This window comes from Shigella sp. FJ200513, from assembly GCF_040495915.1.
In the GTDB taxonomy this organism is placed as follows: Bacteria; Pseudomonadota; Gammaproteobacteria; order Enterobacterales; family Enterobacteriaceae; genus ECMA0423.
Map to the genome: position 1 here is coordinate 1 of NZ_JBDYCV010000018.1, position 53791 is coordinate 53791.

General features: G+C 52.0%; 46 protein-coding genes, 1 other RNA gene, 6 pseudogenes and 1 other annotated feature. Of the genes and pseudogenes, 28 read left to right on the forward strand and 25 right to left on the reverse strand.

The window, feature by feature from the left end:
- A partial coding sequence (locus ABZJ92_RS06155; RefSeq protein WP_276198290.1) for a transposase occupies positions 1–482 on the forward strand: 482 nt, incomplete at its 5' end.
- A gap of 29 nt (positions 483–511) precedes the next feature.
- Here ABZJ92_RS06155 and ABZJ92_RS06160 read toward each other — a convergent pair.
- A complete protein-coding gene (locus ABZJ92_RS06160) occupies positions 512–823 on the reverse strand; it encodes an MGMT family protein (protein WP_000409911.1) in 312 nt (103 codons plus the stop codon).
- A gap of 162 nt (positions 824–985) precedes the next feature.
- Here ABZJ92_RS06160 and ffs point away from each other — a divergent pair.
- Together ffs and ABZJ92_RS06170 are read left to right on the forward strand one after the other, a co-directional pair.
- An RNA gene (ffs, locus tag ABZJ92_RS06165) (signal recognition particle sRNA small type) lies at positions 986–1082 on the forward strand.
- A 119-nt stretch (positions 1083–1201) separates the two neighbouring features.
- Positions 1202–1555: a DUF1428 domain-containing protein gene (locus tag ABZJ92_RS06170; protein ID WP_000878140.1), complete on the forward strand. Its 354-nt coding sequence runs from the start codon at positions 1202–1204 to the stop codon at positions 1553–1555.
- A 41-nt stretch (positions 1556–1596) separates the two neighbouring features.
- Here the strand turns inward: ABZJ92_RS06170 and pdeB are convergent, their stop codons facing one another.
- The 7 genes and pseudogenes from pdeB to acrA form a co-directional block, all read right to left on the reverse strand.
- Entirely contained in the window at positions 1597–3147 is a 1551-nt protein-coding gene (gene pdeB / locus ABZJ92_RS06175; RefSeq protein ID WP_005098218.1) for a cyclic-guanylate-specific phosphodiesterase PdeB, read from the reverse strand.
- Between the two features lie 163 nt (positions 3148–3310).
- The gene (locus ABZJ92_RS06180; protein WP_000136192.1) at positions 3311–3781 is read right to left on the reverse strand and encodes a YlaC family protein; all 471 of its coding nucleotides are present in this window, start codon (positions 3779–3781) and stop codon (positions 3311–3313) included.
- Between the two features lie 115 nt (positions 3782–3896).
- A pseudogene (maa, locus tag ABZJ92_RS06185) lies at positions 3897–4448 on the reverse strand (maltose O-acetyltransferase).
- 171 nt (positions 4449–4619) lie between these two features.
- Positions 4620–4838: an HHA domain-containing protein gene (locus tag ABZJ92_RS06190; RefSeq protein WP_001291435.1), complete on the reverse strand. Its 219-nt coding sequence runs from the start codon at positions 4836–4838 to the stop codon at positions 4620–4622.
- 25 nt (positions 4839–4863) lie between these two features.
- On the reverse strand, positions 4864–5238 hold the full coding sequence (gene tomB / locus ABZJ92_RS06195; protein WP_000344797.1) for an Hha toxicity modulator TomB: 375 nt from the start codon (positions 5236–5238) through the stop codon (positions 4864–4866).
- Between the two features lie 545 nt (positions 5239–5783).
- On the reverse strand, positions 5784–8933 hold the full coding sequence (gene acrB, locus ABZJ92_RS06200; RefSeq protein ID WP_001132484.1) for an efflux RND transporter permease AcrB: 3150 nt from the start codon (positions 8931–8933) through the stop codon (positions 5784–5786).
- A 22-nt stretch (positions 8934–8955) separates the two neighbouring features.
- A complete protein-coding gene (acrA, locus tag ABZJ92_RS06205; protein ID WP_011069267.1) occupies positions 8956–10149 on the reverse strand; it encodes a multidrug efflux RND transporter periplasmic adaptor subunit AcrA in 1194 nt (397 codons plus the stop codon).
- Positions 10150–10290: 141 nt separating this feature from the next.
- Between acrA and acrR the strand changes: the two genes are divergently transcribed.
- On the forward strand, positions 10291–10938 hold the full coding sequence (gene acrR, locus ABZJ92_RS06210; RefSeq protein ID WP_000101737.1) for a multidrug efflux transporter transcriptional repressor AcrR: 648 nt from the start codon (positions 10291–10293) through the stop codon (positions 10936–10938).
- A gap of 127 nt (positions 10939–11065) precedes the next feature.
- A complete protein-coding gene (mscK, locus tag ABZJ92_RS06215; RefSeq protein ID WP_000177726.1) occupies positions 11066–14428 on the forward strand; it encodes a mechanosensitive channel MscK in 3363 nt (1120 codons plus the stop codon).
- A gap of 211 nt (positions 14429–14639) precedes the next feature.
- On the opposite strand, the gene rsmS is transcribed toward mscK, so the two are convergent.
- Complete coding sequence (gene rsmS / locus ABZJ92_RS06220) at positions 14640–14801, reverse strand: pleiotropic regulatory protein RsmS (RefSeq protein WP_000051152.1); 162 nt, start codon at positions 14799–14801, stop codon at positions 14640–14642.
- 13 nt (positions 14802–14814) lie between these two features.
- Positions 14815–15342: a primosomal replication protein N'' gene (gene priC / locus ABZJ92_RS06225; RefSeq protein WP_000844881.1), complete on the reverse strand. Its 528-nt coding sequence runs from the start codon at positions 15340–15342 to the stop codon at positions 14815–14817.
- A gap of 69 nt (positions 15343–15411) precedes the next feature.
- Between priC and ABZJ92_RS06230 the strand changes: the two genes are divergently transcribed.
- From ABZJ92_RS06230 to hemH, 8 genes are all read left to right on the forward strand, one after another.
- The gene (locus tag ABZJ92_RS06230; protein ID WP_001188905.1) at positions 15412–15789 is read left to right on the forward strand and encodes a DUF454 family protein; all 378 of its coding nucleotides are present in this window, start codon (positions 15412–15414) and stop codon (positions 15787–15789) included.
- A gap of 152 nt (positions 15790–15941) precedes the next feature.
- Positions 15942–16493 (forward strand): adenine phosphoribosyltransferase, encoded by a 552-nt coding sequence (gene apt, locus ABZJ92_RS06235; RefSeq protein ID WP_005052987.1) that lies wholly within the window; start codon positions 15942–15944, stop codon positions 16491–16493.
- Between the two features lie 128 nt (positions 16494–16621).
- Positions 16622–18547: a DNA polymerase III subunit gamma/tau gene (gene dnaX / locus ABZJ92_RS06240; RefSeq protein ID WP_000122039.1), complete on the forward strand. Its 1926-nt coding sequence runs from the start codon at positions 16622–16624 to the stop codon at positions 18545–18547.
- Positions 17880–17944, forward strand: a sequence feature (DnaX frameshifting element). (Overlaps the previous gene by 65 nt.)
- 52 nt (positions 18548–18599) lie before the next feature.
- Entirely contained in the window at positions 18600–18929 is a 330-nt protein-coding gene (locus ABZJ92_RS06245) for a YbaB/EbfC family nucleoid-associated protein (protein ID WP_000467098.1), read from the forward strand.
- Positions 18929–19534, forward strand: coding sequence for a recombination mediator RecR (recR, locus tag ABZJ92_RS06250; protein ID WP_001195025.1), 606 nt, complete (start codon positions 18929–18931; stop codon positions 19532–19534). The genes ABZJ92_RS06245 and recR overlap by 1 nt, the downstream gene beginning before the upstream one ends.
- A 109-nt stretch (positions 19535–19643) precedes the next feature.
- On the forward strand, positions 19644–21518 hold the full coding sequence (gene htpG / locus ABZJ92_RS06255; RefSeq protein ID WP_000678191.1) for a molecular chaperone HtpG: 1875 nt from the start codon (positions 19644–19646) through the stop codon (positions 21516–21518).
- A gap of 180 nt (positions 21519–21698) precedes the next feature.
- Entirely contained in the window at positions 21699–22343 is a 645-nt protein-coding gene (gene adk / locus ABZJ92_RS06260; protein ID WP_001220235.1) for an adenylate kinase, read from the forward strand.
- A gap of 131 nt (positions 22344–22474) precedes the next feature.
- On the forward strand, positions 22475–23437 hold the full coding sequence (hemH, locus tag ABZJ92_RS06265; protein WP_001250094.1) for a ferrochelatase: 963 nt from the start codon (positions 22475–22477) through the stop codon (positions 23435–23437).
- Here the strand turns inward: hemH and aes are convergent.
- A pseudogene (gene aes / locus ABZJ92_RS06270) lies at positions 23434–24393 on the reverse strand (acetyl esterase). The gene hemH and the pseudogene aes overlap by 4 nt on opposite strands.
- Positions 24394–24544: 151 nt before the next feature.
- Between aes and gsk the strand changes: the two are divergent.
- Positions 24545–25849, forward strand: coding sequence for an inosine/guanosine kinase (gene gsk, locus ABZJ92_RS06275; RefSeq protein ID WP_000671585.1), 1305 nt, complete (start codon positions 24545–24547; stop codon positions 25847–25849).
- A 132-nt stretch (positions 25850–25981) separates the two neighbouring features.
- On the opposite strand, the gene ybaL is transcribed toward gsk, so the two are convergent.
- Together ybaL and fsr are read right to left on the reverse strand one after the other, a co-directional pair.
- A complete protein-coding gene (gene ybaL, locus ABZJ92_RS06280) occupies positions 25982–27658 on the reverse strand; it encodes a YbaL family putative K(+) efflux transporter (protein WP_000546255.1) in 1677 nt (558 codons plus the stop codon).
- 237 nt (positions 27659–27895) lie between these two features.
- Positions 27896–29116 (reverse strand): fosmidomycin MFS transporter, encoded by a 1221-nt coding sequence (gene fsr, locus ABZJ92_RS06285; RefSeq protein WP_001251641.1) that lies wholly within the window; start codon positions 29114–29116, stop codon positions 27896–27898.
- Positions 29117–29333: 217 nt separating this feature from the next.
- On the opposite strand from fsr, the gene ushA reads away from it, so the two are divergent.
- Positions 29334–30986: a bifunctional UDP-sugar hydrolase/5'-nucleotidase gene (ushA, locus tag ABZJ92_RS06290; RefSeq protein ID WP_000771736.1), complete on the forward strand. Its 1653-nt coding sequence runs from the start codon at positions 29334–29336 to the stop codon at positions 30984–30986.
- A gap of 36 nt (positions 30987–31022) precedes the next feature.
- On the opposite strand, the gene ybaK is transcribed toward ushA, so the two are convergent.
- On the reverse strand, positions 31023–31502 hold the full coding sequence (ybaK, locus tag ABZJ92_RS06295) for a Cys-tRNA(Pro)/Cys-tRNA(Cys) deacylase YbaK (protein ID WP_000186631.1): 480 nt from the start codon (positions 31500–31502) through the stop codon (positions 31023–31025).
- A gap of 203 nt (positions 31503–31705) precedes the next feature.
- Entirely contained in the window at positions 31706–32500 is a 795-nt protein-coding gene (locus ABZJ92_RS06300) for a TraB/GumN family protein (protein WP_000365173.1), read from the reverse strand.
- 137 nt (positions 32501–32637) lie between these two features.
- Between ABZJ92_RS06300 and ABZJ92_RS06305 the strand changes: the two genes are divergently transcribed.
- Positions 32638–32979 carry a HigA family addiction module antitoxin gene (locus ABZJ92_RS06305; protein ID WP_005066557.1) on the forward strand — a complete coding sequence of 114 codons (342 nt, stop codon included), beginning with the start codon at positions 32638–32640 and terminating at the stop codon, positions 32977–32979.
- Between the two features lie 214 nt (positions 32980–33193).
- Here the strand turns inward: ABZJ92_RS06305 and copA are convergent, their stop codons facing one another.
- Complete coding sequence (copA, locus tag ABZJ92_RS06310; protein ID WP_000083887.1) at positions 33194–35698, reverse strand: copper-exporting P-type ATPase CopA; 2505 nt, start codon at positions 35696–35698, stop codon at positions 33194–33196.
- Positions 35699–35959: 261 nt separating this feature from the next.
- On the opposite strand from copA, the gene glsA reads away from it, so the two are divergent.
- The 4 genes and pseudogenes from glsA to cueR all read left to right on the forward strand — a co-directional run bounded on the left by glsA (position 35960) and on the right by cueR (position 38719).
- Entirely contained in the window at positions 35960–36892 is a 933-nt protein-coding gene (gene glsA / locus ABZJ92_RS06315; protein WP_000883028.1) for a glutaminase A, read from the forward strand.
- 2 nt (positions 36893–36894) lie between these two features.
- Positions 36895–38187 carry an APC family permease gene (locus ABZJ92_RS06320; RefSeq protein ID WP_000982149.1) on the forward strand — a complete coding sequence of 431 codons (1293 nt, stop codon included), beginning with the start codon at positions 36895–36897 and terminating at the stop codon, positions 38185–38187.
- 30 nt (positions 38188–38217) lie between these two features.
- Positions 38218–38315, forward strand: a pseudogene (locus ABZJ92_RS06325) (hypothetical protein); the annotation flags it as partial.
- Positions 38312–38719 carry a Cu(I)-responsive transcriptional regulator gene (gene cueR, locus ABZJ92_RS06330; protein WP_353765431.1) on the forward strand — a complete coding sequence of 136 codons (408 nt, stop codon included), beginning with the start codon at positions 38312–38314 and terminating at the stop codon, positions 38717–38719. The pseudogene ABZJ92_RS06325 and the gene cueR, both read left to right, overlap by 4 nt.
- Here cueR and ABZJ92_RS06335 read toward each other — a convergent pair whose 3' ends face one another.
- Positions 38720–39178, reverse strand: coding sequence for an NfeD family protein (locus ABZJ92_RS06335; protein WP_000970323.1), 459 nt, complete (start codon positions 39176–39178; stop codon positions 38720–38722).
- Positions 39175–40092: an SPFH domain-containing protein gene (locus ABZJ92_RS06340; protein ID WP_000904502.1), complete on the reverse strand. Its 918-nt coding sequence runs from the start codon at positions 40090–40092 to the stop codon at positions 39175–39177. Before ABZJ92_RS06340 ends, ABZJ92_RS06335 begins: the two co-directional genes overlap by 4 nt.
- A gap of 145 nt (positions 40093–40237) precedes the next feature.
- On the opposite strand from ABZJ92_RS06340, the gene fetA reads away from it, so the two are divergent.
- Positions 40238–40915, forward strand: coding sequence for an iron efflux ABC transporter ATP-binding subunit FetA (gene fetA, locus ABZJ92_RS06345; protein WP_001157548.1), 678 nt, complete (start codon positions 40238–40240; stop codon positions 40913–40915).
- Positions 40902–41681: an iron efflux ABC transporter permease subunit FetB gene (gene fetB, locus ABZJ92_RS06350; RefSeq protein ID WP_005052963.1), complete on the forward strand. Its 780-nt coding sequence runs from the start codon at positions 40902–40904 to the stop codon at positions 41679–41681. The genes fetA and fetB overlap by 14 nt, the downstream gene beginning before the upstream one ends.
- 62 nt (positions 41682–41743) lie before the next feature.
- Here fetB and cnoX read toward each other — a convergent pair whose 3' ends face one another.
- The 3 genes and pseudogenes from cnoX to tesA all read right to left on the reverse strand — a co-directional run bounded on the left by cnoX (position 41744) and on the right by tesA (position 44080).
- Positions 41744–42598, reverse strand: a complete 855-nt coding sequence (gene cnoX, locus ABZJ92_RS06355) for a chaperedoxin (RefSeq protein WP_005052961.1) — start codon at positions 42596–42598, stop codon at positions 41744–41746.
- A gap of 60 nt (positions 42599–42658) precedes the next feature.
- A complete protein-coding gene (ybbO, locus tag ABZJ92_RS06360; protein ID WP_000148969.1) occupies positions 42659–43468 on the reverse strand; it encodes an NADP(+)-dependent aldehyde reductase in 810 nt (269 codons plus the stop codon).
- Positions 43458–44080: pseudogene (tesA, locus tag ABZJ92_RS06365) on the reverse strand (multifunctional acyl-CoA thioesterase I/protease I/lysophospholipase L1). The gene ybbO and the pseudogene tesA overlap by 11 nt, the downstream one beginning before the upstream one ends.
- Between tesA and ybbA the strand changes: the two are divergent.
- Entirely contained in the window at positions 44051–44737 is a 687-nt protein-coding gene (gene ybbA, locus ABZJ92_RS06370) for a putative ABC transporter ATP-binding protein YbbA (RefSeq protein ID WP_001110573.1), read from the forward strand. The pseudogene tesA and the gene ybbA overlap by 30 nt on opposite strands.
- Positions 44734–47149 (forward strand): annotated as a pseudogene (gene ybbP, locus ABZJ92_RS06375) (putative ABC transporter permease subunit YbbP). Before ybbA ends, ybbP begins: the two are co-directional and overlap by 4 nt.
- A gap of 217 nt (positions 47150–47366) precedes the next feature.
- On the opposite strand, the gene dinQ reads toward ybbP, so the two are convergent.
- The 3 genes from dinQ to allS form a co-directional block, all read right to left on the reverse strand.
- A complete protein-coding gene (gene dinQ, locus ABZJ92_RS06380) occupies positions 47367–47522 on the reverse strand; it encodes a damage-inducible type I toxin DinQ (RefSeq protein WP_005052950.1) in 156 nt (51 codons plus the stop codon).
- A gap of 339 nt (positions 47523–47861) precedes the next feature.
- A complete protein-coding gene (gene mnmH / locus ABZJ92_RS06385; protein WP_001157940.1) occupies positions 47862–48956 on the reverse strand; it encodes a tRNA 2-selenouridine(34) synthase MnmH in 1095 nt (364 codons plus the stop codon).
- A 68-nt stretch (positions 48957–49024) separates the two neighbouring features.
- A complete protein-coding gene (gene allS / locus ABZJ92_RS06390) occupies positions 49025–49951 on the reverse strand; it encodes an HTH-type transcriptional activator AllS (RefSeq protein ID WP_000460136.1) in 927 nt (308 codons plus the stop codon).
- A 229-nt stretch (positions 49952–50180) separates the two neighbouring features.
- Here allS and allA point away from each other — a divergent pair, with 229 nt between their 5' ends.
- The 4 genes and pseudogenes from allA to ABZJ92_RS06410 all read left to right on the forward strand — a co-directional run.
- On the forward strand, positions 50181–50663 hold the full coding sequence (gene allA / locus ABZJ92_RS06395) for an ureidoglycolate lyase (protein ID WP_000776379.1): 483 nt from the start codon (positions 50181–50183) through the stop codon (positions 50661–50663).
- Between the two features lie 77 nt (positions 50664–50740).
- Positions 50741–51556 (forward strand): HTH-type transcriptional repressor AllR, encoded by an 816-nt coding sequence (allR, locus tag ABZJ92_RS06400; protein WP_000141273.1) that lies wholly within the window; start codon positions 50741–50743, stop codon positions 51554–51556.
- An 89-nt stretch (positions 51557–51645) separates the two neighbouring features.
- On the forward strand, positions 51646–53427 hold the full coding sequence (gcl, locus tag ABZJ92_RS06405; protein ID WP_005083112.1) for a glyoxylate carboligase: 1782 nt from the start codon (positions 51646–51648) through the stop codon (positions 53425–53427).
- 12 nt (positions 53428–53439) lie between these two features.
- Positions 53440–53718: pseudogene (locus ABZJ92_RS06410) on the forward strand (TIM barrel protein); the annotation flags it as partial.
- A gap of 13 nt (positions 53719–53731) precedes the next feature.
- On the opposite strand, the gene ABZJ92_RS06415 reads toward ABZJ92_RS06410, so the two are convergent.
- A partial coding sequence (locus ABZJ92_RS06415) for an IS1 family transposase (RefSeq protein WP_071528444.1) occupies positions 53732–53791 on the reverse strand: 60 nt, incomplete at its 5' end.

Consider the following 53791-nt stretch of genomic DNA (forward strand, 5'->3'; position numbering starts at 1 on the left):
GAAAAGTCTGCCATCTGCTGACGTCGATGACGGACGCCATGCGCTTCCCCGGAGGAGAAATGGCGGATCTGTACAGTAATCGCTGGGAAATCGAACTGGGATACAGGGAGATAAAACAGACGATGCAACTGAGCAGGCTGACGCTGAGAAGTAAAAAGCCGGAGCTTGTGGAGCAAGAGCTGTGGGGTGTCTTACTGGCTTATAATCTGGTGAGATATCAGATGATTAAAATGGCGGAACATCTGAAAGGTTACTGGCCGAATCAACTGAGTTTCTCAGAATCATGCGGAATGGTGATGAGAATGCTGATGACATTGCAGGGCGCTTCACCGGGACGTATACCGGAGCTGATGCGCGATCTTGCAAGTATGGGACAACTTGTGAAATTACCGACGAGAAGGGGAAGGGCCTTCCCGAGAGTGGTAAAGGAGAGGCCCTGGAAATACCCCACAGCCCCGAAAAAGAGCCAGTCAGTTGCTTAACTGACTGGCATTACTCCGCCCGGAGAGGGTTAGTAGTTCCAGCGATAACGCTGCAAGTCGATTTGCCCGCTTCCCGATACCATCACACCTTCTGCCAGTAATGCCTGTCGCTGACGCTGTAAATCCGGCCCGGTTAGCGAAATTGTGCCATGGCGATTAACCACCCGGTGCCAGGGTAAGGTGCTGCCTTCAGGGAGACGCTTTAACACACCGCCCACCTGGCGCGCGGCGCGGGGCGATCCCGCCAGTTTCGCCACATCACCGTAAGTGGTGACATAGCCTTCGGGAATAGCGGCGACGATTTGCCAGACGCGTTGGGGAAATGAATCTTCTTTTTCCATCTTTTCTTCCTGAGGTAATTTTTCAGCATAATCTGGAAAAACGCCCGAGTGAAGTCGCATTGCGCAAGAAACCAGCATCTGGCACGCAATGGGTTGCAATTAGCCGGGGCAGCAGTGATAATGCGCCTGCGCGTTGGTTTTCAACGCTCTCAATGGGGGCTCTGTTGGTTCTCCCGCAATGCTACTCTGTTTACCAGGTCAGGTCCGGAAGGAAGCAGCCAAGGCAGATGACGCGTGTGCCGGGATGTAGCTGGCAGGGCCCCCACCCATTTCTGCCTCCCACCGTTTCGTCAAAAAATCCCAGCATGGCTAAACTTTAACCACAACTGACGTCGCAAGAATTGTCTGGCTGCGCAGTACGCTTCGGAGGTATGTCTGATGAAGTATGTTGATGGTTTTGTGGTTGCCGTTCCTGCCGATAAAAAGGATGCCTATCGGGAAATGGCCGCTAAGGCCGCGCCATTGTTTAAAGAGTTTGGCGCGCTTCGTATTGTCGAATGCTGGGCCAGCGATGTGCCGGATGGCAAAGTGACCGATTTTCGTATGGCGGTGAAAGCGGAAGAGAATGAAGAGGTTGTCTTTAGCTGGATTGAATACCCTTCAAAAGAGGTCCGCGACGCAGCTAATCAAAAGATGATGTCGGACCCACGGATGAAAGAGTTCGGCGAGTCCATGCCGTTTGACGGCAAGCGAATGATCTATGGCGGATTCGAGTCAATCATCGACGAATAGGTAGCGTGACGGGCTGTGCGGCGTGCCGTCAGCCCAAAAATTCACAAATGTTGCTCGGCCCAGCGTAAGAAATCTTCTTTCGGTAATGCCTTGCTGTAGAGCCAGCCCTGACCGTAGTGCACGCCATGCTGGCGTAGCCACTCTTCTTGTTTACTGGTTTCGATTCCCTCCGCTACCATTTTCAGTTTCAGTGTTTTTGCCATTTCGATGATATGCGGCGTGACATTTTTATATTCCAGCGCATCAACGAAAGATTTATCGATCTTCAGAATGTCGACATCCAGATCCTGTAAATAACTTAAACTTGAATACCCCGTACCAAAATCATCAAGATAAATTTCATGGCCCGCCTCCCGGTAGCGAGAAATTATCGGGGCGCTGGTTTTCGGATCGGCAAACTCGCGTTCAGTGAGTTCAAGCGCGATCTGTCTGGGATTAACCTGATAGTGATTGATCATTTCACGCAGCAATTGCGGGATTTTTTCCGAGGTGAGCACGGTGGATTCAAGATTGATCGAAATATGCTGCTGTGGATGCTGACGCAAGCAGTCGCCCATATCTTCAAAGACGCTTCTTATAATCAGTAGCGTCAATGGCTCAGAAAGGCCCGTTTGCTGTGCCAGCGGAATAAAACTATCTGGTGACAACCAACTACCGTCTGTCTGCGGCCAGCGCGCCAGTGCCTCAGCACCGACAATTTTGCCATTGGCTAAGGAGACAATCGGCTGATAGTGCACGCAAATATCACGATTTTCGATAGCATCCTGCAGCCGATGATGCGGTGATTGGATACGGCGCAAAATACGCAGCACAAACATCGCTGCCAGCAGGCCAATCACCAACCCGAGCGGTAACCAAATAAAGACTTGCCGATGCCAGCCTTTCTGCAACATTTTCGTTGAAGCCCAGGTGATGATCGAAATATTCATCTCCAGGAAGGGCAGTATATCGTAAATGATCCCATTATTTTCGATATGCTCACCGGGTGTTTTTTGTAGCCTGGTAATAATTCCCTGAGCAATTTCATCGCTGCTGGTTATGACAACGTTATGGGCATTGCCAATAATGGCGGCATCAATTTGCCATGAACTATAGGGAATGACATCAATAAAGGAAGCGGGGTCGATCATGACGACATAATGTGCCGTTCCCATGGCGACCATGTAACGGATAATGCCTAAATCGTTATGCGATGTTAACCAGACACGATAACCATCTTTCGAAATTTTACCTAGCTCGGGAAAGGTATCGGGCGGACTTTCATGCTCCAGAGACGAACACTGGGGAACGTTGTTATCGATATAAACCACTTCCTGAATATAGCGATAACTGTAAGATACCCGACGCATTTCCATGAGATGGGCTTCGCTACAGGCAGCGCCTTGCCATCTTTCCAGCTCCTGCAGCGCATCTTTCCCTTGTGTCGCCACCTTATTGGCTCGAATAGCGACGCGGGAGGAATAGGTATCCAGCTCTTCAATAAACGATGTTTCTACCTGCTGATGGGCCAGCCAGATGCTTAAGCCGACAGGCAGCAATACTGAAAGAATCAGTACTCCCGAAATAAGGCCGACCAGATGTCGTGTTCTCACCAGCATATCCTTATTAACACAGTGTAGGGAAAGTATATCTGATTGTGGAAAAAGGCTGGCAGGAGATAAGGAGGTAGAGCTGGTATTTCATGAAGTGATGGGTGGAAACGATCATTGTCATTTGACCAGGCGCAGAGCTTTACGCCTGGTATGTAACCCTAACTTAAGATGTTGATTCGGCGCGAGCGAGGGTAAAAATATCGTAAAAAGACAGTTCACCTTTACGGACGATCATTTTTTGCAGTTGTTCCTTATGAACATCCGCGACACGCGGAGAGTTCAAGATGGCTTCAACCAGCGCGGCAGGTACAAAGCGCGTGTTGTACCATTCGCCGTTATAGCAAACGCGGAAATCCAGCACGTCGATATCTTCATAGCGGTAGCGTGGGTAGACATCGAAAAAGAAGAAACCATTAAGCAGGATAAATAATACAACCAGTAGCCAGACAGAGCCTGACAGCGTTTCGGACTGCAACATCACCGCCAGGGTGGCAAAAAAAGCAACGTACATACCGATAAACAGCCCCGGATGTTTACGGATAAAACTGATACTAAAGCGGGGTTTGTTGTCGCGTTTTTCGCGGGTATTCAGAGACTCAATCGTTTCGGTCAGCAGGCGTTGTATTTCGGTCATCGTTTGCCTTCGTGGTATCTGCAACTTTCCAGGGAACACCCTATTTTAACGTGGGAATAGTAGAGGGGAAGTAACAGATCTACCACAATTTTGCATAACAGTTGCGAAAAACCGATTACAATTTTTTAATTATTCTGGCTGGATTACCGCCCACGACAACGTTGTCCGGGACACCTTTTGTGACAACTGCACCTGAAGCTACCACGACGTTATCACCAATGGTCACACCAGGGTTAATGACCGCGCGTCCGCCAATCCAGACGTTATTACCGATGGTGACGGGTTTCCCCAGTTCAGCACCGCTATTACGTGCTACAGGGTCGATGGGATGTGTTGCCGTGTAGATATGAACGCCTGGTGCCAACATACAGTTATCACCGATGCGAATAGGGCAGACATCAAGCATCACGCAATCGAAGTTGGCGAAAAAATTATTGCCGAGAAAAATGTTATAGCCATAATCACAGCGAAACGTTGGCTCAATATAAGCCTCTGTCACCTGACCGAATAAATTAGCGAGAATTTACTGGCGTAATGTGTGCTCTTCCGCCAGGGAATGATTGTATCGGTGAATAAGCTGACGAGCGCGCAGGCGATCGCGAGATAACGTCTCATCTGCCGAGCGATACAACTCACCAGCAATCATCTTTTCTTTTTCTGTGCTCATTACTGACCTCCGGTTGCTGAAAATGCGGCAACACAGTAAGACGAAAAGTCAGTGAAGAGAACGTTCTCATTACATCTGTGTGATAAAGATCACATAGGGTATGTCTTCATGGCGAAAAAGTATAAAATTCTTAATAAACAGCCGGTTATAGCACCGAAAGCGAATTATTTATTAGCGAATAAATTTCCATACTGAGGAAGGGATCTTGTCGTACAGTTTATTCATGGTCAATTCGGCGAGGCGGTGATCTGCGGCTGAGTAAAATACCGCCAGTTCATTATCTGATAATTCGTATTTATTTTTCTCGATAACACGCTCCAGCGTGTCAATTGTCTGGCAACGACGTAAACGCATTAAATAATCGGTTTTTGTTAAAGGTTTTTCGGACATACTTCTACCCATGGTTGTAATAATTCTAACAAGATAAACTCGCAGGATTCTCTTTCGTCGCGTTGACAAAACAACGGAATAGTCGATTACCTGACTTCCGCCATTTCTGAAGAGCCTGCATATTAATACCATAACTGCTGAACAACATAAAGGTGTCATCCAGATATTCGTCGATCTGCTCAATGAGCTTATTGTCTTCATTATACTTAATTTTGTAATTAAGTGCGAAGGTCGCAATATGCTCAATCAGTTCATTCAACTGGAGGTTGATCGCCGAGGTTGGGTCGTTAACCCAACCATGATTGCTTTCTTCAAGGTTTGCAAGACAGTCATGATACAGGGTTTCACAGAGAAACTTAAGCTGTGCGATATCATGTCTTTTGGGTGAGTATTCATCCATAACGCGTCCCCTTCTTAGTGGTTGAACTAACGGACACCTTTCGGGATGGAAAAAACTTACTGACCTAGACTTGCCCTCTCGTTTGTTAGCTTAACTATAAGCCACTCTTTGCAGGTTTTCATCGCATTATTACGAAACATTACAATTAGGAAGGAATCGGGACAGGACTCACTTTTTCATACTAGCACTAACCCGCAGCAGGTAAAAGCAGTTTGCTCGAACTGTTCATAACATTTCAGGATTATCGCCAGATGAAATTGGTGACACTAATACCAGGATTGCTCTGAATATGACGTAATAACCGAGGAATGAATAAAGAATTACCGCAAATAATTAAGAATAGCCTCTAAATGATTATGGATTATTAAATCTATTAGCGCTACTTAATATAAATTAACTAACAATCAGTATTTTTTATGAATTTTATACGTGGTTAATACTGGTTTTCGTATGAGATCCTGAGTTGGTGGTTCAATTACTCCTTAATGTTCGTAGGTTATGCATAAAAAAGGCCGCTTACGCGGCCTTAGTGATTACATGTTGTATCAATGATGATCGACAGTATGGCTGTGCTCGATATCTTCATTCTTGCGGCTAAAGCGGCGGCGAACCACCACAAAGAATACCGGAACGAAGAAGATTGCCAGTACCGTTGCGGTCACCATCCCGCCCATTACACCGGTACCTACTGCGTTCTGCGCGCCGGAACCAGCACCAGTACTGATAACCAGCGGCATAACGCCGAGGATAAACGCCAGCGAGGTCATCAGGATCGGACGTAAACGCATCCGCACCGCATCAAGCGTCGCTTCAATCAGACCTTTACCTTCTTTATCCATCAAGTCTTTGGCGAATTCGACGATAAGTATCGCGTTCTTCGCCGACAACCCAATGGTTGTGAGCAGTCCTACTTGGAAGTAAACGTCATTGGTCAGGCCACGGAAGGTGGCAGCCAGCAACGCACCGATAACCCCCAGCGGAACGACCAGCATAACGGAGAACGGAGTCGACCAGCTCTCGTACAGCGCCGCCAGACACAGGAATACGACAATCAACGAAATCGCGTACAGTGAAGGTGCCTGGTTGCCGGAGAGACGTTCCTGATAGGACATCCCCGTCCAGTCATAGCCAACACCGGTAGGCAGTTTGCTCGCCAGTTGTTCCATCAGCTCCATTGCTTCACCGGTACTTTTACCCGGTGCCGCCTGGCCTAAGATTTCCATGGATGGCAGGCCGTTGTAACGTTCCAGACGCGGCGAACCGTACTCCCAACGAGAAGAGGAGAACGCCGAGAATGGCACCATCTGACCATCAGCAGCACGAACATACCAGTCGCCGATATCATCCGGCAGCATACGGTATTTCGCTTCTGACATGACGTAAACTTTCTTCACACGACCGCGGTCGATAAAGTCGTTCACATAGCTACCGCCCCATGCAGCGCCCAGAGTGGTGTTAATGTCGTTGATAGAAACACCCAGCGCCTGCGCTTTTTCCTGGTCGATATCAATCTTAAACTGCGGGGTATCTTCCAGACCGTTTGGACGTACGCTGGTCAGCATATCAGGGTGCTTCGCTGCTTCTGCAAGCAGCTGGTTACGCGCCTGAGTCAGTTTTTCGTGACCAAGGCCAGCCTGGTCAATCAGCTCAAAGTCAAAGCCGGTTGCAGTACCCAGTTCCACGATTGCGGGCAGGTTAAAGGCGAAAACCATCGCATCTTTGATTTGCGAGAAAGCGCGTGTTGCACGCATGGTAATCGCTTCAACTTTGTTTTCTTCGCCCGGACGATCGGCCCAGTCCTTCAAGGAAACGAACGCAATACCGGTATTCTGACCACGTCCCGCAAAGCCGAAGCCGTTAACGGCGAACACCGACTCAACGTTGTTCTTTTCTTTGGTCAGATAGTAATGCGTTACCTCATTGAGCACTTTCTGCGTACGTTCCTGCGTTGCACCTGCTGGCAGCTGAACCATGGTCATAAATACGCCCTGGTCCTCATCTGGCAAGAAGGAGCTTGGCAGACGCACGAACAGATAGGCCATGCCGACCACGATGATCAGATACAGCACTAGGTAACGCCCCGTACTGCGCAGAATACCGCCTACGCTGTCGGTGTAGTGGTGCGTGCTCTTCTCGAACATGCGGTTCAACCAGCCGAAGAAGCCTTTTTTACCTTCCCCGTGATCGCCTTTGGCAATCGGTTTCAGCATGGTGGCACAAAGAGCCGGAGTCAGGATCAACGCTACCAGTACCGACAGCGCCATTGCTGAAACAATGGTAATAGAGAACTGACGATAGATAGCACCAGTAGAACCGCCAAAGAAGGCCATCGGTACGAATACCGCCGACAGTACCATCGCGATACCGACCAGAGCGCCCTGAATCTGCCCCATCGACTTACGGGTAGCTTCTTTTGGCGGCAAACCTTCTTCCGCCATAACACGCTCCACGTTTTCTACCACAACGATAGCGTCATCCACCAACAAGCCGATGGCGAGCACCATCCCGAACATTGTTAGCGTGTTTATCGAGAAGCCAAAGGCGGCAAGGACGGCAAAGGTCCCGAGCAATACCACCGGTACGGCAATGGTCGGAATCAACGTCGCGCGGAAGTTCTGCAGGAACAGATACATAACCAGGAACACGAGGATGATCGCTTCGACCAGCGTTTTAACCACTTCGTGAATAGAGATTTTCACGAACGGCGTGGTGTCGTACGGGTAAACAATTTTCAGACCCGACGGGAAGAACGGTTCCATCTTCGCCAGTTCAGCACGGATTGCCGCAGCGGTATCCAGCGCGTTTGCACCGGTCGCCAGCTTGATCCCCAGACCGGAAGCAGGTTGGCCGTTAAACTCTGCGATGATGTCGTAGTTCTCACCACCCAGCTCAATCTTCGCCACATCACGCAGCAGTACGCGGGAACCATCCTGATTCACTTTCAGCAGGATTTTGCCGAACTCTTCAGTAGAGGTCAGACGCGTCTGAGCAATAATAGAGGCGTTAAGCTGTTGGCCTTTCACCGGCGGCGTACCACCGAGCTGACCCGCCGCAACCTGGGCGTTCTGCGCTTTGATGGCGGTAATGACATCAACCGGCGTTAGCTGGAATTTGTTCAGCTCATTCGGGTTCATCCAGATACGCATCGCGTACTGTGAACCGAACAACTGAACATCACCCACGCCCGACGTACGGCTGATGGCATCTTTCATATTCGCCGCTACGTAGTCAGAGATATCCTCCTGCGTCATGGTGCCATCGGTGTTGATAACGCCGACAACCATCAGGAAGCTGCTGGATGATTTCTCAACGCTCACCCCTTGCTGCTGAACTTCTTGCGGCAGCAACGGCATCGCCAGCTGCAGTTTGTTCTGCACCTGAACCTGCGCGATATCCGCATCAGTACCAGACTCAAAGGTCAGGGTGATCTGCACGGTACCCGTGGAGTCACTGTTAGAGGACATGTACATCAGGTTATCGATACCGTTCATATTCTGTTCGATAACCTGTGTCACCGTGTCCTGCACTGTTTTCGCATCAGCGCCGGGGTAGGAGGCGGAGATCGTTACTGCCGGCGGTGCAATCGTAGGATATTGCGCCACCGGCAGTTTGAGGATCGCCAGCCCCCCTGCCAACATGATGATAATGGCGATCACCCACGCAAAAATCGGGCGATCGATAAAGAAATTAGGCATGTCTTAACGGCTCCTGTTTAAGTTAAGACTTGGACTGTTCAGGCTGAGCACCGCTTGCGGCTTGCTGGTTATTATCAGCGGTAACTTCTTGTGCTTTTACCTGGACACCAGGACGCACTTTCTGCAGCCCACTTATTACTACGCGATCGCCTGCTTTCAGACCTTCTGTCACCAGCCACTTATCGCCAATAGCCTGGCTTGCAACGATCGGACGGGTTTCCACTTTGTCATCCGCGCCAACTACCAGTACGGTGGCATCACCACGCGGCGTACGGGTTACGCCCTGTTGCGGGACTAAAATAGCGTTTGGATTAAGCCCTTCTTCCAGACGTGCGCGCACGAACATACCCGGCAGCAGAGTGTGATCCGGGTTCGGGAAGATAGCGCGTAGGGTGATAGACCCAGTGGTCTGATCAACGGTAACGTCAGAGAATTCCAGCGTACCGTCCTGCGGGAACTTAATGCCGTCACTGGTGATCAGCGACACTTTGGCTTTGCCGTTCTCTTGTTTCAGCGTGCCATTCGCCAGTTCCTGTTTCAGGCGAAGGAAGTCGTTGCTGGACTGGGTCACATCAACGTAGATCGGATCAAGTTGCTGCACGGTTGCCAGCACAGTCGCCTGACCGTTCTGTACCAATGCGCCTTCCGTCACGTTCGACTTACCAATGCGACCGCTAATCGGAGAGGTGACTTTGGTGTAAGCCAGATTGATCCGCGCAGTTTCAACGGCAGCTTTCGCCGCAGTTACCGCAGCATTCGCCTGTTGCGCATCAGCCAGAGCCTGATCGTACCCTTGCTTACTGATGTACTGAGTACCGAGCAGTTTCTGATAACGATTCACCGTCAATTGCGCGATATTGGCTGCAGCCTGGGCTTTCGCCAGATCACCTTTCGCACTGTCGTATGTCGCCTGATAGGTCGCAGGATCAATCTGATAGAGAGAGACACCAGCTTCGATGTCGCTACCTTCTTTGAAATTACGCTTCAGGATAATCCCGCTAACTTGAGGACGAACTTCTGCGATCCGGTAGGCACTGGTGCGACCTGGAAGCTCGGTTGTGATCTGCAGAGGTTCAGTTTTGACTGTTACTACGCCAACGGCGGGCATCTGCTGGCCACCTTGTTGGGCCTGTTTGTCGTCACATCCTGTTAGGGCTAAGCTGCCTGAGAGCATCAGAACGACCGCCAGAGGCGTAAACCCTCTGTTTTTGTTCATATGTAAACCTCGAGTGTCCGATTTCAAATTGGTCAATGGTCAAAAGTTAATAAACCCATTGCTGCGTTTATATTATCGTCGTGCTATGGTACATACATTCACAAATGTATGTAAATCTAACGCCTGTAAATTCACGAACATATGGCACGAAAAACCAAACAAGAAGCGCAAGAAACGCGCCAACACATCCTCGATGTGGCTCTACGTCTTTTCTCACAGCAGGGGGTATCATCCACCTCGCTGGGCGAGATTGCAAAAGCAGCTGGCGTTACGCGCGGTGCAATCTACTGGCATTTTAAAGACAAGTCGGATTTGTTCAGTGAGATCTGGGAACTGTCAGAATCCAATATTGGTGAACTAGAGCTTGAGTATCAGGCAAAATTCCCTGGCGATCCACTCTCAGTATTAAGAGAGATATTAATTCATGTTCTTGAATCCACGGTGACAGAAGAACGACGTCGATTATTGATGGAGATTATATTCCACAAATGCGAATTTGTCGGAGAAATGGCTGTTGTGCAACAGGCACAACGTAATCTCTGTCTGGAAAGTTATGACCGTATAGAACAAACGTTAAAACATTGTATTGAAGCGAAAATGTTGCCTGCGGATTTAATGACGCGTCGGGCAGCAATTATTATGCGCGGCTATATTTCCGGCCTGATGGAAAACTGGCTCTTTGCCCCGCAATCTTTTGATCTTAAAAAAGAAGCCCGCGATTACGTCGCCATCTTACTGGAGATGTATCTCCTGTGCCCCACGCTTCGTAATCCTGCCACTAACGAATAACCCTGAATCTGACTCCAGGATTTTTCCTGGACATTTTCGTCGTTGCTATTCTGGTTCACTGCGTCGTGATATTCTTGCGGTTTGACTTTTTCAGGTCGTTCTTCAGGTTCAGAAACCTTCATTCATCATGACTATGTTCCAGTATTACAAACGATCACGGCATTTTGTTTTTTCAGCATTTATTGCTTTTGTTTTTGTCTTGTTATGCCAGAACACGGCGTTTGCGCGGGCGTCATCGAATGGTGATCTGCCGACAAAAGCGGACCTGCAGGCGCAACTTGACTCACTAAATAAACAAAAAGATCTTTCTGCTCAGGACAAACTGGTGCAGCAGGATCTGACAGATACATTAGCCACCCTCGATAAAATCGATCGCATAAAAGAAGAGACAGTTCAGCTACGGCAAAAAGTCGCTGAAGCGCCGGAAAAAATGCGCCAGGCGACCGCGGCGTTAACAGCACTTAGCGATGTCGATAACGACGAAGAAACGCGCAAAATTCTGAGTACGCTTTCGTTGCGCCAGCTGGAAACTCGCGTTGCCCAGGCGCTGGACGATTTGCAAAACGCACAAAACGATCTGGCGTCTTATAACAGCCAGCTGGTTTCGTTACAGACGCAGCCCGAACGCGTGCAAAATGCGATGTATAACGCTTCGCAGCAGCTGCAACAAATTCGCAGTCGTCTGGATGGGACTGATGTCGGCGAGACTGCCTTACGTCCCAGCCAGAAAGTGTTAATGCAGGCTCAGCAGGCGTTGCTGAATGCGGAGATTGACCAGCAGCGTAAAAGCCTGGAAGGGAACACCGTCTTGCAGGATACCTTGCAAAAGCAACGTGATTACGTGACGGCGAACAGCGCCCGTCTGGAGCACCAGTTGCAGCTGTTGCAAGAAGCGGTAAACAGCAAGCGCCTGACTTTAACTGAAAAAACGGCGCAGGAAGCCGTCTCCCCGGATGAAGCCGCGCGTATTCAGGCTAATCCGCTGGTGAAACAGGAACTGGAAATTAACCAGCAGTTAAGTCAGCGTCTGATTACCGCGACTGAAAACGGTAATCAGTTGATGCAGCAAAACATTAAAGTCAAAAACTGGCTGGAGCGGGCGCTGCAATCGGAACGCAATATTAAAGAGCAGATTGCCGTCCTGAAGGGCAGCCTGCTGTTGTCTCGTATCCTTTACCAGCAACAACAAACGCTGCCCTCGGCGGATGAACTGGAAAACATGACCAACCGCATCGCGGATTTGCGTCTCGAACAGTTTGAAGTTAACCAGCAGCGTGATGCACTCTTCCAGAGCGATGCGTTCGTCAACAAACTGGAAGAAGGTCACACCAACGAAGTCAACAGCGAAGTTCACGATGCGTTATTGCAAGTGGTTGATATGCGTCGCGAATTGCTGGATCAACTCAACAAACAGTTGGGTAACCAGCTGATGATGGCCATTAACCTGCAAATCAACCAGCAGCAGTTAATGAGCGTATCGAAAAACCTGAAATCCATCCTGACTCAGCAAATCTTTTGGGTGAACAGTAACCGTCCAATGGACTGGGACTGGATCAAAGCGTTCCCGCAAAGCCTGAAAGATGAATTTAAGTCGATGAAAATCACGGTGAACTGGGAAAAAGCCTGGCCTGCCGTTTTTATCGCTTTCCTCGCCGGTTTGCCGCTGCTGTTGATTGCCGGGCTGATCCACTGGCGTCTGGGCTGGCTGAAAGCGTATCAACAGAAACTGGCTTCCGCTGTGGGTTCCCTGCGTAACGATAGCCAGCTCAACACACCAAAAGCGATCCTTATCGACCTGATCCGCGCGCTGCCGGTGTGCCTGATTATTCTCGCGGTTGGCCTGATTCTGTTGACCATGCAGCTCAACATCAGCGAACTGCTATGGTCGTTCAGTAAAAAACTGGCGATTTTCTGGCTGGTGTTTGGCCTGTGCTGGAAGGTACTGGAGAAAAATGGCGTTGCCGTGCGTCACTTCGGCATGCCGGAGCAGCAGACCAGCCACTGGCGTCGGCAAATTGTCCGCATCAGTCTCGCGTTGCTGCCTATCCATTTCTGGTCTGTGGTGGCAGAACTTTCCCCGCTGCATCTGATGGATGATGTGCTGGGGCAGGCGATGATTTTCTTCAACCTGCTGCTGATTGCCTTCCTGGTATGGCCAATGTGCCGCGAAAGCTGGCGTGATAAAGAGTCGCACACCATGCGACTAGTCACCATTACCGTGCTGTCGATTATCCCGATTGCATTGATGGTGCTGACTGCCACGGGTTATTTCTACACCACGCTGCGCCTCTCCGGGCGTTGGATTGAAACCGTTTATCTGGTGATCATCTGGAACTTGCTCTACCAGACGGTATTGCGCGGCTTAAGCGTAGCGGCGCGGCGTATCGCCTGGCGTCGTGCGCTGGCGCGTCGGCAGAATCTGGTGAAAGAGGGCGCAGAAGGTGCCGAACCGCCGGAAGAACCCACCATTGCACTGGAGCAAGTTAACCAGCAGACGCTGCGTATTACCATGTTGCTGATGTTTGCGCTGTTCGGTGTCATGTTCTGGGCAATTTGGTCCGATTTGATCACCGTGTTCAGCTATCTCGACAGCATCACGCTCTGGCATTACAACGGCACTGAAGCTGGCGCTGCGGTGGTGAAAAACGTCACCATGGGCAGTCTGTTGTTTGCGATTATCGCCTCAATGGTGGCCTGGGCGTTGATTCGCAACCTGCCTGGTTTACTGGAAGTGCTGGTGCTCTCGCGACTGAATATGCGCCAGGGCGCGTCGTATGCCATTACTACCATCCTTAACTACATCATTATTGCCGTTGGTGCGATGACGGTGTTCGGATCGCTGGGCGTCTCTTGGGATAAACTCCAGTGGCTGGCCGCAGCATTATCCGTAGGTCTTGGTTTTGGTTTACAAGAAATTTTCGGTAACTTCGTCTCCGGTTTGATCATTCTGTTCGAACGTCCGGTGCGTATTGGCGATACGGTAACCATTGGTAGCTTCTCGGGGACGGTAAGTAAGATCCGTATTCGTGCGACAACGATTACCGATTTCGATCGCAAAGAAGTGATCATCCCGAACAAAGCGTTTGTTACCGAGCGTCTGATCAACTGGTCGTTGACTGACACTACTACGCGTCTGGTGATCCGTCTCGGCGTGGCCTATGGCTCCGATCTGGAAAAAGTGCGTAAAGTGTTACTGAAGGCGGCGACTGAGCACCCAAGGGTGATGCACGAACCAATGCCGGAAGTCTTCTTTACGGCATTTGGTGCCAGCACGTTGGATCATGAGCTGCGTCTGTATGTGCGTGAACTGCGTGACCGTAGCCGTACTGTCGATGAGCTGAACCGTACTATCGATCAGCTGTGCCGTGAAAACGACATCAACATTGCCTTTAACCAGCTTGAAGTGCATCTGCACAACGAGAAGGGCGATGAGGTGACGGAAGTAAAACGCGACTACAAAGGCGACGATCCGACACCAGCGGTTGGGTAATAACCAAAGGGGGCGACATTTAGTTGCCCCGAGATTACTGACAAAGTGCGCGTTGTTCATGCCGGATGCGGCGTGACCGCCTTATCCGGCCTACGAAACCGCAAGAATTCAATATATTGCAGGAGCGGTGTAGGCCTGATAAGCGTAGCGCATCAGGCAGTTTTGCGTTTGCCCGCAATCTTAGGGGACATTTAGCGGCCCCATTTATTTCTCACTTTTCCGCCTCATCATCGTGCGTTAATTTCTTTTCATAATCACGCTTTACAATATCCAGCGCGCGCAGCACGGTACTGGCAGGGATCTGATTTTCCTCCAGCAGCACAATCAAATCGACAGCCAGTTTGACATCGTCAGGGGCATTTTCAAGTGACATACTCTTTCCATTGCTAGCGGGTTAAGCGCGCTAGCCTGTTTTCGATTTTTTCCAGCGCATGGCGGCAGCGTGCCAGGCGCGCTTCATAGGCTTCCACTTCACGATGCAGCGTTTGCTGTTCCACGAGATCGGTCACCCGCGCCAGGCGGGCTCTGCGTTCGGCAACCATCTCACGTAGCCGCCGCTCAAAATCCTGATGCTGAATACGTTTACGCTGCCAGCGGGAAATTTTCGGTGGCGCACTGTCCCACTCGCGCAATGACCAGGCGGAGGCTTCACGCGCGATGGCTTCCAGTTGTGCCGCCAGATGTTCCGCCAGCCAGGCCACTTGCGGCAGCTGTTGCTGCTCAACTGCATGACGAAGCGCAGCCAGATTATCGCCCGCCTCGTCGAGACAAGACTGTAGTGTTGTCGCACGAGTCTGAAAAAGATGCCTGTCGAAACGAGCACTTAGCGTGGCGAACTGTGACACCGGGGCACAACGCTGACGCAGCGTAGCGAGCTGTCCTTCCAGTTTTTCCAGCAGCAGGGCGGTTTTCACGATAAGACCTCAATGAAAATGATAATTGTTATGCTAAAGTAGCCACTATGTAAGCTGACAACACTCAATATGCAACGAATCATTTTAATCATCATTGGCTGGCTGGCGGTAGTGCTGGGTACGCTGGGCGTGGTATTACCGGTATTACCGACGACGCCGTTTATCCTGCTGGCGGCCTGGTGCTTTGCCCGTTCTTCCCCGCGCTTTCACGCCTGGTTGCTGTACCGCTCATGGTTTGGCAGCTATCTACGTTTCTGGCAGAAACATCATGCGATGCCGCGCGGCGTCAAACCGCGGGCGATTTTGCTTATTTTGCTCACGTTTGCCATTTCTCTGTGGTTCGTCCAGATGCCATGGGTGCGCATCATGTTGCTGGTAATTCTCGCCTGTTTGCTTTTCTATATGTGGCGAATTCCGGTGATTGATGAAAAGCAAGAAAAGCACTGAAGCACAACAATCGCAGTTGCAATTATTGCGTACAGCCAGTACATTCTGGCGTTTTCGAGCACAGGCGCAGGCGGTCAAAGGTTAAACAACAGTTACTTTTGATACGTTTAAAACGCGCCGTGAGTACCACCGTAACAAGCAGGCATACACTTATGACCGCGACTGCACAGCAGCTTGAGTATCTCAAAAATAGCATCAAAAGCATTCAGGACTACCCAAAACCCGGCATTCTTTTCCGCGATGTCACCAGCTTACTGGAAGACCCGAAAGCTTACGCTCTCAGCATCGACTTGCTGGTTGAGCGTTACAAAAATGCGGGCATTACCAAAGTTGTCGGCACCGAAGCGCGTGGCTTCTTGTTTGGCGCTCCGGTAGCTCTGGGTCTGGGCGTTGGCTTTGTACCGGTCCGTAAACCGGGCAAACTGCCGCGTGAAACCATCAGTGAAAATTACGACCTGGAATACGGCACCGATCAGCTGGAAATCCACGTTGATGCCATCAAACCGGGCGACAAAGTTCTGGTGGTGGACGATCTGCTGGCAACCGGCGGCACTATCGAAGCGACCGTTAAACTGATCCGTCGTCTGGGTGGTGAAGTGGCTGACGCTGCGTTCATTATCAACCTGTTTGATCTCGGCGGCGAACAGCGTCTCGAAAAACAGGGCATTACCAGCTACAGCCTTGTCCCGTTCCCGGGCCATTAATTATCGCCAGTCTTGTGCTGCCCACGCTACGGACAGCACAAGATGTGCATTCAGCCTCGCCGTTCTGACGGGGCTGTGTTAGCATTACCCCTTCGTGAATCCACCTTCCAGCGTTTCAGAGCCTGCCAATGAGTTATCAGGTTTTAGCCCGAAAATGGCGCCCACAAACCTTTGCTGACGTCGTCGGCCAGGAACATGTGCTGACCGCACTGGCGAACGGCTTGTCGTTAGGGCGTATTCATCATGCTTATCTTTTTTCCGGCACCCGTGGCGTCGGAAAAACCTCTATCGCCCGACTGCTGGCGAAGGGGCTAAACTGCGAAACCGGCATTACCGCGACGCCGTGCGGCGTGTGCGATAACTGTCGTGAAATCGAGCAGGGGCGCTTTGTCGATCTGATTGAAATCGACGCCGCCTCGCGCACCAAAGTTGAAGATACCCGCGACCTGCTGGATAACGTCCAGTACGCTCCGGCGCGTGGTCGTTTCAAAGTTTATCTGATCGACGAAGTGCATATGCTGTCGCGCCACAGCTTTAACGCACTGTTAAAAACCCTTGAAGAGCCGCCGGAGCACGTTAAGTTTCTGCTGGCGACGACCGATCCACAGAAATTGCCGGTGACGATTTTGTCACGCTGTCTGCAATTTCATCTCAAGGCGCTGGATGTCGAGCAAATTCGCCATCAGCTTGAGCACATCCTCAATGAAGAACATATCGCTCACGAGCCGCGGGCGCTGCAATTGTTGGCGCGCGCCGCTGAAGGCAGCCTGCGAGATGCCTTAAGTCTGACCGACCAGGCGATTGCCAGCGGTGACGGCCAGGTTTCAACCCAGGCGGTCAGTGCGATGCTGGGTACGCTTGACGACGATCAGGCGCTGTCGCTGGTTGAAGCGATGGTCGAGGGCAACGGCGAGCGCGTAATGGCACTGATTAATGAAGCCGCTGCCCGTGGTATCGAGTGGGAAGCGTTGCTGGTGGAAATGCTCGGCTTGTTGCATCGTATTGCGATGGTACAACTTTCGCCTGCTGCACTTGGCAACGACATGGCCGCCATCGAGCTGCGGATGCGTGAACTGGCGCGCACCATACCGCCGACGGATATTCAGCTTTACTATCAGACGCTGTTGATTGGTCGCAAAGAATTACCGTATGCGCCGGACCGCCGCATGGGCGTTGAGATGACGCTGCTGCGCGCGCTGGCGTTCCATCCGCGTATGCCGCTGCCTGAGCCAGAAGTGCCACGCCAGTCCTTTGCACCCGTCGCGCCAACGGCAGTAATGACGCCAACCCTGGTGCCGCCGCAATCAGCGCCGCAGCAGGCACCGACTGTACCGCTCCCGGAAACCACCAGCCAGGTGCTGGCGGCGCGCCAGCAGTTGCAGCGCGTGCAGGGAGCAACCAAAGCAAAAAAGAGTGAACCGGCAGCCGCTACCCGCGCGCGGCCGGTGAATAACGCTGCGCTGGAAAGACTGGCTTCGGTCACCGATCGCGTTCAGGCGCGTCCGGTGCCATCGGCGCTGGAAAAAGCGCCAGCCAAAAAAGAAGCGTATCGCTGGAAGGCGACCACTCCGGTGATGCAGCAAAAAGAAGTGGTCGCCACGCCGAAGGCGCTGAAAAAAGCGCTGGAACATGAAAAAACGCCGGAACTGGCGGTGAAGCTAGCGGCAGAAGCCATTGAGCGCGACCCGTGGGCGGCACAGGTGAGCCAACTTTCGCTACCAAAACTGGTCGAACAGGTGGCGTTAAATGCCTGGAAAGAGGAGAGCGACAACGCAGTATGTCTGCATTTGCGCTCCTCTCAGCGGCATTTGAACAACCGCGGTGCACAGCAAAAACTGGCTGAAGCGTTGAGCATGTTAAAAGGTTCAACGGTTGAACTGACTATCGTTGAAGATGATAATCCCGCGGTGCGTACGCCGCTGGAGTGGCGTCAGGCGATATACGAAGAAAAACTTGCGCAGGCGCGCGAGTCCATTATTGCGGATAATAATATTCAGACCCTGCGTCGGTTTTTCGATGCGGAGCTGGATGAAGAAAGTATCCGCCCCATTTGATCGTAAGCACAGCTTACGTTCGTCATCCTTAACGTGATTGAGAGAGAAACCTATGTTTGGTAAAGGCGGTCTGGGTAACCTGATGAAGCAAGCCCAGCAGATGCAAGAAAAAATGCAGAAAATGCAGGAAGAGATCGCGCAGCTGGAAGTTACCGGCGAATCTGGCGCAGGTCTGGTAAAAGTGACCATCAACGGTGCACACAACTGCCGTCGCGTAGAGATCGACCCGAGCCTGCTGGAAGACGACAAAGAGATGCTGGAAGACCTGGTGGCTGCAGCATTCAACGACGCAGCACGTCGTATTGAAGAAACGCAGAAAGAAAAAATGGCCTCTGTATCCTCCGGAATGCAGCTGCCGCCTGGCTTTAAGATGCCGTTCTGATGCAAACCAGCCCGCTGTTAACACAGCTTATGGAAGCACTGCGCTGTCTGCCGGGCGTTGGCCCGAAGTCGGCGCAGCGTATGGCGTTCACGCTGCTTCAGCGCGATCGTAGCGGCGGGATGCGTCTGGCGCAGGCGCTCACCCGGGCGATGTCGGAAATCGGCCACTGCGCCGATTGCCGCACTTTCACCGAACAGGAAGTCTGTAACATCTGTTCGAATCCGCGTCGTCAGGAAAACGGTCAAATCTGTGTGGTGGAGAGTCCGGCGGACATCTACGCCATTGAGCAGACGGGGCAGTTTTCTGGTCGTTATTTTGTGTTGATGGGGCATCTGTCACCGCTGGACGGCATCGGTCCGGATGATATCGGGCTTGATCGTCTGGAACAGCGTCTGGCAGAGGAAAAAATCACTGAAGTGATCCTCGCCACCAATCCCACGGTTGAAGGTGAAGCTACCGCTAACTACATTGCCGAGCTTTGCGCGCAATATGACGTGGAAGCCAGCCGAATCGCTCATGGCGTACCGGTTGGCGGCGAACTGGAAATGGTCGATGGCACCACGCTGTCACACTCCCTCGCCGGGCGTCATAAGATTCGTTTTTAAGCAAACGAGAGCAGGAGCACCTGCTCTCGCTTGAAATTATTCTCCCTTGTCCCCATCTCTCCCTCATCCTGTTTTTAACCTTAAAATGGCATTATTGAGGTAGACCTACATGAAAGGACAAGAAACTCGTGGTTTTCAGTCAGAAGTGAAACAGCTTCTGCACCTGATGATCCATTCTCTCTATTCCAATAAAGAAATCTTCCTGCGTGAGCTTATCTCTAACGCCTCCGATGCGGCGGACAAGCTGCGTTTCCGTGCGCTATCTAACCCGGACCTGTACGAAGGTGATGGCGAACTGCGCGTTCGTGTCTCTTTCGATAAAGACAAGCGCACGCTGACCATCTCCGATAACGGCGTGGGGATGACCCGCGACGAAGTGATTGACCATCTGGGGACTATCGCTAAATCCGGTACCAAATCATTCCTCGAATCCCTGGGTTCTGACCAAGCGAAAGACAGCCAGCTGATCGGTCAGTTTGGTGTTGGTTTCTACTCTGCGTTTATCGTGGCCGACAAAGTGACCGTGCGTACTCGCGCGGCAGGCGAAAAACCAGAAAACGGCGTCTTCTGGGAATCGGCTGGCGAAGGTGAATATACCGTTGCCGATATCACCAAAGAAGATCGTGGTACTGAAATCACCCTGCATCTGCGTGAAGGCGAAGACGAGTTCCTCGATGACTGGCGCGTGCGTTCCATCATCAGCAAATACTCCGACCATATCGCGCTGCCGGTAGAGATCGAAAAACGCGAAGAGAAAGATGGCGAAACCGTTATCTCCTGGGCAAAAATCAACAAAGCGCAGGCGCTGTGGACTCGTAACAAGTCGGAAATCACCGATGAAGAGTATAAAGAGTTCTACAAACACATCGCCCACGACTTTAACGATCCGCTGACCTGGAGCCACAACCGCGTTGAAGGTAAGCAGGAGTACACCAGCCTGCTGTACATCCCGTCCCAGGCTCCGTGGGATATGTGGAACCGTGATCATAAACACGGCCTGAAACTGTACGTTCAACGCGTGTTTATCATGGACGACGCTGAACAGTTCATGCCGAACTATCTGCGCTTCGTGCGTGGTCTGATTGACTCCAGCGATCTGCCGCTGAACGTTTCCCGTGAAATCCTCCAGGACAGCACGGTAACGCGTAACCTGCGCAATGCGCTGACCAAGCGTGTGCTGCAAATGCTGGAAAAACTGGCGAAAGACGACGCGGAAAAATACCAGACCTTCTGGCAACAGTTTGGCCTGGTACTGAAAGAAGGTCCGGCGGAAGATTTCGCTAACCAGGAAGCGATCGCCAAACTGCTGCGTTTTGCTTCTACTTATACCGATTCTTCTGCGCAGACCGTGTCTCTGGAAGACTACGTTTCCCGCATGAAAGAAGGGCAGGAGAAAATCTACTACATCACTGCAGACAGCTATGCGGCAGCGAAGAGCAGCCCGCACCTGGAACTGCTGCGTAAGAAAGGCATCGAAGTTCTGCTGCTTTCCGACCGCATCGATGAGTGGATGATGAACTATCTGACTGAGTTCGACGGTAAACCGTTCCAGTCGGTGTCTAAAGTTGACGAGTCGCTGGAAAAACTGGCTGACGAAGTTGATGAGAGCGCGAAAGAAGCGGAGAAAGCACTGACTCCGTTCATCGACCGCGTGAAAGCTCTGCTCGGCGAGCGCGTGAAAGATGTCCGTCTGACTCACCGTCTGACCGATACGCCAGCGATCGTTTCGACCGACGCGGACGAAATGAGCACTCAGATGGCGAAACTGTTCGCTGCGGCGGGCCAGAAAGTGCCAGAAGTGAAATACATCTTCGAACTGAACCCGGATCACGTACTGGTGAAACGTGCGGCAGATACTGAAGATGAAGCCAAGTTCAGCGAGTGGGTAGAACTGCTGCTGGATCAGGCGCTGCTGGCAGAACGCGGCACGCTGGAAGATCCGAACCTGTTTATTCGTCGTATGAATCAGCTGCTGGTTTCCTGATGTCATGCCGGATGACCTTTGTGTCATCCGGCATTTTTCTTTTCATCATCTGTACTTTCCGCAAATTATCTCGCCATTAACCGTTTCAGCCTCAGGTGCCTTTCTTGAGGCAATCGCCTGTTGGTGGTATCGTTTATCGCTTTTTCAAAAAAATCGACACATTTTAAGGGGATTTTCGCAATGCGTATCATTCTGCTTGGCGCTCCGGGCGCGGGGAAAGGGACTCAGGCTCAGTTCATCATGGAGAAATATGGTATTCCGCAAATCTCCACTGGCGATATGCTGCGTGCTGCGGTCAAATCTGGCTCCGAGCTGGGTAAACAAGCAAAAGACATTATGGATGCTGGCAAACTGGTCACCGACGAACTGGTGATCGCGCTGGTTAAAGAGCGCATTGCTCAGGAAGACTGCCGTAATGGTTTCCTGTTGGACGGCTTCCCGCGTACCATTCCGCAGGCAGACGCGATGAAAGAAGCGGGCATCAATGTTGATTACGTTCTGGAATTCGACGTACCGGACGAACTGATTGTTGATCGTATCGTAGGCCGCCGCGTTCATGCGCCGTCTGGTCGTGTTTATCACGTTAAATTCAATCCGCCGAAAGTAGAAGGCAAAGACGACGTTACCGGTGAAGAACTGACTACCCGTAAAGACGATCAGGAAGAAACCGTGCGTAAACGTCTGGTTGAATACCATCAGATGACTGCACCGCTGATCGGCTACTACTCCAAAGAAGCGGAAGCGGGTAACACCAAATACGCGAAAGTTGACGGTACCAAGCAGGTTGCTGAAGTTCGCGCTGATCTGGAAAAAATCCTCGGCTAATCAAGCCGCAGCAGATCTGCTTTCGGGCAGGTCTGCTTATCCACCTCAGGCAATACCTCTCACAGCAATTAGTTCTTCTTCCTCACTTTTCCGCTACAATTATCAACAAGTTGAATCGATAAGAGGCGGTAATGCGTCAGACTAAAACCGGTATCCTGCTGGCAAACCTGGGTACGCCCGATGCCCCCACACCTGAAGCGGTAAAACGCTATCTGAAACAATTTTTAAGCGACAGACGCGTGGTTGATACCTCACGGTTGTTATGGTGGCCGTTGCTGCGCGGCGTGATTTTGCCGCTGCGCTCGCCGCGTGTGGCGAAGCTGTACGCCTCTGTCTGGATGGAAGACGGCTCGCCGCTGATGGTTTACAGCCGCCAGCAACAGCAGGCGTTGGCACAACGTTTACCGGATACGCCAGTGGCGCTGGGCATGAGCTACGGCTCGCCATCACTGGAAAGCTCCGTCGATGAACTCCTGGCAGAGCATGTAGATCATATTGTGGTGCTGCCGCTTTATCCGCAATTCTCCTGTTCTACGGTCGGTGCGGTATGGGATGAACTGGCACGCATTCTGGCGCGCAAACGTAGCATTCCGGGGATATCGTTTATTCGTGATTACGCCGATAACCACGATTACATTAATGCACTGGCGAACAGCGTACGCGCTTCTTTTGCCAAACATGGCGAACCGGATCTGCTGCTGCTCTCTTATCATGGCATTCCCCAGCGTTATGCAGATGAAGGCGATGATTACCCGCAACGTTGCCGCACAACGACTCGCGAACTGGCTTCCGCACTGGGGATGGTACCGGAAAAAGTGATGATGACCTTTCAGTCGCGCTTTGGCCGGGAACCCTGGCTGATGCCTTATACCGACGAAACGCTGAAAATGCTCGGAGAAAAAGGCGTAGGTCATATACAGGTGATGTGCCCGGGCTTTGCTGCGGATTGTCTGGAGACGCTGGAAGAGATTGCCGAGCAAAACCGTGAGGTCTTCCTCGGTGCGGGCGGGAAAAAATATGAATATATTCCAGCGCTTAATGCCACGCCGGAACATATCGAAATGATGGCTAATCTTGTTGCCGCGTATCGCTAAAGCTGAGCGGTAAAGAACTGAGCGCCGTCGCGAAGAGCCTCGTCGGCGGTTTTCATCATCCGTGAATAATGCAAAAAGGCATGCAGCGTACCTGGGTAGAGTTTGAACTCACAGGGCTGCTGATGCGCCGCTAACGTCTAGTAAAGCAGACGGCTGTCATCCAGCAGCGGATCGAACTCCGCCCCGGCAATAAAACAGGGCGGAACTTCGCGAGTGAGATCATTATTAAACAGACAGTAATACGGTGACTCGCGGTCCGCGTCGTTGCTTAAATACGCCTCTTCATACATCTGCAAATCCTGTTGCGTTAAGCCATCCCAGACACCGCCCAACAGACGACGAGTCACGGAATCCCGTAATCCGTAAAGCCCATACCACAGCAAAACACCCGCAATTTTACCGCAATCGATCTGTTTATCACGCAACCACAACGCACTGGCGAGCGCCAGCATGGCACCTGCGGAATCACCGGCAAAGCCAATGCGGGACATATTGATTTGATAATCCTCCGCCTGCTGGTGGAAATAACAACAAGCAGCCACAATTTCCTCTATCGCTTGTGGAAAACGCGCTTCAGGTGAAAGGGTGTAATTAATACCAATCACCGTACATTGGCTGTAGCTTGCCAGCAGGCGCATGATGCGATCGTGGGTATCGAGATTGCCGAGAATAAAACCGCCTCCATGCAAATAAAATAGCGTCGCCGGGCTATCTGGCTGCGGACAAAAGAGACGTGTTTCCACCTGCCCATATTTTGTTGGAACCATGTAAGCTCTGGTTGCCATTTCTGGAGCGCCCGCATTCCAGAATCGGCGCTCAAGCGTGTAATACTGTCGTTGCTCAGCAATCGTTCCCGTTGCGGGCCAGGACGGTAAATCCGGCTGAAGAGTATTCACAACGGTCTTCATTTCAGCAGAAATAAGGTCCAGAACAGGTAGTTTGTTTTCCGGCTTCATACAAAAACTCCTTTCAAATTACGTCATTGTAAGGAACCACTGCCATGAAAATGCGATCCCGCCTGCTGATATTGAAACTGGCTGCGTCTCGCGCGCTCCCGTCAGATTGTGTTAACATTCGCCGCTCAGTTAACCACCCGTAAAAACAACCATGAAATTTCCCGGTAAACGTAAATCCAAACATTACTTCCCTGTAAATGCACGCGATCCGCTGCTTCAGCAATTCCAGCCAGAAAACGAAACCAGCGCCGCCTGGGTCGTAGGTATTGACCAGACGCTGGTCGATATTGAAGCGAAAGTGGATGATGAATTCATTGAGCGTTATGGATTAAGCGCCGGGCATTCACTGGTGATTGAGGATGACGTAGCCGAAGTGCTTTATCAGGAGCTAAAACAGAAAAACCTGATTACCCATCAGTTTGCGGGTGGCACCATTGGTAACACCATGCACAACTACTCGGTGCTCGCGGACGACCGTTCGGTGCTGCTGGGCGTCATGTGCAGCAATATTGAAATTGGCAGTTATGCCTATCGTTACCTGTGTAACACTTCCAGCCGTACCGATCTTAACTATCTACAAGGCGTGGATGGTCCGATTGGTCGTTGCTTTACGCTGATTGGCGAGTCCGGGGAACGTACCTTTGCTATCAGTCCAGGCCACATGAACCAGCTGCGGGCTGAAAGCATTCCGGAAGATGTGATTGCCGGAGCCTCGGCACTGGTTCTCACCTCATATCTGGTGCGTTGCAAGCCGGGTGAACCCATGCCGGAAGCAACCATGAAAGCCATTGAGTACGCGAAGAAATATAACGTACCGGTGGTGCTGACGCTGGGCACCAAGTTTGTCATTGCCGAGAATCCGCAGTGGTGGCAGCAATTCCTCAAAGACCACGTTTCTATCCTTGCGATGAACGAAGATGAAGCCGAAGCGTTGACCGGAGAAAGCGATCCGTTGTTGGCATCTGACAAGGCGCTGGACTGGGTAGAGCTGGTGCTGTGCACCGCCGGGCCAATCGGCTTGTATATGGCGGGCTTTACCGAAGACGAAGCGAAACGTAAAACCCAGCATCCGCTGCTGCCGGGCGCTATAGCGGAATTCAACCAGTATGAGTTTAGCCGCGCCATGCGCCACAAGGATTGCCAGAATCCGCTGCGTGTCTATTCGCACATTGCGCCGTACATGGGCGGGCCGGAAAAAATCATGAACACTAATGGAGCGGGGGATGGCGCATTGGCAGCGTTGCTGCATGACATTACCGCCAACAGCTACCATCGTAGCAACGTACCAAACTCCAGCAAACATAAATTCACCTGGTTAACTTATTCATCGTTAGCGCAGGTGTGTAAATATGCTAACCGTGTGAGCTATCAGGTACTGAACCAGCATTCACCTCGTTTAACGCGCGGCTTGCCGGAGCGTGAAGACAGCCAGGAAGAGTCTTACTGGGATCGTTAAGTTATCGTCGGTTCGTAGGCCAGATAAGGCGTTCACGCCGCATCTGGCATTTGGCTCTCGATGCCTGATGCGACGCTGGCGCGTCTTATCATGCCTACATATTTTTCATATTTTACATCCGGCAACCACCGTTTACCCCGTCACCACTTCACCCGCCGGTGGCGTTTCCAGCAGTTCCAGCATAGTACGGGCAATTTCACGTTCACCCATCACTACCTGATTCGCGCCACGTTCGGTGATATACGTCACTTCATCGTCATAATGGGCGCGGGCGATAATCTCAATATCCGGGTTTTTCGCGCGGGCAGACGCCACAATCTCACCCGCTTCATAACCGTTGGGGATCGTCAGGATCAGCCATTTTGCACATTCCAGATGTGCCAGTTGCATAATTTCTTCGTTCGCTGCATTGCCCAATACAGCGCGGACCCCACGCTCTCGCAGCTCATCAACACGGGTTCGTGACGTCTCAATCACCACCAGCGGAATATCAGAGGCGAGCAATTTCTCCCCCAGCAGGCTGCCTACACGACCGTAACCCACCAATAGCGCATGGTTGCAAATATCCACTGGGATCTGTTTCTCTTCTTCGATTGCCTCTTCCAGCGTCTGCTCTTCCAGCGTTTCGGTCTTCGCCAGATATTTCTCCAGTAGTGCGAACAGTACCGGGTTGAGCATAATCGACAGGATCGCCCCTGCCAGTACCAGGTTTTGTCCGGCCTGCGGCAGTAAATTCAATGCCATTCCCAGTCCCGCCAGGATAAACGCGAACTCACCAATCTGCGCCAGGCTGGCGGCGATGGTTAATGCCGTACGTTGGGAGTGACCAAACAGACGGACAAGGAACAGGGCCGCGACCGATTTACCAAACAGAATAATTGCCAGCGTCGCCAGCACTGCCAGCGGTTGCTGAATCAGAATTAACGGATCAAACAACATCCCGACTGAGACAAAAAACAGCACCGCAAACGCGTCGCGCAATGGCAACGTATCGTGGGCGGCACGGTGACTCAATTCAGACTCGTTCAGTACCATCCCGGCAAAGAACGCACCGAGTGCAAAGGAGACATCAAACAGCTCTACCGCACCAAAGGCAATCCCTAACGCCAGCGCCAGCACTGACAGGGTAAACAGCTCGCGAGAACCGGTTGCCGCGCTGCGTGCCATAATCCACGGCACCAGACGGCGACCTACCAGCATCATAATGGCGATAAATGCGATCACCTTGCCGATGGTGATCCCCATATCGACTGCAAGAGTGGCAAAGCCCACATCGCCCTGTTCCATCATTCCTGCCACTGCGGGCAGCAACACCAGCGTCAGAACCATCACCAGGTCTTCCACAATCAACCAACCGATGGCGATTTGCCCACGCTGACTGTCTATTAATTGCCGTTCTTCAAGTGCGCGCAGTAACACCACGGTACTGGCGGTGGAAAGACATAAGCCGAACACGATACCGGTCATTAACGACCAGCCCAGCACGGCGGAGAGCGCCATACCCAGCAGCGTCGCCACGGCTATCTGGGCGATCGCGCCGGGAATGGCGATGGACTTTACCGCCATCAAATCCTTGAGCGAAAAATGCAAACCGACGCCGAACATCAGCAAAATAACGCCCAGTTCAGCCAGTTCCGGCGCAAGCTTGGTATCGGCAACAAAGCCCGGAGTGAATGGTCCTGCCAGCACACCCGCTAACAGATATCCCACCAGAGGAGAAATACGTAGTTTATTGGCCAGCATGCCGAGGATAAAGGCGAGCACAAGGCCGCCAACAATGGTGGTGATAAGCGGGGTGGCGTGATGCATTCCGTCTCCTTTTCCTGGTGGTTATTGTCCATTTTTGGCTGGGAAAACCAAAATTACAGGTAATAGTTTATGACAATTTCATTGATGATGTTTATGAATAATTGTTGAATTTTGCAGAAAAATGGAATTAGCTGCAAAAAAAGCACGGTTCGGAAAACAGAAGGCGGTTTAACAGAGGAAAGGCTTATGGCGACTGTAAAACGATGCAGCCAAAGTTTGCCTTTGGCTGCAATGAAATCAGTCTTTATGCCGGTTATCAGGCAGGAATATGGTCAACATCCCCAATAGTGGCAGGAAAGCACAGATTTTATAGACTAACTCGATGCTGGTGTGATCGGCGATAAGCCCCAGAACTGCCGCTCCCAGACCTCCCATGCCGAAAGCAAAACCGAAAAAGAGTCCAGAAACCATACCGATACGTCCCGGAAGTAGCTCCTGAGCGTAGACCAGAATGGCAGAGAATGCCGAAGCGAGGATAAATCCAATAATCACCGTTAAAACCCCCGTCCAGTGCAGGCGGGCGTAGGGTAAAATCAGCGTAAACGGCGCAACGCCGAGGATAGAGCCCCAAATCACATATTTCCGTCCAATTTTATCCCCTACAGGCCCGCCGATCACCGTACCTGCCGCAACGGCAAACAGGAAGGCAAACAGATGAAGCTGGGCATTCTGGATAGATAATCCGAATTTTTGCATCAGATAAAAGGTGTAATAGCTGCTGATGCTCGCCATATAGAAATATTTCGAGAAAATGAGGATTAACAGAATGCTGACTGCCAGTACCACTTTGTTGCGCGGCAGTGGATTGATTATCGTCGCTTTGGGTTTTCCTTTATTCATTCGGTGCTGTGCCGAGTACCAACGGCTAATTTGCGCCAACACCACGATCGCCAGCAGTGCCGCAAGCACAAACCAGGCAACGTTGCCTTTGCCATAAGGCTCGATAATCACCGCCGCCAGCAAGGGTCCCAGGGAACTGCCAAAGTTGCCGCCGACCTGAAAGATAGATTGCGCCAGGCCATGCCGCCCGCCGGAAGCCATACGGGCTACGCGAGAAGATTCCGGATGAAAGACCGATGAACCGGTACCGACCAGCGCCGCTGCCAGCAGAACTGCGCCAAAACTGCCCGCCAGCGCAAGCAGCACCAGACCACTTAAGGTAAAGCACATGCCAATTGGCAACGACCACGGCATCGGATATTTATCGGTCCAGTAGCCGACCACTGGTTGCAGTAGCGAAGAGGCGAGCTGGAAGGTGAGGGTTATCATGCCAATCTGCATAAATGTCAGAGAAAATTCTGACTGAAGCAGCGGATAAATCGCCAGAATCAGCGATTGGATCATGTCGTTCAGCAGATGTGAGAGGCTGATAGCACCTAAAATACCAAACGATGTTCGGGCCTTGGTCGTTGACGCAGCCGCGCCCGCCACAGGCTGGGTTTGTTCACTCATTGCCATAGGAAAGTCACTTTTTCAGGGTTGCGATGTAAAGAATGATCTTATTTGTGATTATTACCCGACTAACATACCTGTATGCGTCGTCTGAAGGAAGTCTCAACGCCGAATACAGAATTTCTAATCTGGATGCAGATTTATCTTCACCGGACGCAGACTTGTCTATGATGTTGCGTCATACTATTTTTCAACACGTTGAAATCAGGTCAGGGAGAGAAGTATGAAATTATTGCAGCGGGGCGTGGCGTTAGCGCTGTTAACCACATTTACACTGGCGAGTGAAACTGCTCTGGCGTATGAGCAGGATAAAACCTACAAAATTACAGTTCTGCATACCAATGATCATCATGGGCATTTTTGGCGCAATGAATATGGCGAATATGGTCTGGCGGCGCAAAAAACGCTGGTGGATGGTATCCGCAAAGAGGTTGCGGCTGAAGGCGGTAGCGTGCTGCTACTTTCCGGTGGCGACATTAACACTGGCGTGCCCGAGTCTGACTTACAGGATGCCGAACCTGATTTTCGCGGTATGAATCTGGTGGGCTATGACGCGATGGCGATCGGTAATCATGAATTTGATAATCCGCTCACCGTATTACGCCAGCAGGAAAAGTGGGCCAAGTTCCCGTTGCTTTCCGCGAATATCTACCAGAAAAGTACTGGCGAGCGCCTGTTTAAACCGTGGGCGCTGTTTAAGCGTCAGGATCTGAAAATTGCCGTTATTGGGCTGACAACCGATGACACAGCAAAAATTGGTAACCTGGAATACTTCACTGATATCGAATTTCGTAAGCCCGCCGATGAAGCGAAGCTGGTGATTCAGGAGCTGCAACAGACAGAAAAGCCAGACATTATTATCGCGGCGACCCATATGGGGCATTACGATAATGGTGAGCACGGCTCTAACGCACCGGGCGATGTGGAGATGGCACGCGCGCTGCCTGCCGGATCGCTGGCGATGATCGTCGGTGGTCACTCGCAAGATCCGGTCTGCATGGCGGCAGAAAACAAAAAACAGGTCGATTACGTGCCGGGTACGCCATGCAAACCAGATCAACAAAACGGCATCTGGATTGTGCAGGCGCATGAGTGGGGCAAATACGTGGGACGGGCTGATTTTGAGTTTCGTAATGGCGAAATGAAAATGGTTAACTACCAGCTGATTCCGGTGAACCTGAAGAAGAAAGTGACCTGGGAAGACGGGAAAAGCGAGCGCGTGCTTTACACTCCTGAAATCGCTGAAAACCAGCAAATGATCTCGCTGTTATCACCGTTCCAGAACAAAGGCAAAGCGCAGCTGGAAGTGAAAATAGGCAAAACCAATGGTCGTCTGGAAGGCGATCGTGACAAAGTGCGTTTTGTACAGACCAATATGGGGCGGTTGATTCTGGCAGCCCAAATGGATCGCACTGGTGCCGACTTTGCGGTGATGAGCGGAGGCGGAATTCGTGATTCTATCGAAGCAGGCGATATCAGCTATAAAAACGTGCTGAAAGTGCAGCCATTCGGCAATGTGGTGGTGTATGCCGACATGACCGGTAAAGAGGTGATTGATTACCTGACCGCCGTCGCGCAGATGAAGCCAGATTCAGGTGCCTACCCGCAATTTGCCAACGTTAGCTTTGTGGCGAAAGACGGCAAACTGAACGACCTTAAAATCAAAGGCGAACCGGTCGATCCGGCGAAAACTTACCGTATGGCGACATTAAACTTCAATGCCACCGGCGGTGATGGATATCCGCGCCTTGATAACAAACCGGGCTATGTGAATACCGGCTTTATTGATGCCGAAGTGCTGAAAGCGTATATCCAGAAAAGCTCGCCGCTGGATGTGAGTGTTTATGAACCGAAAGGTGAGGTGAGCTGGCAGTAATCCGAAAGTGCCGGATGTTTGCATCCGGCACAATGCTTAATCGCGGCGGGCGATATCAGCAAATTTGGCATCGAGGATCTTTGCCAGATCGCCTGCCGCCAGTTCGATATCCAGTCCGCGCTTGCCGCCGGAAACATAAATAGTGGCAAATTCTTGTGCGGGGGCGTCGATAATCGTTGGCAGACGTTTTTTCTGCCCCAGTGGGCTAATCCCCCCAACCAGGTATCCCGTCGAACGCTGCGCGACCATCGGATCGGCCATCTCAACTTTCTTGGCACCCAGCGCTTTTGCTACTTTTTTAAGATCCAGTTGACCTGCGACCGGCGTAACGGCCACGGCAAGGTGTTTCATATCACCGTTCACTGCCACCAGCAGCGTTTTGTAGACCTGATCCGGATTCAAACCTAATTTTTTGACGACTTCATCGCCAAAATTGGTTTCAGCCGGATCGTGCTCGTAGGTATGGATTTGAAACGAAATCTTGTTTTTTTCGAGTAATTTAACTGCGGGTGTCATGGTAATTTTCCTGCCTTAAACAAAAAAACGAAGCAAGCATACGCCTGATGGCGGTCCAAAAAAAAGAGTCATCTTGCCTAAGAGTATTGGCAGGATGGTGAGATTGAGCGACAATCGAGTTACACCGTCGCTTAAAGTGACGGCATAATAATAAAAAAATGAAATTCCTCTTTGACGGGCCAATAGCGATATTGGCCATTTTTTTAGCGCAACATTTGCGGCAAATTCCCTTCTCCATACAGGTGTAGTGCACCGACCGCGACCACATATCGCCCCGGCGGCATGGCGCGTAATTTATCCCGCCAGGCGAGATTTCGCTGATGCATCAGCACATCGTACAGCGACTGACTGAACGTATTGGGCAGCGTTATATCATTATTTTGCGGCGGTGCATTCAGCCACCAGCTCATCATTTGTTGCAGCAACCGTGCGTTGGTATGCCAGTGGGTCAGCGTATCGTCCAGCAGCGCCAGTCCTTTGTCAGGGAGCTGGAGCAACATGGCAATCTGGTTTTCAGCCCCTTCCAGTTCAATCACGGGTTTATGTTGTTGCTTCGCCGCCTGCAATAGCTGGTAATCGATACCGTATTCTGCCCGCAGCCCCAGTTTTTGTGCCTGCGTCGCCTGAAGAACCATCGCGATTTGCCACAGCGGTTGGGTAGAAAAGAGTGAGGGAGAAATGCCCATCTCCTGGCTAATGTGCTGCAGGTTTTGGAGTTGCTCCTCGCTAATGCGCTCTTCCAGCGCCTCGCAGGCAGGCAAATTAGCAAAAGGCGTATCGCTGGTGGAAACATCCGCCTCGACGATCAGCGCATCGGCGTTTTTGAGCTTTTTGAGCAAACGGGTGGGCAGGGGAGCCATATCGTGGCTACCCATATGAATACTGCCAATCAGATGAAAATGGCGATTGCCGGGGAGGGTGATATCGATGGCAGGCCAGGTGTAATGATTACCGCGCAGCGCGGCCCAAAGCGTTTTTACCCGGTACAACAGATCCATACGACCTCCCTTTGTGAAATATCATGCTAGCGCGCGGTGAGGGATGGCGCAAATGGAGTTGGGGACTTGTTTAATGTGTTTGTATGATTCAGTATGTTCTTGCATCGCTATTCACAGGGAAGCAACAGTTAAAAACCATGAAACAGGCAACAAGAAAACCGACGACACCCGGAGATATTCTTCTCTATGAATATCTGGAACCGCTCGATTTGAAAATCAATGAGTTAGCAGAGTTGCTGCATGTTCATCGTAATCGCGTCAGTGCACTGATCAATAACAATCGTAAACTCACCACTGAGATGGCATTCCGTCTGGCGAAAGTTTTTGATACCACAGTCGATTTTAGGCTAAACCTCCAGGCGGCAGTTGATCTTTGGGAAGTTGAAAACAACATGCGCACCCAGGAAGAATTGGGACGGATTGAAACAGTGGCTGAATATTTGGCACGCCGTGAAGAGCGTGCAAAAAAGGTCGCGTAAGGCCAAAACATCGCTTCATCTCGTAGGCCGGATAAGGCGTTCACGCCGCATCCGGCATCCGAGCACCATTGCCTGATGCGACGCTTACGCGTCTTATCAGGCCTACAAACCTGTGCCTGAACCGTAGGCCGGATAAGGCGTTTACGCCGCATCCGGCAGTCATGCGTCGATGCCAAATGCGCCGCCCTAAAGCAGCGCATCCGCAATGACGTACTTATTCCTTCGGTTTAAACCGCAGCAACCGGTTGGCGTTACTTACTACGGTAATTGACGAGAGCGCCATTGCCGCTCCGGCAACTACCGGGTTAAGCAGTGTTCCAGTAAACGGCCACAAAATACCGGCGGCGACCGGAATACCGATGCTGTTGTAGATAAAGGCACCGAGCAGGTTCTGCTTCATGTTGCGCAGCGTTGCGCGGGAAATCGCGAGCGCATCCGCAACGCCCATCAGGCTATGGCGCATCAGGGTAATCGCCGCGGTTTCAATGGCAACATCACTGCCGCCACCCATCGCAATGCCGACATCCGCCTGGGCCAGCGCTGGCGCGTCGTTAATGCCGTCGCCCACCATTGCCACCTGACGTCCTTCACTTTGCAGACGTTTGATCGCTTCGGCTTTACCGTCCGGCAGCACTCCGGCAATCACTTCATCAATTCCAGCTTCTTTGGCGATCGCATTGGCGGTGGTTGGGTTATCCCCGGTCAACATCACCAGACGATATCCCGCTTTATGCAGGCGTTGCAGCGCCGCCACGCTATCACTACGCAACGGATCGCGTACAGCCAGCAGGGCTACTGCTTTCCCGTCAATCGCCAGCAGCACAGGCGTTGCTCCTTGCGATGCCTGAGCTGAAATATCGGCTTCAATCGCTTTAGTATCGACTTGCTGATCATTTAACAACGCCTGATTACCCAGCAATAACGCATGACCTTCTGCTTCACCGCTCACGCCCAGCCCGCGCAATGTGCGGAAACCGTTGACCTGCGGTAGCTGCATATCGCCTGCTTTATCAAGGATCGCTCGTGCCAATGGATGGCTGGAACCTTGCTCCAGCGCCGCCGCCAGACGCAGCGCCTGCGCTTCGTCAACATCAGCAAATGTTTTCACTGCGACAACCTGCGGCTTCCCTTCGGTCAGCGTCCCGGTTTTATCGAACACGACGGTATCGAGTGTACTGGCGCGTTGCAGCGCGTCGGCGTCCCGCACCAGCACGCCAAACTCAGCCGCCCGCCCGACGCCGGAAATAATCGACATCGGCGTCGCCAGTCCCAGCGCACACGGGCAGGCGATAATCAGCACCGTAGTGGCAATCACCAGGGTATAGACAATCTGCGGTGCCGGACCAAAGAAATACCAGATTGCCGCACTGACAAGCGCAATAACCACTACTACCGGCACAAATATGGCTGAGATTTTATCCGCCAGCTGACCGATTTCTGGCTTGCTGCTCTGGGCCTGGCGCACCATGCGAATGATCCTTGATAGCGTGGTATGGCTGCCAACCGCACTGGCACGAAACAGCACACTGCCGTCCTGTACCACTGTCCCGGCATGGACGCTATCGCCTTCGCCTTTTTGCTGCGGGATTGGTTCGCCCGTCAGCATCGCTTCATCCAGCCATGCTTCGCCCTGGGTAATCTCGCCATCTACCGGCACGCGATCGCCGGTCGTCAGGCGCAGCAACATACCTGGCTGCACTTCTGCCAGAGGCACGCTTTTTTCACCTTCGTCAGTAACCAGGCGCGCCGTCGGTGGGGTTAAATCGAGTAATTTCTCCAGTGCCTTAGAAGAACGCTGACGTGCGCGTGCTTCCAGCATATGGCCGAGATTGATCAGACCGATAATCATCGCACTGGCTTCATAGTAAAGATGTCGCGCTTCCATCGGGAACCACTGCGGCCACAGGTTGACGCTCATCGAATAGAGCCACGCCACGCCCGTTCCCAGCGCCACCAGCGTATCCATCGTCGCTGCACCGTTCAGCAGGCTTTTCCATGCACTGCGGTAAAAATGGCCGCTGGCGAAAACCATCACCGCCAGGGTTATCAGGCCGATAACCAACCACAGGCTGCGGTTGTCGGCGGTGACTATCATGTTATCGCCGATCATCCCCCAGACCATCACCGGGATACCCACCGCCAGTGCGACAATTGCCTGCCAGCGGAAGCGCTTCATCGTAGCGACGGCGGTTTCTTGCTGGCGTTCGCGGCGTTTCGCGTCATCTTCAATCGCTTCCGCGCCGTAGCCCGCTTTTTCCACCGCCTGCACTAAATCTTGTGGGGAGGCACTGCCCATCACCAGCGCAGTACGCTCCGCCAGGTTTACCCGTGCCTGAGTGACGCCCGGTACGCTTTGCAGCGCATTTTGTACGCGGGTGACACAGCTGGCGCAGCTCATGCCGCTCAGCAGCAACTGCTGGCTGTCATCGTCATCGGCGGTCGCTGCCGGAAGCGCCTCAGAAACCGCTGTCAGTGCTTCCGACGGGATTGATGACTCCGCCAGCGGTTTAGCCTTTGGGTGGCTTACAGATGCGTCATAACCCGCTTGTTTGATGGTTTCGATCAGCTGTTCTGCACTGGCAGTCCCGGTAACGTGCGCTTCAGTGATAGACACATCCGCTTGTTCCACATCCGGGCGCTGTTCAAGACTTTCTTTCACGCGTTTAACGCAGTGACCGCAGGACAGGCCGTCCAGGTTCAGGTCGATAGTTTGTGACATAAAACACTCCTTTAAGACAGTTTTGACTGGCTGTGATAAAGGTTAAACCTTCCAGCAAGGGGAAGGTCAAGAAATTAATAAACCAGGCGGGTAAAAGTCCGTAAAGATTAAAAAATCGGCTCGATTTGCATCAGGATTAGACATTTATTTCTTTGTTTTCCTGTAGTTAAGTTGCGGGTGCTAAGTTAAATCAGGATGCCTGAAAATCGGCACTGGGGTGAGGAATTACCTCCCGCATCTATAAAAAGGAGTTAACAAAAGATGTTAGATGCAAACAAATTACAGCAGGCAGTGGATCAGGCTTACACCCAATTTCACTCACTTAACGGCGGACAAAATGCCGATTACATTCCCTTTCTGGCGAATGTACCAGGTCAACTGGCGGCAGTGGCTATCGTGACCTGCGATGGCAACGTCTATAGTGCGGGTGACAGTGATTACCGCTTTGCACTGGAATCCATCTCTAAAGTCTGTACGTTAGCCCTTGCGTTAGAAGATGTCGGCCCGCAGGCGGTACAGGACAAAATTGGCGCTGACCCGACCGGATTGCCCTTTAACTCAGTTATCGCCTTAGAGTTGCATGGCGGCAAACCGCTTTCGCCACTGGTAAATGCTGGCGCTATTGCCACCACCAGCCTGATTAACGCTGAAAACGCCGAACAACGCTGGCAGCGAATTTTACATATCCAACAGCAACTGGCTGGTGAGCAGGTAGCGCTCTCTGACGAAGTCAACCAGTCGGAACAAACAACCAACTTCCATAATCGGGCCATTGCCTGGCTGCTGTACTCCGCCGGATATCTCTATTGTGATGCAATGGAAGCCTGTGACGTGTACACCCGTCAGTGCTCTACGCTCATCAATACTGTTGAACTGGCAACGCTTGGCGCGACGCTGGCGGCGGGTGGTGTGAATCCGTTGACGCATAAACGCGTTCTTCAGGCCGACAACGTGCCGTACATTCTGGCCGAAATGATGATGGAAGGGCTGTATGGTCGCTCCGGTGACTGGGCGTATCGCGTTGGTTTACCGGGCAAAAGCGGTGTAGGTGGCGGTATTCTGGCGGTCGTCCCTGGCGTGATGGGAATTGCCGCGTTCTCACCACCGCTGGACGAAGAAGGCAATAGTGTTCGCGGTCAAAAAATGGTGGCATCGGTCGCTAAGCAACTCGGCTATAACGTGTTTAAGGGCTGATCATGATGAACACGGAAGGTAATAACGGTAACAAACCCCTCGGTCTATGGAACGTCGTTTCCATCGGTATTGGGGCAATGGTGGGGGCGGGGATCTTCGCGCTGCTGGGGCAGGCTGCGTTGCTAATGGAAGCCTCGACCTGGGGCGCCTTTGCTTTTGGCGGTATTGTGGCTATGTTTTCCGGTTATGCCTATGCGCGTCTGGGGGCGAGCTATCCCAGCAATGGCGGTATTATCGACTTTTTTCGTCGCGGATTAGGCAACGGCGTCTTTTCGCTAGCGCTCTCGTTGCTATACCTGTTGACGCTGGCGGTGAGCATCGCCATGGTTGCCCGTGCTTTTGGCGCTTATGCCGTGCAGTTTTTGCATGAAGGCAGCCAGGAGGAGCACCTTATTTTGCTCTACGCGTTGGGGATCATTGCGGTGATGACGCTTTTCAACTCCTTAAGCAACCATGCGGTAGGGCGGCTGGAAGTGATCCTCGTCGGCATTAAAATGATGATCCTGTTATTGCTGATTATTGCCGGTGTCTGGTCGCTGCAACCGGCGCATATTTCCGTCTCTGCGCCCCCCAGCTCCGGTGCGTTCTTCTCCTGTATTGGGATAACCTTCCTTGCCTATGCGGGCTTTGGCATGATGGCGAACGCGGCGGATAAAGTGAAAGATCCGCAGGTCATTATGCCACGGGCGTTTCTGGTGGCGATTGGCGTTACCACGTTGCTTTATATCTCGCTGGCGCTGGTTTTGCTTAGCGATGTATCGGCATTAGAGTTAGAAAAATATGCTGATACCGCCGTAGCGCAGGCTGCTTCTCCGCTGCTCGGGCATGTGGGTTATGTGATCGTCGTCATCGGCGCTTTACTGGCGACGGCTTCAGGCATTAACGCGAACCTGTTCGCCGTGTTTAACATCATGGACAACATGGGCAGCGAACGCGAACTGCCGAAGCTAATGAATAAATCCCTGTGGCGGCAGAGTACCTGGGGCAATATCATCGTCGTGGTGTTGATAATGCTGATGACGGCGGCGCTAAATTTAGACTCACTCGCCAGCGTTGCCAGCGCCACCTTTTTGATCTGCTATCTGGCGGTGTTTGTGGTGGCGATCCGCCTGCGTCATGATATTCACGCCTCGTTGCCGATTCTTATCGTTGGTACGTTGGTGATGTTGTTGGTGATCGTTGGCTTTATCTACAGCCTGTGGTCCCAGGGCAGCCGTGCGTTGATATGGATTATTGGTGCAATCTTACTCAGCCTTATTGTGGCAATGGTCATGAAGCGTAATAAAACCGTATAACACCTCTCTGTGCGCAGTACTTCCTGTATTATTGTGGTGGCGGTCGATATTCGCACTGGCAAAAAAACGTGCTTGAATATCTGTTGAAACCCTTTAACAAAGCACAGGAGGCGTTGCGCGAACGATGAACATCAGCGATGTAGCAAAAATTATCGGCCTGACCAGCAAAGCCATTCGCTTCTATGAAGAGAAGGGGCTGGTGACGCCGCCGATGCGCAGCGAAAACGGTTATCGCACCTACACGCAGCAGCATCTCAACGAACTGACCTTACTGCGCCAGGCACGGCAGGTGGGCTTTAACCTGGAAGAGAGCGGCGAGCTGGTGAATCTGTTTAACGACCCGCAGCGGCACAGCGCCGACGTCAAACGGCGCACGCTGGAGAAGGTGGCGGAGATCGAACGACACATTGAGGAGCTGCAATCCATGCGCGACCAGCTGCTGGCACTGGCGAATGCCTGCCCTGGCGATGACAGCGCCGACTGCCCGATTATCGAAAATCTCTCCGGCTGCTGTCATCATCGGGCAGGGTGATTAAGACGAGACGGCTCGGATATGTAGGGTTATCCCTTCTATCGCAATGACTTCAACATGCGTACCTGCACCGAGATCCTCGCTGGCGCTGACAGGCCATGAACTGTCACCGACGCGCATATGACCGCGCCCGTTGACCAGCGGAGATTCCAGCACAAAACGTCGGCCAATCAGCTGCTGCCCGCGCTGGTTTAAATGACTATCGCTGTGCTTTTGTTCGCGCACCCGCCGCGACAACCATTTCCACCACAGCCAGGCGGCGAGCAGCGTCAGGATGGCAAACATTACCCCTTGCCACTCCCAACCCAGCGGCACCAGCCAGACCACCAGGCCGGTAATCACCGCTGCCACGCCGCTCCACAACAAATAACCATTTCCGCCCAGCATCTCGGCTGCCAGCAGCAACCCGCCGAGACTGAGCCAGAAAATATGTGGATGAACGACCATTAACTCCATCATGGCTGAGTCCGTTTGTTGGCGCTGTCTTTCACCAGCTCGGCAATCCCGGCAATCGACCCCATCAGGCTGCTGGCCTCTAATGGCATCATCACTACTTTGCTGTTACTGGAGGAACCGATCTGCTGTAACGCTTCGGTGTATTTTTGCGCTACGAAGTAGTTCACCGCCTGAATATCACCGGAGGCGATAGCTTCAGACACCATTTTGGTGGCGCGGGCTTCTGCTTCGGCGGAACGTTCACGCGCTTCAGCCTGTAAAAACGCCGACTGACGTTCGCCTTCCGCTTTCAGGATTTGCGACTGTTTTTCACCTTCGGCTTTGAGGATTTCCGCCTGACGGATCCCTTCCGCTTCAAGAATGTAAGCGCGTTTGGTACGTTCCGCTTTCATCTGCGCGTTCATTGAAGAGATAAGCTCTGCCGGTGGGCGCACGTCGCGAATTTCAATACGGGTGACTTTAATCCCCCACGGGTTGGTGGCTTCATCGACAATACGCAGCAGGCGTGAGTTGATGCTGTCGCGCTGAGAGAGCATTTCGTCAAGTTCCATTGAACCCAACACGGTACGGATGTTAGTCATGGTCAGGTTGATGATCGCCAGCTCCAGATTGCTGACTTCATAGGCAGCGCGTGGCGCGTCAATCACCTGAATAAAACAGACTGCGTCGATGGTAACGTTGGCGTTATCTTTCGAGATAACTTCCTGGGAAGGGATATCGAGCACTTGCTCCATCATATTGATCTTGCGACCAATGCGATCCATAAACGGCACCACCAGACTGAGCCCCGGCTGTAACGTTTTGGTATAGCGACCAAAACGTTCTACCGTCCATTGATAGCCCTGCGGCACGATTTTGACGCCCGCGCCGACAATGACCAGCGCGACAAAAATGAGAATCGGGATAAAGATAAGCATCGGAAAAACCTCCTGTTGTACCGTCCATAATCAGCAAAATTGCTGCTTGATTAAACAAATTATACCTGATTACTGAAAGAGAGTTCCCCCTTATTCCTGCGAAGGATAAACTGTTTTTAGTAAAAATCAGAAAAAGGGAACAGCGATGCAGGAAAATAGTCCTTTGCTTCAGCTACAAAACGTAGGATATCTGGCGGGTGATACGAAGATTCTTAATAACATCAATTTTTCGCTGCGTGCTGGCGAATTTAAGTTAATTACCGGTCCTTCTGGTTGTGGCAAAAGTACGCTGCTAAAAATAGTTGCTTCATTGATCAGCCCAACCAGCGGAACGTTACTGTTTGAAGGTGAGGATGTCAGCACACTAAAACCAGAAATCTACCGCCAGCAAGTCTCTTACTGCGCCCAGACGCCGACGCTGTTTGGCGATACGGTATACGATAATCTGATCTTTCCCTGGCAGATCCGTGACCAGCAGCCTGACCCGGCCATTTTTCTCGATTTTCTCGAACGCTTCGCTTTGCCGGACAGCATTTTGACGAAGAATATCGCCGAGCTATCTGGTGGTGAAAAACAACGCATCTCATTGATTCGTAACCTGCAATTTATGCCGAAGGTTTTATTGCTGGATGAAATAACCAGTGCGCTGGATGAAAGTAATAAACATAACGTCAATGAGATGATCCATCGTTATGTGCGCGAGCAAAATATTGCCGTGCTGTGGGTGACACACGATAAAGACGAAATTAATCATGCGGATAAAGTGATTACACTGCAACCGCATGCCGGAGAAATGCAGGAAGCACGCTATGAACTCGCATAATATTACTAACGAATCATTAGCACTGGCATTAATGCTGGTGGTGGTGGCAATCTTAATTAGCCATAAAGAAAAACTGGCGCTGGAGAAAGATATTCTATGGAGCGTCGGGCGAGCGATAATTCAGCTGATTATTGTCGGCTATGTGCTGAAGTATATTTTCAGCGTGGATGATGCCAGCCTGACATTATTGATGGTGTTATTTATCTGCTTTAATGCGGCGTGGAACGCGCAAAAACGCAGTAAATATATTGCTAAAGCTTTTATCTCATCGTTTATTGCCATTACGGTCGGGGCGGGAATTACCCTGGCGGTGCTGATTCTCTCAGGGGCGATTGAATTTATCCCGATGCAGGTGATCCCTGTCGCCGGGATGATTGCCGGTAACGCCATGGTAGCGGTGGGGTTGTGTTACAACAATTTAGGGCAACGGGTCATTAGCGAACAGCAACAGATTCAGGAGAAACTGAGTCTTGGCGCGACGCCGAAGCAGGCTTCAGCGATATTGATTCGCGACAGTATTCGCGCGGCTTTAATTCCGACGGTCGATTCAGCAAAAACGGTTGGCTTAGTGAGTTTACCAGGAATGATGTCCGGGCTGATATTTGCCGGGATTGATCCGGTGAAGGCGATTAAATATCAGATTATGGTGACCTTTATGCTGCTCTCAACCGCCAGCTTGTCGACCATTATTGCCTGCTATTTAACCTATCGTAAGTTTTATAATTCGCGCCACCAGTTGGTGGTGACTCAATTGAAGAAGAAATGATGCGATGCCGGATGCGCAGCATCGCATCCGGCGTTGTGGTTCATGTGCCGAACAACGGAATATCAATACAACAATGCATACAGCTGGCGGCGATACTTCGACGCCAGTGCATCACCCGTACCCAGCGCAGCGAGGATCTCCTGGAACGTTTTACGCGTCTGACCGTCTGCGGCGGTGAGATCTTTACGCAGATGCCCGAACAGCAACTCCAGCGCCTCTTCATTGCGCCCAACCTGATGCAGTTGCAGCGCCAGTTGCGTCGCCAGTGCGGCATCTTCTGGATTCTCCGCCACCTGCTGTTGCAACTGTTGAATTTCCGGCTTATCAGCCGCCTGCTTCAGCAGTTCGATTTGCGCTACCAGCCCCTGGTAGCGGGTGTCCTGATCCTGCAACGGAATGGTTTTCAGCACCGCTTCCGCATCTTCAGAACGGTTCAGCGCAATCAGCGTTTCTGCCAGCAGCAGGCCGATCTCCCCGTTCTGATTCGACAACTGCCAGGCGTCTTTCAGCAATGGCAGGGCATCGGTGTAATTGCCTTCCTGCATCAGTTGCATCGCCTGCTGCGCTTTCAGCTCTTCTTCGCGCGGCAGCACTTTATCCAGCAGGGCGCGGATCGCCTCTTCCGGTTGCGGCCCCTGGAAGCCATCTACCGGTTGCCCGTTCTGGAACAGATACACGGTCGGAATCGCGCGCAGACCAAACTGGGCGGCAATCATCTGCTCCGCGTCGCAGTCCAGCTTCGCCAGAATAAATTGCCCGTTGTACTGCGCCGCGAGGCTTTCCAGGATCGGGGTTAACTGCAAACAGTGCTGGCTACGTTCAGACCAAAAATAGAACAGCACCGGAGTGGTCATCGACTGTTCAAGAACCTGTTGCAGGTTAGATTCGTTAATGTTGACAATATTTTCTACGGACATGGAGTCGCTCTCTGTTGTCGATATTTTCTTTGACATGGGGGCTTAAGCGCGCGCTTCAACTCACCCCTGCAATATTTTGTCCATCACGCGCCCAGGCAGCAGGCGCTCGAGCACCATTACTGCCCAGGTCACCAGCGTTACCGGATAGCGCATCTTCGGCTTCTCGCTAATAAAAGCATGGCGCACTTTGTCGACCACCGCTTCCGGTCCCAACGTAAAGCGGGCGGCGATGCCGGGATTTTCGACTGGTTTATCACTTTGCGTCTGGTTGACGTTGTCGGTGAAGCGAGTACGAATGGGACCGGGTTCGATCAGGCTGACTTTAATTCCGCTGTGGCGTAGCTCCATGCGCAGCGCGTCTGACCACGCCTCCAGCGCATATTTACTGGCCGCGTAAGCGCCACGACCCGGCGTGGAGATTAATCCCATCACCGATGATGTCATCACAATACGCCCTTCACCGTGCGGTAACATCGCGGGTAACAGGCGCATGGTGAGCTGGTGTGCGCCGAAAAAGTTGGCGGAAAACTGCTGTTCCATCTGCGCACGGCTGATGGTGGAAAGGGGGCCATACATGCCGAATCCGGCATTGTTAAAGATCCCATACAGACAATTATCGGTCAGGGCGATCACCTCGTCTGCTGCGCGATTAACACTTTCTGGTGAATCCAGATCGATCAACACGCCGGTAAATCCCATGTTGTTCATACGCTCAACATCATTCGGTTTTCGGCAACCTGCCAGCACATGAAAACCCTGGCGTTTTAATTCGAGCGCGCTTTCCAGGCCAATTCCACTGGAACATCCGGTAATTAAGACCGATTTTTGCATAACTTTACCTGTCAGGATCTCCGTTGCTTTATGAGTCATGATTTACTAAAGGCTGCAACTGCTTCGCCATCCAGTCGGCAATAAACGGCTGGGCGTCGCGGTTGGGATGAATACCGTCATCCTGCATCCATTGTGGCTTGAGGTAGACCTCTTCCATAAAAAAGGGCAGCAGCGGAACATCAAACTCTTTGGCGAGTTTGGGGTAAATGGCGCTAAAGGCTTCATTATAACGGCGACCATAGTTTGCAGGCAGACGTATTTGCATTAACAATGGTTCAGCGTTGGCGGCTTTGACATCCTGCAAAATCTGGCGCAGCGTTTGCTCGGTTTGCTGTGGCTGAAAACCACGCAAACCATCATTGCGCCCAGTTCAACCAGCACCCAACGCGGCTGATGCTGTTTGAGCAGAGCCGGAAGGCGCGCCAGCCCTTGTTGCGAGGTGTCGCCGCTGATGCTGGCATTAACTACCGACGTTTTACTCTGCCACTTATCATTCAACAAGGCAGGCCAGGCCGCGCTGGCAGACATTCGATACCCGGCGCTCAGGCTATCACCCAGAATCAATAACGTGTCCGCTGCGGCGGCACGGAAGGTTAACAGGACCAGGAACAGGAAGGGCAAATGCCAGCGGAAAACATTGTTGAAGTTCATCATCTTAAGAAGTCCGTCGGTCAGGGGGAGCATGAACTCTCCATCCTCACCGGAGTTGAGCTGGTTGTCAAACGTGGCGAGACCATCGCACTGGTGGGCGAGTCGGGATCGGGTAAGTCAACCTTGCTGGCGATCCTCGCCGGGCTTGATGACGGCAGCAGTGGCGAAGTGAGTCTGGTGGGACAACCGCTACATAATATGGACGAAGAAGCGCGGGCAAAGTTGCGCGCGAAGCACGTCGGCTTTGTTTTTCAGTCATTTATGTTAATTCCTACCCTTAACGCGCTGGAAAACGTCGAGCTTCCGGCTCTGCTGCGCGGTGAGAGTAGCGCGGAAAGTCGTAACGGGGCGAAAGCGTTGCTCGAACAGTTAGGGCTGGGTAAACGTCTGGATCATCTTCCGGCACAGCTTTCCGGCGGTGAACAGCAACGAGTGGCGCTGGCACGAGCCTTTAATGGTCGACCTGATGTGCTGTTTGCCGACGAACCCACCGGCAACCTTGACCGCCAGACGGGCGATAAAATTGCCGACCTGCTGTTTTCCCTCAACCGTGAACATGGCACCACGTTGATTATGGTGACCCACGACCTGCAACTGGCGGCACGCTGCGACCGCTGCTTACGGCTGGTGAACGGGCAGTTGCAGGAGGAAGCATGATTGCACGTTGGTTCTGGCGCGAATGGCGTTCGCCGTCGCTATTAATTGTCTGGCTGGCGCTAAGCCTGGCGGTGGCCTGCGTGCTGGCGCTGGGCAATATCAGCGATCGCATGGAGAAGGGCTTAAGCCAGCAAAGCCGTGAGTTTATGGCGGGCGATCGGGCGTTGCGCAGTTCACGCGAAGTGCCGCAAGCGTGGCTGGAGGAAGCGCAAAAGCGCGGCCTGAAAGTCGGCAAGCAGCTGACTTTCGCCACAATGACCTTTGCAGGCGACACACCGCAGCTGGCGAACGTCAAAGCGGTGGATGATATCTACCCGATGTATGGCGGTCTGCAAACTAATCCCCCTGGCCTGAAACCGCAGGCGGGCAGCGTATTGCTGGCCCCACGCCTGATGGCACTGCTTAACCTGAAAACGGGCGACACCATTGACGTGGGCGATGCCACCTTGCGGATTGCCGGAGAAGTGATTCAGGAACCGGATTCCGGTTTTAACCCCTTCCAGATGGCTCCGCGTCTGATGATGAATCTGGCGGATGTCGATAAAACCGGAGCCGTGCAGCCGGGGAGTCGGGTCACCTGGCGTTATAAATTCGGCGGCAACGAGAACCAGCTCGACGGCTATGAGAAATGGTTGTTACCTCAGCTTAAACCCGAACAACGCTGGTACGGTCTGGAACAGGACGAAGGCGCGCTGGGGCGATCGATGGAACGCTCGCAACAGTTCCTGCTGCTTTCGGCGCTTCTGACCTTGCTGCTGGCAGTGGCAGCGGTGGCGGTAGCGATGAATCATTACTGTCGCAGTCGCTACGATCTGGTGGCGATCCTCAAAACGCTGGGGGCAGGGCGAGCGCAACTGCGTAAGCTAATCGTCGGTCAGTGGTTGATGGTGCTGACGCTTTCAGCCGTTACCGGTGGGGCCATAGGCCTGTTGTTCGAAAACGTGTTGATGGTGCTGCTCAAGCCCGTTCTGCCTGCTGCACTACCGCCAGCCAGCCTCTGGCCGTGGCTGTGGGCGCTTGGCACCATGACGGTCATCTCGCTGCTGGTGGGGCTACGACCATACCGCTTGTTGCTGGCAACGCAGCCTTTACGCGTATTACGTAATGATGTGGTCGCGAACGTCTGGCCGCTGAAGTTTTATCTGCCGATTGTCAGTGTGGTGGTTGTGCTGCTGCTCGCCGGATTAATGGGTGGCAGCATGCTGCTTTGGGCGGTGCTGGCGGGCGCGGTAGTACTGGCTTTGCTGTGCGGTGTGCTGGGCTGGATGCTGCTGAATGTACTTCGCCGCATGACGCTGAAATCGCTGCCTCTGCGCCTGGCGGTTAGCCGCCTGTTACGTCAGCCGTGGTCAACGTTAAGCCAGCTTTCGGCATTTTCGCTCTCCTTTATGCTGCTGGCACTGCTGCTGGTGCTGCGTGGCGATCTGCTCGACCGCTGGCAGCAGCAGCTACCGCCAGAAAGCCCGAACTACTTTTTAATTAACATCGCCACAGAACAGGTAGCACCGCTAAAAGCGTTCCTCGCGGAACATCATATAGTCCCGGAATCATTTTATCCGGTAGTGCGGGCGCGGCTGACGGCGATTAATGATAAGCCGACAGAAGGTAATGAAGATGAGGCGCTTAATCGCGAACTCAATCTTACCTGGCAAAATACGCGGCCCGATCATAATCCGATTGTCGCCGGTAACTGGCCGCCAAAAGCCGATGAAGTGTCGATGGAAGAGGGGCTGGCGAAACGCTTAAACGTTGCCCTCGGTGATACCGTGACTTTTATGGGCGATACCCAGGAGTTCCGCGCTAAAGTGACCAGCCTGCGCAAAGTGGACTGGGAAAGTCTGCGGCCTAATTTCTATTTTATTTTCCCTGAAGGGGCATTAGACGGGCAACCGCAGAGCTGGCTTACCAGTTTCCGCTGGGAGAATGGCAACGGCATGTTGACGCAACTCAACCGCCAGTTCCCGACCATTAGCCTGTTAGACATTGGCGCGATTTTAAAACAGGTCGGTCAGGTGCTGGAGCAGGTAAGTCGGGCGCTGGAGGTGATGGTGGTGCTGGTCACCGCCTGCGGTATGTTGCTGTTGCTGGCACAGGTGCAGGTGGGAATGCGCCAGCGTCATCAGGAGCTGGTGGTATGGCGCACACTCGGTGCGGGGAAAAAACTGCTGCGCACGACATTGTGGTGTGATGTTCGCCATGCTTGGGTTTGTTTCCGGCCTGGTGGCCGCAATTGGTGCGGAAACGGCACTGGCAGTGTTGCAGGCGAAAGTGTTTGATTTCCCGTGGGAGCCAGACTGGCGATTGTGGATTGTTCTGCCGTGCAGCGGTGCGCTGCTGCTGTCGCTTTTCGGCGGCTGGCTGGGTGCGCGACTGGTTAAGGGTAAGGCGCTGTTCAGGCAGTTTGTGGGGTGATGACAGGTGTTAGATTGCCTGATGCGCTACGCTTATCAGGCCTACGAAGAGCGTGCAATATATTGATTTTGCAAGATTGTGTAGGCCGGATAAGGCGTTTACGCCGCATCTGGCATGAACAGTGTGCATTTTGGCAATAAATATGAAACCAACTGTCATGTCGGTTTTTTTAAAGGCCGAAGGAGGTAAACCTTCGGCCTTAGCTACGTTTCCTCAGTTATTCAATAAACTGACGGATCAGTTCCAGCAGCGCGATTAGCGCCTTAAGAACGATGAGAACTTTATCGAGAAAAGTTTTCATCCGTTGCTCCCTTAAGGGAGAAAGACAATCACAGCTTACCCTTACGTTGCCTATAACTATGATTTTCTTCATGTGCTAGATGAGGACTGTCTCTCTCCAAATTAGAGCACCAGAATCAGCACCACCTGTATCCTGACCAGGACTTAAAAGTACTTTTCCGCACTGCGGTAATCCCTTGAGGCAGTATCACTACTAGCGTCGGGATTGTATCGCCAACATAGCTGTTTGAATATGTAGGCATCCTGACTTATAATTCACTTGCTAGATGAGGACTGTTTAATTTCTGCCCGGAACCACCAAGTCTTGGGCGGAAAAAATAAAAAAACCGACTGTCATGTCGGTTTTTTTATATCTGTATTCTGGTGCAACCATTTTGTTCTCACGACAATCGCCGTTTCAGAATACCGCCCATCACTGCGCCTTAACCCATACCGCCACTTCCGCCCACTCACCGCGAAAGACAACTTTTTCCGCTTTTTTCTCAAGCTGATAGCGATACATTGGGTCGTAATATTCTTTAAGTAACGGCACCAGCCAGGCCAGATGACCGTCGGTGCTGCCGGTGGTGAGTTGCGTTGTCAGCGCCGTATCCAGCTGGGCAGCGAGTTCGTTATAGCGCTGTAACCCCAGCCGACGCTTAATCGCCGAAAGTCCGTGATGCAGGTATTCGCAATATTCCTGCCAGCCCTGTTCGTCGCCATAAGCGTGGGTAAAATCATGATGCATACGCAAGAAATACTCTTCATTCAGGCGTTCAAGACGGATCTCAAACGGATCTTCTACCACCGCAATCGCCGCCTGAGTCATTCGCTCGCGCAGACATTCCGGCAGGTGATTCGAACCGATCATCCGGCTTTCATCTTCCAGCACCCACAGGCGCAAATCCTGACGGGCGTCGGTTTTTAGCATTTCGGCAGCCAGCAGGTTTTCAAAACTCGCCTGGCTAAGTTGTGGTTGTAACGTGCGACCAAACGCCGAACCGCGATGACGCGCCAGCCCTTCCAGATCAACACCGTTTGGCTGTTGTTGCACTAATAGCGTTTTACCGCTGCCGGTACAACCGCCAATCAGCACTATCGGTTTTTGTGCCAGTTCAATGGTCGCCTGAATCGCGGTCTGGCGCAGTGCCTTATAACCGCCTTCCACCAGCGGATAATCAATCCCCGCTTCATGCAGCCAGCGTTGCACAATATGTGAACGTTGACCGCCACGGGCGCAGCAGAGAATACCTTGCGGATTTTGCAGGCACGCTGCCCGCCAGGCGTACATACGCTGCTGACGAATTTCACCCGCCACCAGTTTATGCCCCAGCGCCAGCGCTGCGTCTGAGCCTTGCTGTTTATAGCAGGTGCCAACGGAGGCGCGTTCATCGTTATCCATTAACGGCAGATTGATAGCGGCGGGCATTGCGCCTTGCTCAAACTCGATAGGGGCGCGAACATCAATAATGGGCGTATCAGCAATCAGCAGGGCACGATAGTCCTGTTCCGTGTGTCTCTCTTGCATAGTTAAAAGTGAACCTCAAATCAGCTTGCGCGCTATTTTACGCGCCAACGCGCAAGGAAACTTGATTTTTAACTGCGTGGGGTGCCGAAAATTTCTAAAAATCCGCTGATTTCCGGCCTGTGTTGGGTAAACAAGGTCACAATATCTTCTACCGCTTTGCAGCTGCCAAATTTGCGCCATGCCAGACTCAATGGCGAAGGAGGGCGCATCGTTGGGATTACCCGGCTGACCAGTTGTTGATTATCGATCATTGACTGGCAAAGTGATTTTGGCAAAAAACCAATGCCAACACCCGCCAGATGGGCGGCGATTTTCGTTTCCATATCGGGAACAATAATCTCTTTTTGCCCCGGCAATCGCCAGGCGACGCGTTTGGTTAAGGTGCCGGCGCTGTCTTCAATATTGACCGCCGGAAAGCGACGCAACTGCGCTTCTGTTAGCGGCTCTTCAACGTTCGCCAGCGGATGATCCGCCGCCATGACAAATCGCCATTGCACCGATCCTAAGGGATCAAGACTAAAGGTATTTGCCAGCGCCTCAGTTCCCGTGACCCCGATAGCCAGCGAAAAACCTTCGTACAATAGCGAGTCCCAGACGCCCATATAGATTTGTCGGGAGATGTGAAACTGGGTAAAGGGGTAACGCTCATTCAGCCACGCCAGCAACTGGGCGACGGCCTGGGGGTTATAGAGCAGGTTGTTGATGACAATATTCACCTGGCGTTCCACGCCATCATTCACCTGTTGCAGCTCGCTGGGCATACTTTCCAGCCAGCTCAGCCAGTCTCTGGCCTGGGAAAGTAGATGCTCGCCAGCCGCTGTCAACGTTACGCTACGAGTCGTACGGAAAAACAGCGCTACTCCGGTATTCTCTTCCAGAAGTTTAATGCGATAACTGATCGTCGCCGTGGTTTTACATAATCGTTCTGCCGCTTTTGAAAAACTTCCTGTTTCAGCAACCGCAATGAAAGTCCGCAAGGTTTCTGGATCGAACATCTTCAGGTATCCCCTTTTAAATCCGCAAGTTGCGTGATTTTCTTATCCTCTGATTTATCAGTATTTTTACATGATAATCCTGTTCAATTTGTGGACTAAATCTAGTTTTGGAAAAACATTCCAACTTTTGTATTAATGTTGTTCTCTTAAGGTTTTAGATTGCCTGTTATTGAAACCAAGCTGACCGGTCGGCGGTGGTTGAACGGAATTATGTTACAAGGACAAAAAGATGAAACTTCAGGTATTACCGTTAAGTCAGGAAGCCTTTAGTGCTTATGGCGACGTAATCGAAACGCAGCAACGGGATTTTTTCCATATTAACAATGGCCTGGTGGAGCGTTACCACGATTTGGCGCTGGTTGAGATTCTTGAGCAAGACCGTACGCTTATCAGCATTAACCGCGCGCAACCGGCGAATCTGCCGCTGACCATTCACGAACTCGAACGTCATCCGCTGGGCATTCAGGCCTTTATCCCAATGAAAGGTGAAGTGTTTGTGGTGGTCGTGGCGTTAGGCGACGACAAACCAGACCTGTCAACGCTGCGGGCGTTTATCACCAACGGTGAACAGGGGGTGAATTACCATCGTAACGTCTGGCATCACCCACTTTTCGCCTGGCAGCGCGTCACCGATTTTCTGACCATCGATCGCGGCGGCAGTGACAACTGTGATGTTGAAAGTATTCCTGAACAGGAACTCTGTTTTGCGTGACGCCTGCAACCGACTTGCATAAGATAAACTAATTGTTCATTGTTTATGCTCACTTGTAGGTCGGAGTTAACGTAGGTATGACGGAAGTTAGACGGCGCGGCAGGCCAGGACAGGCGGAGCCTGTGGCACAGAAGGGCGCACAGGCGTTAGAGCGGGGAATTGCGATTCTGCAATATCTGGAAAAAAGTGGGGGAAGTTCGTCGGTTAGCGATATTTCTCTCAATCTGGATTTGCCGCTCTCCACGACCTTTCGCTTGCTGAAGGTTTTACAAGCAGCGGATTTTGTCTATCAGGACAGTCAATTAGGCTGGTGGCATATAGGATTAGGTGTCTTTAACGTCGGTGCGGCGTACATCCATAACCGCGATGTCCTCTCCGTCGCCGGGCCGTTTATGCGCCGCCTGATGTTACTTTCCGGCGAAACGGTCAATGTCGCGATCCGTAACGGCAATGAAGCGGTATTAATTGGTCAGTTAGAGTGTAAATCGATGGTCAGGATGTGTGCGCCACTGGGCAGTCGTCTGCCGCTGCATGCTTCCGGTGCGGGCAAAGCGCTGCTTTATCCGCTGGCGGAAGAGGAGTTGATGAGCATCATTCTGCAAACCGGTTTGCAGCAGTTTACGCCAACTACGCTTGTGGATATGCCCACCTTGCTGAAGGACCTGGAACAAGCGCGTGAACTGGGCTATACCGTAGATAAAGAAGAGCATGTTGTAGGTCTGAATTGCATAGCTTCAGCAATTTACGATGATGTCGGTAGAGTTGTTGCCGCTATCTCCATCTCCGGGCCTTCATCAAGACTGACAGAAGATCGTTTTGTCAGTCAGGGTGAGCTGGTCAGAGACACCGCCCGCGATATCAGCACGGCGTTGGGACTGAAAGCACATCCATAGTGTCTGTCGCATCCCGCTCTGCGGAGCGGGTTTTTTTGACAAAATTTGAAAGTTGGAAAATTTTTCCAACTAATAGAGGTAGGAATAAAATGGCAAAAATGAGAGCCGTTGACGCGGCAATGTATGTGCTGGAGAAAGAAGGTATCACCACCGCCTTCGGCGTTCCGGGAGCTGCAATTAATCCGTTCTACTCAGCGATGCGTAAGCACGGCGGTATTCGTCACATTCTGGCGCGTCATGTGGAAGGTGTTTCGCACATGGCGGAAGGTTATACCCGCGCAACGGCAGGGAATATCGGCGTATGTCTGGGGACTTCCGGTCCTGCGGGCACGGACATGATCACCGCGCTCTATTCCGCTTCTGCTGATTCCATTCCTATTCTGTGCATTACCGGCCAGGCACCGCGCGCCCGTCTGCATAAAGAAGATTTTCAGGCCGTAGATATTGAAGCAATTGCTAAACCGGTCAGCAAAATGGCGGTTACAGTTCGTGAAGCGGCGCTGGTGCCTCGCGTGCTGCAACAGGCATTTCACCTGATGCGTTCTGGTCGTCCGGGTCCGGTACTGGTGGATTTACCGTTCGACGTTCAGGTTGCGGAAATCGAGTTTGATCCTGACATGTACGAACCGCTGCCGGTCTACAAACCTGCTGCCAGCCGTATGCAGATCGAAAAAGCTGTAGAAATGTTAATCCAGGCCGAACGTCCGGTGATTGTTGCCGGGGGCGGGGTAATCAATGCTGACGCAGCTGCACTGTTACAACAGTTTGCTGAACTGACCAGCGTTCCGGTGATCCCAACGCTGATGGGCTGGGGCTGTATCCCGGACGATCATGAACTGATGGCCGGGATGGTCGGTCTGCAAACCGCGCATCGTTACGGTAACGCAACGTTGCTGGCGTCCGACATGGTGTTTGGTATCGGTAACCGTTTTGCTAACCGTCATACCGGTTCGGTAGAGAAATACACCGAAGGGCGCAAAATCGTTCATATTGATATTGAGCCGACGCAAATTGGTCGCGTGCTGTGTCCGGATCTCGGCATTGTCTCTGATGCTAAAGCGGCGCTGACACTGCTGGTTGAAGTGGCGCAGGAGATGCAAAAAGCGGGTCGTCTGCCGTGTCGTAAAGAATGGGTCGCCGACTGCCAGCAGCGTAAACGCACTTTGCTGCGCAAAACCCACTTCGACAACGTGCCGGTGAAACCGCAGCGCGTGTATGAAGAGATGAACAAAGCCTTTGGTCGCGATGTTTGTTATGTCACCACTATTGGTCTGTCACAAATCGCTGCGGCACAAATGCTGCATGTCTTTAAAGACCGCCACTGGATCAACTGTGGTCAGGCTGGTCCGTTAGGCTGGACGATTCCGGCGGCGCTGGGGGGTTGTGCCGCTGATCCGAAACGCAATGTGGTGGCGATTTCTGGCGACTTTGACTTCCAGTTCCTGATTGAAGAGTTAGCCGTTGGCGCGCAGTTCAACATTCCGTACATCCATGTGCTGGTGAATAACGCCTATCTCGGCCTGATTCGTCAGTCACAACGCGCTTTTGACATGGACTACTGCGTGCAACTCGCTTTCGAGAATATCAACTCCAGTGAAGTGAATGGCTACGGTGTTGACCACGTAAAAGTAGCGGAAGGTTTAGGTTGTAAAGCTATTCGGGTCTTCAAACCGGAAGATATTGCGCCAGCCTTTGAACAGGCGAAAGCCTTAATGGCGCAATATCGGGTACCGGTAGTCGTGGAAGTTATTCTCGAGCGTGTGACCAATATTTCGATGGGCAGCGAACTGGATAACGTCATGGAATTTGAAGATATCGCCGATAACGCAGCGGATGCACCGACTGAAACCTGCTTCATGCACTATGAATAAGGGAGATAAATGATGTTACGTTTCTCTGCTAATTTATCGATGTTATTTGGTGAATATGATTTTCTCGCCCGTTTTGAGAAAGCTGCGCAGTGTGGTTTTCGCGGCGTTGAATTTATGTTTCCTTATGACTACGACATTGAAGAATTAAAACAGGTACTGGCGAGTAATAAACTCGAACATACGCTGCACAATTTACCGGCAGGTGACTGGGCGGCGGGCGAGCGCGGTATTGCCTGTATTCCTGGCCGTGAAGAAGAGTTTCGGGATGGCGTAGCAGCAGCGATTCGTTGGTAATGACTCCAACTTACTGATAGTGTTTTATGTTCAGATAATGCCCGATGACCTTGTCATGCAGCTCCACCGA

Bases quoted from the DNA above. Each gene is read 5' to 3' on its own strand.
- fetB (WP_005052963.1), top strand. From the start codon at position 40,902: ATGAACTCGCATAATATTACTAACGAATCATTAGCACTGGCATTAATG.
- cueR (WP_353765431.1), top strand. From the start codon at position 38,312: ATGAACATCAGCGATGTAGCAAAAATTATCGGCCTGACCAGCAAAGCC.
- tomB (WP_000344797.1), bottom strand. From the start codon at position 5,238: ATGGATGAATACTCACCCAAAAGACATGATATCGCACAGCTTAAGTTT.
- gsk (WP_000671585.1), top strand. From the start codon at position 24,545: ATGAAATTTCCCGGTAAACGTAAATCCAAACATTACTTCCCTGTAAAT.
- hemH (WP_001250094.1), top strand. From the start codon at position 22,475: ATGCGTCAGACTAAAACCGGTATCCTGCTGGCAAACCTGGGTACGCCC.
- ABZJ92_RS06305 (WP_005066557.1), top strand. From the start codon at position 32,638: ATGAAACAGGCAACAAGAAAACCGACGACACCCGGAGATATTCTTCTC.
- ABZJ92_RS06245 (WP_000467098.1), top strand. From the start codon at position 18,600: ATGTTTGGTAAAGGCGGTCTGGGTAACCTGATGAAGCAAGCCCAGCAG.
- fsr (WP_001251641.1), bottom strand. From the start codon at position 29,116: ATGGCAATGAGTGAACAAACCCAGCCTGTGGCGGGCGCGGCTGCGTCA.
- acrB (WP_001132484.1), bottom strand. From the start codon at position 8,933: ATGCCTAATTTCTTTATCGATCGCCCGATTTTTGCGTGGGTGATCGCC.
- glsA (WP_000883028.1), top strand. From the start codon at position 35,960: ATGTTAGATGCAAACAAATTACAGCAGGCAGTGGATCAGGCTTACACC.
- cnoX (WP_005052961.1), bottom strand. From the start codon at position 42,598: ATGTCCGTAGAAAATATTGTCAACATTAACGAATCTAACCTGCAACAG.
- allA (WP_000776379.1), top strand. From the start codon at position 50,181: ATGAAACTTCAGGTATTACCGTTAAGTCAGGAAGCCTTTAGTGCTTAT.
- dnaX (WP_000122039.1), top strand. From the start codon at position 16,622: ATGAGTTATCAGGTTTTAGCCCGAAAATGGCGCCCACAAACCTTTGCT.
- mscK (WP_000177726.1), top strand. From the start codon at position 11,066: ATGACTATGTTCCAGTATTACAAACGATCACGGCATTTTGTTTTTTCA.
- recR (WP_001195025.1), top strand. From the start codon at position 18,929: ATGCAAACCAGCCCGCTGTTAACACAGCTTATGGAAGCACTGCGCTGT.
- fetA (WP_001157548.1), top strand. From the start codon at position 40,238: ATGCAGGAAAATAGTCCTTTGCTTCAGCTACAAAACGTAGGATATCTG.
- acrA (WP_011069267.1), bottom strand. From the start codon at position 10,149: ATGAACAAAAACAGAGGGTTTACGCCTCTGGCGGTCGTTCTGATGCTC.
- htpG (WP_000678191.1), top strand. From the start codon at position 19,644: ATGAAAGGACAAGAAACTCGTGGTTTTCAGTCAGAAGTGAAACAGCTT.
- ABZJ92_RS06180 (WP_000136192.1), bottom strand. From the start codon at position 3,781: ATGACCGAAATACAACGCCTGCTGACCGAAACGATTGAGTCTCTGAAT.
- ABZJ92_RS06160 (WP_000409911.1), bottom strand. From the start codon at position 823: ATGGAAAAAGAAGATTCATTTCCCCAACGCGTCTGGCAAATCGTCGCC.
- ABZJ92_RS06230 (WP_001188905.1), top strand. From the start codon at position 15,412: ATGCAACGAATCATTTTAATCATCATTGGCTGGCTGGCGGTAGTGCTG.
- allS (WP_000460136.1), bottom strand. From the start codon at position 49,951: ATGTTCGATCCAGAAACCTTGCGGACTTTCATTGCGGTTGCTGAAACA.
- ABZJ92_RS06335 (WP_000970323.1), bottom strand. From the start codon at position 39,178: ATGATGGAGTTAATGGTCGTTCATCCACATATTTTCTGGCTCAGTCTC.
- rsmS (WP_000051152.1), bottom strand. From the start codon at position 14,801: ATGTCACTTGAAAATGCCCCTGACGATGTCAAACTGGCTGTCGATTTG.
- ABZJ92_RS06340 (WP_000904502.1), bottom strand. From the start codon at position 40,092: ATGCTTATCTTTATCCCGATTCTCATTTTTGTCGCGCTGGTCATTGTC.
- ABZJ92_RS06320 (WP_000982149.1), top strand. From the start codon at position 36,895: ATGATGAACACGGAAGGTAATAACGGTAACAAACCCCTCGGTCTATGG.
- mnmH (WP_001157940.1), bottom strand. From the start codon at position 48,956: ATGCAAGAGAGACACACGGAACAGGACTATCGTGCCCTGCTGATTGCT.
- ushA (WP_000771736.1), top strand. From the start codon at position 29,334: ATGAAATTATTGCAGCGGGGCGTGGCGTTAGCGCTGTTAACCACATTT.
- ybaL (WP_000546255.1), bottom strand. From the start codon at position 27,658: ATGCATCACGCCACCCCGCTTATCACCACCATTGTTGGCGGCCTTGTG.
- adk (WP_001220235.1), top strand. From the start codon at position 21,699: ATGCGTATCATTCTGCTTGGCGCTCCGGGCGCGGGGAAAGGGACTCAG.
- ABZJ92_RS06300 (WP_000365173.1), bottom strand. From the start codon at position 32,500: ATGGATCTGTTGTACCGGGTAAAAACGCTTTGGGCCGCGCTGCGCGGT.
- ABZJ92_RS06170 (WP_000878140.1), top strand. From the start codon at position 1,202: ATGAAGTATGTTGATGGTTTTGTGGTTGCCGTTCCTGCCGATAAAAAG.
- acrR (WP_000101737.1), top strand. From the start codon at position 10,291: ATGGCACGAAAAACCAAACAAGAAGCGCAAGAAACGCGCCAACACATC.
- allR (WP_000141273.1), top strand. From the start codon at position 50,741: ATGACGGAAGTTAGACGGCGCGGCAGGCCAGGACAGGCGGAGCCTGTG.
- ybaK (WP_000186631.1), bottom strand. From the start codon at position 31,502: ATGACACCCGCAGTTAAATTACTCGAAAAAAACAAGATTTCGTTTCAA.
- apt (WP_005052987.1), top strand. From the start codon at position 15,942: ATGACCGCGACTGCACAGCAGCTTGAGTATCTCAAAAATAGCATCAAA.
- ybbA (WP_001110573.1), top strand. From the start codon at position 44,051: ATGCCAGCGGAAAACATTGTTGAAGTTCATCATCTTAAGAAGTCCGTC.
- ybbO (WP_000148969.1), bottom strand. From the start codon at position 43,468: ATGACTCATAAAGCAACGGAGATCCTGACAGGTAAAGTTATGCAAAAA.
- copA (WP_000083887.1), bottom strand. From the start codon at position 35,698: ATGTCACAAACTATCGACCTGAACCTGGACGGCCTGTCCTGCGGTCAC.
- dinQ (WP_005052950.1), bottom strand. From the start codon at position 47,522: ATGAAGAAAATCATAGTTATAGGCAACGTAAGGGTAAGCTGTGATTGT.
- ABZJ92_RS06190 (WP_001291435.1), bottom strand. From the start codon at position 4,838: ATGTCCGAAAAACCTTTAACAAAAACCGATTATTTAATGCGTTTACGT.
- gcl (WP_005083112.1), top strand. From the start codon at position 51,646: ATGGCAAAAATGAGAGCCGTTGACGCGGCAATGTATGTGCTGGAGAAA.